The organism is Nonomuraea rhodomycinica (assembly GCF_013363995.1).
Lineage (GTDB): Bacteria > Actinomycetota > Actinomycetes > Streptosporangiales > Streptosporangiaceae > Nonomuraea > Nonomuraea rhodomycinica.
Window position 1 is genome coordinate 56,420 of sequence record NZ_JABWGO010000004.1, and the last position, 57,671, is coordinate 114,090.

Sequence of the window (57,671 nt, forward strand, 5' to 3'; positions counted from 1 at the left end):
CGCCAGCCGTTCCAGCGGGGCCATGTCCACGCACTGGCCGTACAGGTGGACCGGCAGCAGGCAGCGGGTGCGCGGAGTGACGGCGGCCGCCACGGCCGCCACGTCCATCAGGTACGTGGCCGGATCGACGTCCACGAACACCGGCGTCGCGCCCACGGCGTCGATGGCGACCACGGTCGGCGCCGCCGTGTTGGACACCGTCACCACCTCGTCGCCCGGCCCCACCCCGAGCGCCTGCAGGCCCAGCTTGACGGCGTTGGTGCCGTTGTCCACGCCGACGCAGTGGCGCACGCCGTGGCGGGCGGCGAACTCCTCCTCGAAGCGCCGCACGCTCTCGCCGAGGACGAGCTGGCCCGAGCGGAACACGGTCTCGACCGCGTCCATGATGTCGTCGCGTTCGGCCGCGTATTCCGGCAGATAATCCCAGACGCGCGTGGGCATCGGCCCTCCTTCTCCCGGGGTCGGGCCCAGGATAAACAGCGCCCTCCGGGGCGGAGGAACCCCTAGAAAAGGGGTTCGGATGAGGGGGCGGCTAGGGGTGACGCGGCTCGCCGGAGGTCCTTTAGTTTTGCGAAGGAGAAAGACCTCACGCGCACCAAGCCGAGAGAATTCACATGACACGGCATTATCTCTTCATGTGTCAGCCCGACCACGGTCATGTCATTCCGAGCCTCGCCGTGGTCGCCGAATTGGTTCGCAGAGGGCACAGGGTCACGTACCTCACGGGGGGCGGCATGGCGCCGCTGGTGGAGGAGACGGGCGCCGGCCTGCTCTGCTATGACTCGATCTACGCGGGGGCCGACCTGCGGGCGCTGGAGAGCGACCCGCTGGCCCTCGTCTCCCTGTTCCTCGACGAGAGCCGCGCGATGCTCGACGCGGCCGACCGGCACCTCGCCGATCACCCGGACCTGCGCCCCGACCTGGTCGTCTACGACCTGACGGTGCTGCACGCCGGGCGCGTGCTGGCCCGCAAGCTCGGAGTGCCGGCCACGCAGCTCATCCCGATCTTCGCCTCCAACGAGCACTACTCCTTCCTCGGGTCCGTCTACGCCGGCGGCGACGCCGACCCCGGCCTGCCCGCCTGGGTGGACGACATGCTGGCCAGGACCCGCGCCCTGGCCGCCGGCCACGGCGTCGAGGCCGACCCCGCCGAGCTGTGGTGGGAGGTCCAGGACTCCAACCTGGTCAGCCTGCCGCGCTCGTTCCAGCCGGCCGGCGACACCTTCGACGAGCGGTTCGCGTTCGTCGGGCCCTGCCTGGGGGAGCGCGGCTTCCTGTCCGGCTGGGAACCGCCGGACGACGGGCTGCCGGTCGCGCTGCTGACCTTCGGCACGGTCGCCGCGGGCCGGCCCGAGCTGTTCCGCACCTGCGTACGGGCGTTCGCCGAGCTGCCCTGGCGCGGCGTGGTCACCCTGCCCCCCGGCATGGACCCCGGCTACCTCGGGCCGCTGCCGCCCACGATGGAGGTGCGCCGCTGGGTGTCGCACGTGAGCGTGCTGCGGCACGCCACGGTCGCGGTCACCCACGGCGGCCTGGGCACCGCCATGGAGGCCCTGCACTGGGGCTGCCCCATGGTGGTCGTCCCGGCCACCCCGATCGACCGGGTGGCCGCGCGCCGCGTCGAGGAGCTGGGCCTCGGCCGCGCCCTCGACCCGGACGCGCTCACCCCCGAGCGGCTCGTCGAGGCGGTCCTCGCCGTCGCCGGCGACGAACGCGTACGGCACCGGGCCCAGGCCATGCGCGGCGACATCGGGCGGGCGGGCGGCACCACGCGAGCCGCCGACCTGCTCGAAGGCCGCCTGGCGGAGGTGATGGCCTGATGGGGCAGCCGTCGTTCGAGTTCCGGGTGCTGGGGCCGCTCACCGTGCTCAAGGACGGCGCCGAGCTGCCCATGAGCGCCAACCGGGAGCTGGCCATCCTGGCCTGCCTGCTGCTCAACGCCAACCGGGTGATGAGCGTCGAGCGCCTGATCGAGGCCGTCTGGGCCGGGTCGGCGCCGCGCAGCGCCTGGCGGCAGGTCGCGATCTGCGTCTCCCGGCTGCGCCGCACCCTCGGCGCCGGGGTGATCGAGACCTCCAGCCCCGGCTACCTGCTGCGGGCCGCCCCCGACAGCATCGACTGGGTCAGGTTCAAGGCGCTGGTGGCGCAGGCGCGCGGCCACGCCGCCTCCGGGCTGCGCGAGCAGGCCGTCCAGGTGCTGCGCGAGGCGCTCGCGCTGTGGCAGGGCAACCCGTTCGAGGACATCCGGGGACTGCGCTACGACGTGGCCCGGATGGCCGAGTCGCGGCTGGAGGCGCTGGAGACGTGCCTGGAGCTGGAGATCGAGCTCGGCCGGCACCATCAGGTGATCCCCGAGCTGCTGGCCCTGGTCGCCGAGTCGCCGTTCCGGGAGCGCGTGCGCGCCCAGCTCATGCTGGCCCAGTACCGCGCCGGCCGCCGCGCCGAGGCGCTGCGCACCTACCAGGAGACCCGCCGCTACCTGCTGGACCAGATCGGCCTGGAGCCGGGCCCGGCGCTGCGGCGGCTGCACGAGCAGATCCTGCGGGACGAGTCCGCGCTGATGCGGCCCCCCGCCCACCGCAGCGTGCCCGGGCAGGTCGTGCCGTGCCAGCTCCCGCCGCAGGTGCTGCCGTTCGTGGGGCGCGAGGAGGAGCTGGCGGCGATGAACGCCGCCCTGCGCCCCGACCCCGAGGTCGCCGTACCGGGGGTGACGGTCCTGAGCGGGCCGGCCGGCGTGGGCAAGAGCACGCTGGCGCTGCGCTGGGCGCACAGCCGGATCGACTGGTTCCCCGACGGGCAGCTCTACGCCGACATGGCCGAGCTGACGGCGGCGGACGGCGCTCACGGGGCCGTCGGGGCGGCGGGCGGCGGCGGTCGTGCGGACGGCGGCGGTCGGGTGGACGGGGGAGGGCTGGACGCGGTGCTGGACCGCTTCCTGCGCGCGCTCGGCGTGGCCGGGGCCGACATCCCGGCCGGGCGCGCCGAGAAGCTCGCGCTCTACCGGAGCTGTACGGCACGGCGGCGGCTGCTCGTGGTGCTCGACGGCGTCCGCGACGGCGACCAGGCGCGGGCGCTGCTGCCCGGAGGCGCCGGCTGCCGGGTCGTCATCACCAGCACGGACCCGCTCGACGACCTGGTCGCCCGGCAGGGCGCGCACCGCGAGTTCCTGCGGCCCCTGCCGGAGGCCGAGGCGCGGGAGCTGGCCGACCTGCTGGTGGACACGGCGGTCGGGGCGCAGGCGGTGTCCGACCTGGTGGCCACCTCGTGCGGGAGCCCTTTGTCGCTGCGGCTCGGCGCGGCCCGCCTCCAGTCCCGCCGTCCGGCGCGCACCGGGTACGGGTGAGGCCCCCCGAGGCGTAGGCACGCGGCGCGGCCCACGCCGCGCCACTCACCTTCGCTGCGCTCCTCACCGCGGCCCGCCCCTCCCGACGTCGCGCTCCTTACCACGGCCGGCCTCTCATGGCGGCCCGCTTCTCACCCCGGCTGGCCTCTTATGGGGGCCGGCTGCTCAGGGCGGCACGTCTCTCATGGCGGCCTCGCCTCTCATGGCGGTCCGCTTCTCGCGGCGGCGCGTCTCTCAGAGCGGCCCCGTCGCCCCGGCGGCCCGCTTCTCACCGCGGCCCGCTTCTCTCGACGGCGCGCTTCTATGGGCGGCGCGCCTGAAACGGCGGCCCCGCCGCTCACCATCGCCCGCCGCCGTCCCTTAGACGCCCGCCTGCCCACCACCCGCAGGTCGCCTCGGGTGCCCGCCCGTTCGGCCGCCCGCCCGAGGCGCTGGTGAAGGGCGTCACGGGGTGCCGGGCGAGGGGGTCACGGGGTGCGGGACAGGATGGTGGCGAGGGCGGCGGACAGGGCGTCGGCGGAGGCGGGGCCGTCGGCGTGCCGCCAGCCGACGTGCCCGTCCGGCCGCACCAGCACCGCCCCGCCGCTCTCCAAGCCGTACTCCTTCGCCCACGTCGGAGAGGTGTACGCGTCCCCGGCCCCGCCGGAGGAGTCCGTGGCGACGATCTCCACCGCCGCCACCGGGACGCCCGCGCGCGCGGACGCCTGCTCCGCCGCGGCCGGCCAGCCGGCGCCGGACACGGCCAGCAGCGTGAAGCCCGGCCCCAGCAGGTCGAGCGTCGAGACAGGCGGCCCGGCCGGCCCCGACAGCCAGACGTGCGGCGCCCGGTGACCCGGCCGGGCCGTCGGCATGTACGTGCGGTACGGGTCCTCGGGCGCCGGGGCGGGCGTGCCGTCCGGCACCACGGCCGCCGAGTCGTAGTGGAAGCCCAGCACCAGCCCCTCCGAGCTGCGCCGCCCCGCCTGCTGCTCGATGGCCTCCCGCATGGACAGCCGTCCTTCCATCATCTGGAAGGTGATGAACGCGTTGTGCAGGCTCTCGTCCACGGTGCGGGCCCCGATGGGGCGGCGTTCGGGCTCGTACGTGTCGAGCAGGGCGGGAGAGGCGGCGCCGCGCAGGACGGCGGCGAGTTTCCAGGCGAGGTTGTGGGCGTCCTGGATGCCGCAGTTCATGCCGAAACCGCCCTGCGGGGTGGCCACGTGCGCGGCGTCCCCGGCCAGGAACACCCGCCCCGAGCGGAACGAGGCCGCCACCCTGGCCTGCTGAAGCCAGGGCATGACGCCGAGGATGGTGACCGGCAGGTCCGGGACGCCGACGGCCCCGCGCACGGAGGCCAGGCAGACCTCCTCGGTGAAGTCGGCCGGGCTGCCGCCCTCCTCGGGTTCGTAGCCGGTCTGCACCATCCAGCGCCGCCGGTGGTCGACGGCCTCCACCGCGCAGGGCGGGTCGGTGAGGAACGACAGCGCGGCCCGCCGCTCGGGGGGCAGGAAGCCCAGGTCGGCCTCGAACATGATGCTGATCATGTGGCCGAGCGGCGGCGGGCCTTCGGTGGCGATGCCCAGCTCCTCCCGGATGCCGCTGCGGCTGCCGTCCGCCGCCACCAGGTACGCGCAGCGCACCAGCGTCTCGCCGGACGCCTCCGACACGACCGCCTCGACGCCGTCCGGCCCCTGCCGGAAGCCGGTCATGGCGGCGCCGTACCTGACCTCGACGCCAGGCCGCGACTCGGCCCGGCGGCGCATTATGACCTCCAGGAGGTCCTGCGAGCACAGGAACATGTAGGTGGGGGACTGGGGGGCGTCCCGGCGCAGGGCGGCTGCCGACCTGACGAAGTCGTCGGCGCTCAGCGAGCTGCCGACGCCCACCGCGAGGAACTCCTCGCGCGGCATGCCGGCGTGCTCCACCTCCTCCTGGATCCCCCAGGCGCGGAAGATCTCCATCGTCCTCGTGGTGACGAGGCGGGCCTTCGGGAAAATTGACGTGCCCTCATGTTTTTCGACGAGCAGCGTCGATATTCCGTGCCGGGACAGCTCGATGGCCGTGGCGAGGCCGACCGGGCCGCCCCCGACAATCAACACGTCCACGTCCATCATTTTCATGGTTGTCAGCGTCATTCATCGCCATTGTTCTGGTCAATGCGCGGATAACCGGGTGATACAGGCGTGATGTCGGGGCTTAGTAGCTTACTGACTGAAGATCCGGATAAGCCGATCCGCGATTGTCTCAATTCCTGGAGACGGATGATGCTTTTCGCAGAGGGCTCCGTGGCCGTGGTGACGGGCGGCTCGCGCGGCATCGGCCGGGCCTGCGCGCTGGACCTGGCCCGCGAGGGCGCCCACGTGGTGGTCAACTACTCCCGCTCCGAGAGCGACGCGAAGGACGTCGTGTCCCAGATCGAGGAGGAGGGCGGCAGCGCGAGCGCCGTGCAGGCCGACGTGACCGACGAGGAGTCCGTACGGCGGCTCTTCCGCGGCGTGCGGACCGACCACGGCCGGCTCGACGTCCTCGTGACGAGCGCCGGCATCACCCTGGACCGCTACCTGCTCACGATGAGCCTCGACCAGTTCCGCGCCCCGGTCGACACCAACCTCATCGGCACGTTCCTCGCCTGCCGCGAGGGGCTCAAGCTGATGCAGCACCAGCGCCGCGGCGCGATCGTGACCCTGTCGTCCTCCAGCGGGCTCGACGGGGGCTTCCCCGGCCAGACCAACTACGTGGCGTCCAAGGGCGCGATCATCGCCTTCACCCACGCGCTGTCCAACGAGGCGGCGCCGCACGGCGTGCGGGCCAACGTCGTGGCGCCCGGGTTCGTCGCCACCGACATGACCCGCAAGGTGCCCTCGGACATCAAGAAGCAGTACGAGTCGCGCATCATGCTCGGCCGGATGGGCCGCCCCGAGGAGATCGCGTCCATCGTGAGCTTCCTCGCCTCCGACAAGGCGTCGTACATGTCCGGCTCCGTGGTGGTCGCCCACGGCGGCGGCCTCGGCTGAGCCGTCCCCCCTTCCCCCCCCGGTTCAAGGAGGACCAGATGACGATCGACGAGCTGCGCGCGCGGGCCGCGGAGCGGCAGCAGACCTGCAGCCAGATCAAGAAGATGATCGTGTCGCGGCTGGACCTGGAGATCGACCCCGACTGGATCACCGACGACCAGCCGCTGTTCGGCCGCGGCCTGGAGCTCGACAGCCTCGACGTGCTGGAGCTGTACGTGGCCATCGAGGCCGAGTTCGGCGTCGCGCTCTACGACAGCGAGATGGCGGTCTTCGGGTCGGTGTCGCGGCTGGCCGAAGAGGTCAACCCGGCGCTGCGGGCGTCGGCATGACGCTCGCCGCGGCGCCGCCCGCGGGCGGGCAGGTCAGCGGGCCCACGAGCGGGCCGGTCAGCGGGCTGACCCACGACCAGGTCCGCGCCGTCCTGCCGCACCGCTGGCCGATGCTGCTGCTCGACCGGGTCGGCAAGGTGGAGCCCGGCGTCAAGGGGACGGCCGTCAAGAACGTCTCCGGCACCGAGCTGTGGTTCCAGGGCCATTTCCCGGGCGAGGCCGTCCTGCCCGGCATCGTGATCACCGAGGCGCTGGCCCAGCTCGCGGGCGTGGTCTTCGCCCTGGCCGGGGCCAGCGAGATCAGCTACCTGGCGGGGGTCAGGTCGATGCGGTTCCGCCGCCCCGTCGTCCCCGGCGACCAGCTCACGCTGACGGCCGAGCGGACCGGCGGCGGGGCCGGCTTCGCGGAGTACCGGGTGTCGGCCCGGGTGGACGGCCAGGTCGCGGCCGAAGGAAACCTGACGATCGCCGACCCGGCCCGTCAACGTCCCGTGCGAAAGGTGTGAACATGGCAAGCGTCCTCGCGTCCGCGCATCCCCAGGAGACCGTCTACGGCCAGGTCGGCGACGCCACCGTCCCGCTGCGCTTCTCCTCCCTCGACGAGGAGTACAAGGTGCTCAGGGAGCGCGCCGCGGTCCTCGACCTCGGCGGCCACGGCCTCATCGAGATCACCGGCCCGGACGCCGTGGCCTTCGCCCAGCGCGTCCTCGCCCGCGACGTCGAGTACCTGACGTCCGACCGCTGCATGATGACCCTCCTCCTCGACGCCGACGGCCAGGTCGTGGACCAGGTCCTCGCCTTCGGCCGCGAGGACGGCATCCTGCTGGAGAGCTCCTGCGGCGCCGGCGCGCGCCTGCTCGCGCACCTGCGGGCCAACAACGACGAGGGCGTCGAGATCACCGACCGCTCCGGCGACCTGACCGTCCTCGGGCTGGAGGGGCCGTACGCCTGGGGCGTCGTCGGCCGGCTCATCGACGCCGAGCTGGCGTCGCTGCCGTTCGAGTCGGTCGTGGACACCACCTGGAACGGCGCCGACGTCGTCTTCGCCAGGACCGGCTTCACCGGCGAGTACGGCTACCAGATGATCGTGCCCGTCGAGCACGCCGCCGACCTGTGGCGCCAGTCGCTGGAGCACGCCCAGGCCGCCGGGCAGGAGGCGCTGGAGCTGGCCATGCTGGAGGTGCGCCAGCCGATCCCCCGCCACGAGGTCACCGAGGGCGCCACGGTCGTCGAGATCGGCGCCAACTGGCTGGTGGACGTCACCAAGGACGAGTTCGTCGGCCGCGAGGCGGTGCTGGCGGCGTTCGAGGCCGGCGGCGGGCGGCGCACGGTCGGCTTCTCCGGCGGCGAGGGCGTGCCCGCGCCCGGCACCCGCGTCTGGGTGAACGGCCAGGACATCGGCGAGGTCGTCCACGCCGTGCACAGCGTCGGCCTCGGCGCCACGCTCGGCCTCGCCCGGGTGGACCACGACCTGGCGGCCGCCGGTCTGGAGCTCACCGTCGGCGGCACCGAGGTGACCACGCTGACCAGCCCGTACATCGTGCCCAAGAGCTGGAGCATCCCGATCATCTGATCGCCCGGTGCGCTGAGAAGGAGACAAGCATGGCGCTGCGGCCCGTCGTCGTCACCGGCCTGGGCATCATCTGCGCGGCCGGCCGCGACCCAGCCGAGTTCTGGCAGCGGCTCACCACAGGTCAGGGCGGACTCACGCCGGTCGAGGACGAGGCGTTCGCCGTGTTCACGGCCCGGCACGCGGGCCAGGTGCCCGACGAGTGGATCGCCGGTCAGCTCCCCGGCTCCGACGCCGCCCTCGACCGCACGGCGCGGCTCGCGCTCGTCGCGGCCCGCCAGGCGGTCGGGATGGCCGGCCTTACGGCCTCCGAGGTGGCGGCCGAGCGGTTCGGGATCATCCTCGGCAAGTGCCAGGCCACGCCCGACGCGGCCGGCCGCTACCAGCCGATGCACCGCACGCAGGACGTGGTCGCCGAGCGGCTCGGCCTGCGCGGGCCGCGCATCCTGGTGTCCACCGCCTGCGCCGCCGGCGGCAACGCCGTCGGCCTGGCCAAGGACAAGATCCTCACCGGTGAGGCCGACGCCGTCCTCGCCGGCGGGGTGGACCCGCTGCTGTTCGGCACGTACGCGGGCTTCGCCGGGCTCCAGGCGCTCAGCACCGGCCCGTGCCGCCCCTACAGCCACTCCGACGGCCTGAACCTCGGCGAAGGCGCCGCGTTCCTGCTGCTGGAGCCGCTGGACCTGGCGCTGGCCCGGGGCGCGGTCCCGCTCGCCGAGGTCGCCGGCTACGGCCTGTCGGCCGACGCCTACCACGCGACCGCGCCCGACCCCACCGGCCGCGGCGGCGCCAGCGCCGTGCGGCGCGCGCTCGCCGACGCGGGGCTCACACCCGGCGACGTCCAGTACGTCAGCGGGCACGGCACCGGAACCCCCGCCAACGACGCCATGGAGGCCAAGGTCATGCGCCTGGTCTTCGGCGAGCGGGCCGGCCAGGTGCCGACCAGCAGCATCAAGTCGTTCGTCGGCCACACGCTGGGCGCCGCCGGAGCCGTCGAGGCGGTGGCGAGCGTGCTGGCGCTGCGGCACGCGACCGCCCCGCCGACCATCGGCTTCGACGACGACGGCCGGGGCCGGGCCGGCGACCTGGACTTCGTGCCCAACGTGGCCAGGCCGATGCCCATCGGCACCGTCGTGTCCAACAACTACGCCTTCGGCGGCAACAACGTCTCGCTGGTGCTGACCACGCCCGGCGGGCCGCGGCCGTACGAGGAGCTGCCCCGCCGCGAAGCGGTGATCACCGGGCTGGGGCCCGTCACCGGGGCCGGCACCGGCGTCGCCGAGCTGACCGAGGCCGTCCTGGCCGGCCGGCACGGCGCCGGACGGGCCCCGTCGCTGGAGGGCCGGACGTTCGCGCCGCGCTCCCTGTGGCGGCACATGAACCACCTGTCGCGCCTGGCCATCGCCGCCTCCCGGCTGGCCTGGGAGGACGCCGGGCTGAAGCTGCCGCGCAAGGACCTGGACGACGTCGCGCTGATCTTCGCCACCGGCGCCGGCTCGGCCGAGAGCACCGGCGGCTTCGACGAGAGCATCGCGGCCAACCCGAACAAGCCCGCCGTGCTCAGCTTCTCCAACGTCGTGCTCAACGCCACCGGCGGCGCCGTCTGCCAGACCCTGGGCCTGCGCGGGCCGACCACCACCATCTGCAACGGCGGCGCCTCGGCCTCCATCGCGCTGGACTGCGCCCTGGAGCTCATCCGGTCGGGCAAGGCCGAGGTGGTGCTCGTGGTGGCCGCCGACGAGACACCCGGCACGGCCGCCCTGGACACCGGCGACCTTCCCGCGCCGTCGCCGTACGACTCCGGGTCCGGCGGGGCGGTGCGCGGGTCGGCGGCGGTGGCGTTCGTGGTGGAGTCGGCCGAGCACTGCGCCGCCCGCGACGGCAGGCCGTACGCCGGGGTGCTGGGCACGGGCCACGCGAGCGGCGACACCGGCCCACACACAGACGCAGAGGCAGGCGCAGACGCGGACGCGGACGCCGTGGCGCGCAGCATCGCCCGCGCCTCCGCCGCCGCCTCTGAGTCCGGGGCGTCTACCGCGTCCGGCTCCGTCGCCGGGCTGGTGGTCGGCGCGGCGGACGGGACGGCGGGGGACGGCGTCGAGGCCGCGGCGGTGCTCGCCGGGGCCCCCGGCGCCCGGCTGACCGCCTCCACCGCGCTCACCGGTGACTGCCAGGCCGCCTCCGGCGCGCTCAACATCGCCCTGGCCGCGCTCGCCGTCCGGGACGGCGTCGCACCCGCGCTGACCGGCCTCGCCGCCCCGCGCGCCGGCGACCTCGCCGCGTACGTGACCAAACCCGGCCTCGACGGGCCCGTGGAGCGGGCGCTGGCGCTCACCGCCGCGCCCGGCTCGGTGCGCGGCGCCGTCCTCCTGGGGGCCCGGTGAACACCCGGGCGGGCACGGTGAGCACCACACCGGGCGCGTCGGGTGCTCCGCCCTTCGACGTCGCCGAGACCGACCGCCTGCTGACCACCACGCGCTCCGTGCGCCGCCGTCTCGACGTGGAGCGGCCCGTGCCCCGCGAGGTGGTGCAGGAGGCCCTGGAGGTCGCCGTCCAGGCCCCCACGGCCAACAACCACCAGAACTGGCGGTGGCTCGTCATCAGCGACGCCGCCGTCAAGCAGGACCTGGCCGAGATGATCCAGTCCTCCTGGACGTTCCACCGCAACGACATGTGGACCAACGCCGGCCGCCGCCGCAACGACGCCGGGGCGCGCCGCAACTACGCCTCCGCGCTGGCGCTCACCGAGACGATCGCGCGGGTGCCGATCCTCGTCATCCCGTGCGTGCTCGGCCGCCCGCCGGACATCACCGCCATCAACGAGGCCTGGGTCAGGCGCATGGCCGACAAGGTGCCCGAGGACCCCGGCCACCTGGTGCGGCACGGCGAGACCCGCGCCAGCATCTTCTACGGCTCGATCTTCCCGGCCATCTGGTCCTTCCAGCTCGCGCTGCGCAGCCGCGGGCTCGGCAGCACGATCACCTGCCTGCACGTACCGCACGAGCGGCAGGTCGCGCGGATGCTCGGCATCCCCTCCGGGGTGACCCAGGTGTGCATGATCCCCGTCGCGTACACCGTGGGCACCGACTTCCGCCCCGCAGAGCGCTACAGCGCCAAGGAACGCACCTACTGGGAGAGGTGGGGGACGTGACCGTACGACCCGAGCAGCCCGACGTCGTCATCGTCGGAGGCGGCATCTCCGGGGCGTCCGCGGCGTGCATGCTGGCCGCCGGCGGGCTGTCCGTCGTGCTGCTGGAGAAGCAGGACGCCTACAAGGACCTCGTGCGCGGCGAATGGCTCGCGCCCTGGGGCATCAGGGAGGCCCAGCGCCTCGGCGTCTACGACTGCTTCTCGGCCGGCGGCGCCTGGGAGATCCGCGAGTGGATGACCTGGGACGAGGCCGTGACCGACGACGAGGTCGAGGCCGTGGACATGACCAGGTTCATCCCCGGCATCGGCGGGCCGATGTCGTTCCCGCACCACCAGGTGTGCGAGCTGATGGCCGAGCAGGCCGTGGCGAGCGGCGCCCGGCTGGTGATGGACGCCTCCCGCATCGGCGTCACCCCCGGCGCGCGGCCCGTCGTCACCTACCAGACCCCCGAGGGCGCCTGCGAGCTGCGGCCGCGCATCGTGCTCGGCGCCACCGGCCGAGGCAACACCGTCGGCCGCCAGATCGGCGTCACCATGCGCAACTCCATGCACCACTGGGGCGGCGGCATGATGGTCGAGGGCATGGAGGGGTGGCCGCCCGACGTGCAGGCCATGGGCACCGAGGGCGACGTCATGTTCATGGTGTTCCCCCAGGGCTACGGCCGGGCCCGCCTCTACCTGAACTTCCCCACGGTCAACAAGCACCGCTACCGGGGGCCGGGCGGCGTCGAGCGGTTCCTCGCCGCGTTCGAGCTGAACTGCCTGCCCGACCGCGGCAAGGCCGTCACCGGGGCGACGCCCGCCGGACCGCTGTCGGTGTGGCCGTCCGTGTCGAGCGTGCCCGAGGGGCCGCCGCTGGTCGAGGGCGTCGTGCTCATCGGCGACGAGGCCGGCAACGCCGACACCGTCCTCGGCACGGGCCTGTCGTGCGCGATGCGCGACTCGCGGACCGTCTGCGAGATCCTGCTCGCCTCCGACGACTGGTCGCCCGAGGCGTTCGCCCCGTACGTGAAGGAGCGCGACTTCCGCCTGGAACGCCTGGACTTCGGCGCCTCCATCATCAGCAGGCTGCACGTCGAGTTCGGGCCCGCGGCCGTCGAGCGGCGCCGCCGCGTGCGCAGGCTGATGGCCAAGAACTTCGCCGCCCAGGTGACCGGGCTGCTCAACATGGTGGCCCCGGAGGACGTACCCGAGTTCGGCTTCAGCGAGTTCTTCGCTGAGCGGTTGTTCAGGGAGACCGCATGACCCAGAAGAGAACGGTTCACGTCAACGGCGTCGACATCGCCTACGTCGACGAGGGCGAGGGTGACCCCGTCATCCTGCTGCACGGCTTCCCCGACTCCTCCTACCTGTGGCGCAACCAGATCCCGGCGCTCGTCGAGGGCGGGTTCCGGGTCATCGCGCCCGACCTGCGCGGCTTCGGCGACTCCGGCAAGCCGCAGGAGATCGAGGCGTACGGCATGCAGACGATCGTCAACGACGTCGTCGCCCTCACCATGCAGCTCGGGATCAAGCGCCCGCACGTCGTCGGCCACGACTGGGGCGCGGCCATCGCCTGGATGTACGCCTTCCTCATGCCGCGCCGGCTCGACCACCTGGTCGTGCTGTCGGTCGGGCACCCCGGCGTCTTCGCCACCCCGTCGATCGAGCAGCGGGCGGCGTCCTGGTACATGCTCTTCTACCAGTTCCCCGGGGTCAGCGAGGAGCTGCTGCGCCGCAACGGCTGGCGGCTGTTCAAGGAGATCATGGGCCGCGACGGCGACTACGACCGGTACCTGCGCGACCTGGCCCGGCCCGGCGCGCTGACCGCCGGCCTCAACTGGTACCGCGCCAACCGCTCGCCCGCCTCGGAGCTGCGCCCGGCCCGCCCGTTCCCGCCGGTGCTCGCGCCGACGCTCGGCATCTGGGGCGCCGGCGACAAGGCGCTGCTGGAGGAGGGCATGTCCGGCTCCGGCAAGTTCGTCAAGGGGCCCTGGCGCTACGAGCGGGTCGAGGACGCCGGCCACTGGCTGCCGCTCGACGCGCCCGACGAGGTCAACAAGCTGCTGCTCGGCTTCCTCGGCACGGAGCGCCCCGCCCACGAGGAGCGGCGCCCCCGGCGCCGGTTGTAGCTGAAGGGATGGACGTCATGCTGGGCTATCTCTTCCCCGGCCAGGGGACGGTCCGTGTCGGCATGGGCGCCTGGCTGCGCCGCCGCCCGGCCGCCCGCGCGCGGCTGGAGGAGGTGGACGCGCTGCTGTCGCGGCCCATCTCGCCGTTGTGCGCGCGCGGGCCGCTGGACCGGCTGGTCGCCACCGAGCACGCGCAGCTCGCCGTCACGGCCTGCAACCTCGCGGCGCTGGCCGTCCTGGAGGAGGAGGGGTACGCGCCCGAGATCGTCGCCGGGCACAGCGTCGGCGAGCTGACCGCGCTGCACGCGGCCGGCGTCCTGGGGCTGGCCGACACGGTACGCCTCGTCGAGACGCGGTCGCGGCTCATGGCCGCGGTGGGCGTCATCGGCGGGATGCAGGCCGTCATGGGGCTGCCGGTGGAGGACGTCGAGGCCCTGGCCGAGGCCGCCTCGGGGCCCGGCGAGCCGGTGGTCGTCGGGCTGGAGAACGCGCCGGGGCACGTCGTGGTCTCGGGCGCCCTCCCGGCGCTCGACCGGCTCACGGAGCTGGCCACGGCCGCCAGCAAGATCGTGCCGCTCACGGTGGGCAACGCCTTCCACTCGCCGCTCATGGAGCCCGCGGTGGCGGGGTGGGCGGCGGCGGTGGCGGCCGTGCCCATGCTGGAGCCTCTGGTGCCCGTCGTCCCGAACGTCACGGGCGAGCCCACCACGGACCTCGCCACGCTGCGGGAGGCGCTGGTCGCGCAGCTCACGGGGCGGGTCCGGTGGACGCGCACGGTGGCGGCGGTGGACGCGGTGGCCTCGGGCGTGGAGGTCGGGGACAGCAAGGTCCTCACGGGGCTGTCGCGGCGGGCGGAGGCGCGCTGCCTCAGCATGGCCGACCCCGCCACCCTGCGCCGCCTGGCCAAGGCGGTGGCGGCGTGAGGCGCGAGAAGGCCGGGGAGGCCGGCGGGTGAACCGGTGGGGGAGCGCGCTGGTCTGCTTCGCGGGGCTGACGCGCCCGCAGCAGCTCGTCGCGGGGATGCGGCTGGAGGAGGTCTACACGGCCGCCGAACGCGTCCGGTCCGCGGCGGGCGTGAGCGTGCAGCACTGGGCGGGCCGGCTGGCGGGCAAGCGCGCGGTCCTGCGCCTGCTCGGGGTGCCGCCCACGGCCGAACGCCTCGGCCAGGTGGAGGTGCTGCCCCGGCCCACCGCGTCGTGCCGCGCGACGGCCGCCTGCCACGACGGCCACCCGCCCGCGGTACGGCTGGCCCCGCCGCTGGCCGAGCTGGTACGGCCGGGCGGCCGCGTCCGCGTCTCCATCAGCCACGCGAGCGGACGCGCGCTGGCCGTGGCCGTCTGCTCCGCCCGCCTGCCCGAGGACGAGGAGACCTGACATGCCCATGGACGTTCGGAAGGCGGCCGAGGCGCTGCTCGACGCGTGGCGGGCCGGGGACCCGGAGGCCGTGGCCGCGTCGGTGGACACCTTCGAGGACCCCGACTCCGGCGGGCCGCTGGCCGGCGCGGCGCTGGCCGAGCACGCCGCCCGTACGGCGGCCCGCTTCCGCAACGCGCGCTTCACGGTGGAGCGCGTGACCGGCGACGCCGACGCCGCCGCCGTCTCCTGGACCCTGGTGGCCGACCACCGCGAGTCCTACCTCGGCATGCCCGCCACCGGCGGCACCGCCACCGTGCACGGCACCGACCTGGTCACCCGCGACGCGCACGGCGTCCACGTGCGCCGGAGCTTCGACCGGCTGGCGCTGGCCGAGGCGCTCGGGTACACGGCCCGGTTCGTGCCCGGCGCGGACGAGGCCCGGGAGTTCGGCGTCAGCGCCCGCGCCGCGACCGGCCGCACCGGCCGGCCGGGGGCGCTCGTGCTGACCTGGCTGGAGATCCGCGACGACGCGGAGGCCGCCGACGTGGACCTGCTCAGCGTGGAGATCGTCAAGTCGCTGCGGTCCTCGAAGGGGTTCCTGGGCGTGACCACGTTCGACGTCGGCGCCCGCAAGTTCACGTTGAGCGCCTTCGACCGGCCCGAGTCGCTGCGGGCGGTCCACGCCCGGCCGCACCAGCGGGCCATGCGCCGCTTCTTCAAGGGCGGGCTGTGCACCCGGGTGCACACCAGCGTCTGGTACCCCGCCACGATCCGCGACTACGCCCGCTGCCCCGCCTGCGGGACGGTCGTGGCGGCGGGCAAGGACGCGGCCTGCGCGTGCGGGTGGACGCCGGAGGACGCGTCCACGTTGTGATCCCTCCTCGCGAGAACACGGGAGCCCGAAAGATGATCGACTTCACCGCCGAGCACGACCTCGGCGACAGGACCAGCGGACGGCCCGCTGTGGCGTTCATGTCCGCGTTGTTCGCCGGTGGGTGGATCTGGGAGCACCCGTACCGGCGTCTGGAGGCGGCCGGATGGCCGGTGCTCCGTACCCACGAGGCGATCTGCGCCCTGGACCGGCAGGTGGCCGGGTCGATCGAGCAGCTCGGCGACGCGCTGCTGCGCGCCTGCGACGCCGCCGGCGTGCAGGACGTCATCGTCTGCGCCAACTCCCTGGGCGGCCTGGTCGCCATCGACCTCGCCGGCCGCCACCCCGACCGGGTGCGCGGGATCGTGGTCAGCGGCGCGCCGGGCCTCACCGCCGACCCCGACGTCGGGCTGAGCTTCGACCGGCGGGGCAGCGTCCGGCCGTTCGGCGACGAGTTCGGTGAGCGGATGGTGGCCGCGCTGTTCCACAGCGGTCGCAGCTTCTTCTCGGACGAGCGGATGAGCGAGGTGGGCGAGATGCTGCGCCGGCCCGAGTCCATGGTGAGCATGGCGCGCAGCATCAAGGCCACCCGCCGCTACGCGGTGCGGCCCGCCCTGGACAAGGTGCGCTGCCCGTCCCTGTACGTCTGGGGCCGGCACGACCGGATGACCCCCGTGGACCCGTGGCTGGAGCTCCTGGCCGACTACCCGGACAACGAGGTGCTGGTCGTCGAGCAGAGCGGGCACATCCCGATGGTCGAGCGGGCCGAGGAGTACACCGGCGTCCTGGAGTCCTTCGTGACGCGCTGCGCGGGCGCCCTGGCATGACCGTCGTCGCCGCCGCGGCGGCTCTCCCTGCCACGCCGGAGCGCGCCGGCGAGCCCGCCGTCCTCCTCGGGGTGGACGTCGTCGAGGTGGCGCGGCTGGCGCGGGCCGTCGAGCGGGGCGGCGAGGCGTTCGCGCGGCACGTCACCACCGAGGCCGAGCGCGGGCTCACCTGCGAGGCGGCGGCGTTCTCCGTCAAGGAGTGCCTGATCAAGGCGGTCGGCGGCCGGGCGCCGGGGTTCGCCTGGCACGACTTCGAGGCGGTGACCGGGGCTCCGGCCGCGTGGGCGGGCCGCCTGCTGGACGAGGCCGCCGCCGAGCTGGCCGCCGCCACCGGGGCGGCGCTGGACGGCAGCGCCGCGTACGCGCTCCACGGCGCCTCCCGCGACGCCGCCCTGCGCCGGCTGCGCCCGCCGCGGGACGCGGCCGTCGCCGGCGCCGCCCGATGGGGGAGCGGCGGCGGGCTGTTCGTGGCGCTGGCGATCGTGTACGTCGACAGGAAGGAAAGTGCCCGATGTCCCAGGTGAAGACGGTACGACCGGGGGAGTCGATCCAGCGGGCGCTGGACGAGGCCGGTCCCGGAGCGAGCATCGTGCTGACGGAGGGCACGTACACCGAGAGCGTCTGGATCCGGCACGGCGGCGTGTCGCTGACCGGCGCCGGCCCCGGCCGGACCGTGCTGGCCCCCGGCGACGGCGCCCCGGCCGACGTGCCCCGGCTGCACGACGCCTCCGAGGACGTCGTCAGCGGCGTCACCGTGTACGGCGACGCCGTCGCGAACGTCACGATCGAGGCGCTGACCGTGACCGGCTTCACCGGCGCCGGGATCTACGCCCACTCCGTCGCCGGGGTGAGCGTGCGCGACGTGGAGGCCCGCGGCAACGCCGTGTGGGGCGTCTACCTGCGCGAGTCCAGCGGCTGCGAGGTGAGCGGCTGCCGCGCCTCGGGCAGCCAGTACGGCGGTGTCGCGCTCAGCTTCTGCCCCGACTCGGACGCCCTGGTCGCCGGCAACGAGACGTCCGCCAACGCCTTCGGGATCTTCGTCGACAACTCCTCGGGCGCCCGGGTGGTGCGCAACGCCTGCCACGGCAACGCGATCGGCATGCTCCTGCTCAACCAGGTGTACGAGGGCGAGCCCGCGGGCGGCGTCCGGGACTGCCTGGTGGCGGGCAACGACCTGCACGGCAACGGCCTGGCCGCCGGCGCCGAGCCCGACGGGCTGGGCGCGGCCGGGCCGCCCATCTCCGGCGTCGGCCTCGCGCTCATCGGCACGCACCGGGTCGCCGTCGTGGACAACCACATCCACGACAACCACCCGAGCGGCGAGTCGGTCATGGGCGCGGGCTTCGTCATCGGCTCCTCCAAGGACTGGGGCGGCGACGACGCCCTGGACAACCACCTGCTGTGGAACCGGGTCACCGGCAACACCCCGCTGGACTTCCAGCTCGGCGCCGACCTGACCCGGCAGACCTGCGCCGGGAACGTGGCCGGCAAGGGCGACCCGGCCGAGCTGCTGGACCGCGACGACGCCTCCGGGGGGTGGCGCCGATGACCACCCTGGAGACGGCCTCCGCCCCCGCGACGACGACCACCCCGGCCCTCGCCTGCCGGGGCCTGCGCAAGCGTTACGGCGACGTCGTCGCCGTCCAGGACGTCGGCTTCGCCATCGCCCCCGGCCAGGCGTACGGCCTGCTCGGCCCCAACGGCGCCGGCAAGACCACCACGATCTCCATGCTCGTCGGCCTGCTGCGCCCCGACTCCGGCACCGTGCTGGTCGGCGGCACGGACCTCGCGGCCGACCCCACCCGCGCCAAGGCGAAGATCGGGTACGTCCCCCAGGAGATCGCCCTGTACCCCGAGCTGACCGGCCGCGAGAACCTGCGCTTCTTCGGCCGCCTGTTCGGCCTGCCCCGCCGCCGCCTGGCCGCGCGCATCGACGAGGTGCTCGACCTCATCGGGCTCACCGACCGGGCCGACACCAAGCTCGGCACGTACTCCGGAGGCATGAAGCGCCGCATCAACATCGGCGCCGCGCTGCTGCACCGCCCCGAGGTGCTGATCCTGGACGAGCCGACCGTCGGCGTGGACCCGCAGAGCCGCAAGGCCATCCTCGACGGCGTCGAGCGCCTGGTCGGGGAGGGCATGGCGCTGCTGTACACCTCCCACTACATGGAGGAGATCGAGCGGGTCTGCGAACGCGCGGCGATCATCGACCACGGCCGGATCATCGCCGACGGCACCCGCCGCGAGCTGGTCTCCCTGGTCGGCACCGCCGACAAGGTCGAGCTGGTCCTCGACGGCGACGTGGAGACGGCCTTCGCCAAGCTGCGCGCCGTCGAGGGCGTGGTGGAGGCGGCCCGCACGGGCGCGTCGTCGGTACGGCTGATCGCCGAGGGCGGCAGGTACCTGCTGCCGGCCCTCATCACCGCGGTGGAGGGCAGCGCCACCGTCACGGCCACCCAGGTCATCGAGCCCGACCTGGAGGCCACGTTCCTGCACCTCACCGGCAGCACGTTGAGGGACTGACCATGTTGCGGGCCCTGTGGACGGTGAGCGCGCTGGAACTGCGCACCCGCCTGCGCGACGGCACGGCGATCGTCATCGCCGTGATCGTCCCGGTGACGCTGGCGACCCTGTTCGGCCTCGCCCTGGGCGGCGACGACCCGCCGCTGAAGGCGACGGTCGGCTTCGTGGACCTGGACGGCGGCGAGTTCCCGGCCAGCGTCCGGCGTGAGGTGATGGCCGCCAAGGAGCTGAAGGGCTCCGTGACGCTGCGCGACCTGCCGAGCAGGGAGCAGGCCGGCCGGGAGCTGGAGTCGGGCGCCATCGGCTCGGCGATCGTCTTCCCGGCCGGGTTCAGCGAGAGCGTCGGCGCCGGCAAGGGCGGCGACGTGGCGGTCCTGAAGACGCCCGAGTCGCCCCTCGCGGGCGTGGTGGCCAGCGCCATCGTGGACCGCATCTCCGCCGTGGTCGACGCCCGCACCCTGGCCGTACGGGCCGTGCTGCGCGCGGGCGTGCCCGGCGACCAGGTCAAGGAGCTGGTGGAGCGCAACGGCGCGGCCGGCCCGGCGATCGGCCTGGCCGACGACCCGCTGGCCGGCGGCAAGATCGACCTGTCGGTCTACTACGGCTCGGGCATGGCGGCGCTGTTCGCGTTCTTCGTGGTGGGCGCCTCGTTCCGGGGGCTGCTCACCGAACGCAAGCTCGGCACGCTCGACCGGATCCGCGCCGCCCCGGTCGCGGCCTGGGTGCCCGTCGCGGGCAAGGCCGCCGTCGGGTTCGCGCTGGCCGTCGCCGGGGCCCTGCTCAACTGGGGCGCCTCGGTGCTCATCTTCGGCTCCACCTGGGGCGACCCGGCGGCCGTGACCGTGGTGCTGGTCGCGCACGTGCTGGCCGCCGCCGCGATCACCATGCTGGTGACCAGCCGGGTCAGGACCGACGCCCAGGCCGACGGCGCGATCATGATCGTGTCGTTCGTGGCGGCGTTCTTCGGCGGCAGCCTGGTGCCGGTCTACAACCTGCCCGGCCCGCTCCAGGCGGTCGCGCTGCTCACCCCGAACGGCTGGACGTCCAAGGCGCTGACCGAGCTGGCCGGCTCGGGAGCGGGGCTCGCGGCGGTGGCGCTGCCGGTGGGCGTGCTGTGCGCCATCGCGCTGACCGCGGGCGGCCTCGCCGTCCTCGGCTTCCGGAAGGGACTGCTGCTATGAGGACCGCAAGGATGCGCCCGCGGCCCGTGCTCGCGCTCGTGGCCGCGAACCTGCGCCGCCACACCCGCGACCGCGTCGGCCTGTTCTTCATGGTCGTCATGCCGTTCGTCTCCATCGTCTTCGTCGGCATGGCGCTCGGCGGCGGCACGACCGGCTCCTCCCGGCTGCCGGTCGGCGTGGTCGCCGAGGGCTCCGGCCCCGTGACCACCGCCCTGCTGGCCGAGCTGCGCCGCCACCCCGACCTGGAGGTCACCACGATGACCTCGGCCGCCGAGCTGCGCTCGGGCGTGCGGGAGGGCTCGCTCGCGGCGGGCCTGGTCATCCCGTCCGGCTCGACCAGGCTCGACCTCGTCGTCACCGAGACCAACGGCAGCGGCATGGCCGCGCGCAGCGCCATCGACGTCGCCGTGAGCAAGGTCGCGGCCGTCGAGGAGGCCACGCGCGCCGCCCGCACCGCGGGCGCCACGCCCGAGCAGGCCGCCTCCTACGTACGGCAGGCGCAGGCCGAGTCCGGCCGCGTCGCCGTGAAGGACACCTCGACCGCGGCCGGCGACCCGCGCGGCTTCGCCTACACCGCCCCCGCGAACCTGCTGCTGTTCACCTTCATCAACTCCATGGCCGTGGCCGCCGCGCTGGTCGAGAGCCGCCGGCTCGGCATGCTCCAGCGCGCGCTGACCGCCCCCGTACGACACCGGTCGGTGCTGCTCGGCGAGGCGCTGAGCCGCCTGCTCGTCGCGCTCGCGCAGGCCGCGCTCATCATGGCGGTCAGCGCGCTCGCGTTCGGCGTCCACTGGGGCGACCCGCTCGGCGTCGCGGCCGTCGTCGGGACGTTCGCGCTGGTCTCCACCGGGGCGGCGATCCTCGTCGGCACGCTGCTGCGCACCCCCGACCAGGCCCCGGCCATCGGGCCGCCGCTCGGCGTCGTGCTCGGCATGCTGGGCGGCTGCCTGTGGCCGCGCGAGTCGTCCGGCGACGTGCTCAACGCCGTCGGCCACCTCTTCCCGCACGCCTGGGGCATGGACGCGCTGCTGAAGCTGGCCGTGCCCGGCACGGGCATCGGCGCGGTGCTGCCGCAGCTCGGCGTGCTCGCCGCGATGGCCGCCCTGCTGCTGGGCGCCTCCCTGGTCCTGTTCGGCCGCCGCACCCGGGCGCTGGGGTGAGCGCCATGCGGATCCTCGTCACCGGAGCCGCCGGGTTCGTCGGCTCGGCCTACGTCCGGAACCTGCTCGGCGGCGCCTACCCCGGCTGGGACGACGCCGAGGTGACCGTGCTGGACGCCCTCACCTACGCCGGCGACGTCGCCAACCTGGAGCCGGTGCTGCTCCACCGGCGGCTGACGTTCGTCCGCGGCGACATCGCCGACCCCGGCCTGGTGGCGCGGCTCATGCCCGGCCACGACCTGGTCGTCAACTTCGCGGCCGAGAGCCACGTGGACCGTTCGATCGCCGCCGCCGACCGGTTCGTGCGCACCAACGCGGCGGGCGTCGAGACGCTGCTGCGCGCCGCGCTCGACGCGGGCGTGGCCACGTTCGTCCAGGTCTCCACCGACGAGGTGTACGGCTCGATCGACGCCGGCTCCTGGGCCGAGGACAGCCCGGTCCGGCCGAACTCCCCGTACGCCGCCTCCAAGGCCGCCGGCGACCTCATGGCCCTGTCCTACGCCCGCACCCACGGCATGGACGTGCGCGTCACCCGCTGCGGCAACACCTACGGACCCCGCCAGTACCCCGAGAAGCTCGTCCCGCTGTTCGTGACCAACCTGCTGGCCGGCCGGCCCGTCCCGCTGTACGGCGACGGAGGCAACACGCGCGAGTGGATCCACGTGGACGACCACTGCCGCGGCGTCCACCAGGTCGTGGAGAAGGGCGTGGCCGGCGAGGTGTACCACATCGGCGGCGGCACCGAGCTGACCAACCGCGAGCTGACCGCGAAGCTGCTGCGCGCCTGCGGCGCCGGCCCCGAGCTGGTCCGGCGCGTCGCCGACCGGCCCGGGCACGACCGCCGCTACTCCCTGGACGACTCCAAGCTGCGCGGCCTCGGCTACCGCCCGCTGGTGCCCTTCGAGGAGGGGCTGGCCGAGACCGTCGCGTGGTACCGCACCAGACACGAGGGGGACACATGAAGGGCATCCTGCTGGCCGGCGGCCGGGGCACGCGCCTGCTGCCCACGACGCTGGCGGTCTCCAAGCAGCTGCTGCCGGTCAACGACAAGCCGCTCGTCTACTTCCCGCTCTCGGTGCTGATGCTGGCCGAGATCCGCGACATCCTGGTCGTCTCCACGCCGGAGGACGTGCCGCAGATCCGCCGCCTGCTGGGCGACGGCTCCCGGCTCGGGCTGCGCATCACCTACACCGAGCAGCCGGAGCCGAACGGCATCGCCGAGGCGCTCGTGCTCGGCGCCGACCACATCGGCGACGACCCGGTGGCGCTCATCCTCGGCGACAACGTCTTCCACGGCTACTCCTTCCAGGAGATCCTGCGGCAGGAGTGCCGCGACATCGACGGTTGCGTCCTGTTCGGCTACCCGGTGCGCGACCCCGAGAGGTACGGCATCGCCGAGACCGACGAGCTCGGCCGGCTGGTGTCCATCGAGGAGAAGCCCGCGGCGCCCCGCTCCAACCGGGCGGTCGTCGGCTTCTACCTCTACGACAACGACGTCGTCGACATCGCCAAGAACCTCTCGCCGTCGGCGCGGGGCGAACTGGAGATCACCGACGTCAACCGCGCCTATCTGGAGCGGGGCAAGGCCAAACTGGTCGACCTCGGCCGCGGCTTCGCCTGGCTCGACGCGGGCACCCCCGAGTCCCTCCTCCAGGCCGGGCAGTACGTCCAGCTCCTGGAGCAGCGGCAGGGCGTGCGGATCGCGTGCCTGGAGGAGATCGCCCTCCGGATGGGCTACATCGACGCCGAGACCTGCCACCGGCTCGGCGTCGAACTGGAGAAGTCGGCCTACGGCCAGTACGTGATCTCCGTGGCGGAGCAGTTCGCCGCCCGGTGACTCGTGAGCAAGGAGGCAAGTCATGACCATGACGGCACTGTTCCCCGGACGTTCGCCGGCCGGCGGAGACCATGTGACAGACGTGTACCGCTACGCCTCCCGCAAGGGCGCGATCGAGTCGGTCGAGGCGGCCGCCGAGGACCTCGGCCTGGCCGTGCGCGACGTGAGCGCGGCGGTGGAGCACCTGGTGGAGAGCCGGCTGCTGCGGGTGGACGACAGCGCCGGCCTGCGGTTCACGCCCGTGGACCCGGAGCTGGCCGCCGCCTCGCTGGTGTCGTCCGTCGAGCGGGAGATCTACCAGCGGCGCGAGCTGATCGACCAGATCAAGGAGCGGATCGGCACGTTCCAGCCCGACTACATCGCGGCGGAGGCGTCCACGGCCCCGCGCGCCGTGGACTACCTGGTGGGCTCCATGGAGGTGCGCGGCTTCCTGAAGACCGCCAGCGACGGCTGCCGCGACGAGGTGCTGGTGCTCCAGGCGGGCGGCGGCGTGACGGGCGACCTGTCCGAGACGTTCCTCGCCCTGCTGGCCAGGGGAGTGGTGGTGCGCATCATCTGCCAGCACCGCAACCGGGGCGACGTGTCCACCCGCATGCGGATGAAGCGGCTGACCGACGCCGGCGCGGTCGTCTACACGCTCAGCCACATCCCGCGCTCGGCGGTGGTGTTCGACCGCTCGCTGGTCGTCATGTTCGGCTCCGGCGGGGAGGAGGCGAACGTCGCGCGGGTCCGCGACTACGGCATCGCGCAGTTCTTCCTCGACCTGTTCAACCACCTGTGGGAGATGGCCACGCCCCTGGAGGGCATCGAGTTCGGCTACGCCGACGTGGCCGACGACCTCCAGCAGTCCATCGCCGCGCTGATGGCCAAGGGCTACACCGACGAGGTCGTGGCCAGGAAGCTCGGCATGTCGGTGCGGAGCTGCCGCCGGCACATCGCCACGCTGATGCGCGAGCTGGACGCGACCAGCAGGTTCCAGGCGGGGGTGGCGGCGGCCAGGAGCTTCCTGCGCAACGCCGGCTGACCGCCACCCCCGCCCCCGCGACGTCAGACGACCTGGTGGCCGCGCATCGCGACGGCCACCCCGGCCAGGCCCCGGGCCCGCTCGACGACCGTCTCCACGCCGGTCACCAGGTCCTCGAACGACATCCGCGGGTCCAGGCAGATCCGCACGGAGCTGTTGGCGTCCTCCGCGTCCACCCCGATGGCGGTCAGCACGTACGAGGGCTCCTGCGAGCCGGAGTTGCAGGCCGACCCGGTGGACAGCGCCACCGTGGTCAGGCTGGACACCAGGCTCTCGCCGCGAACCCCCGGCAGGACCACGTTGAGCACGTGCGGCACGCCGCCCCGCGGGTCGCCGTTCAGCCGCATGCCCGGGACGCCGGCGGCGAGGATGTCCAGCGCCGTCGCGCGCAGCTCGCGCACCCGCCGCAGGTCCGCCTCGGCCCGCGCCAGCGCCAGCTCCGCCGCCTTGCCCAGGCCCACCACCAGGTGCGTGGGGACGGTGCCGCTGCGCAGCTCGTACTGCCCGCCGCCGAACATGACCGGCCGCAGCCGGTGCCGGATCTCCGGCCGCACGTACAGGGCGCCGACGCCCTTCGGGCCGCGCAGCTTGTGCGCCGACAACGACAGCAGGTCGATCTGCGCCTCCCGCACGTCGATCGGCACCCGCCCGGCCGCCTGTGCCGCGTCCACGTGCAGCAGGGCGCCCACGTCGTGGCAGAGCGCGGCCATCGCGTGCACCGGCTGCACGGTGCCGATCTCGCTGTTCACCCACGCGGCCGTGGCCACCCGCGTGTGCAGGTCGAGCAGCCCGTCGAGGTGGACCAGGTCCACCTGGCCGTCCGGGCCCACCCGCACGGTCCGCGCGTCCACGCCGCGCGCCGCGAGCGCGCGGCCGACCGCCAGCGACGACTTGTGGTCGGTCGGGCAGAACACCCCGTTGACCGGCGCCCTGTCGTCGTGGCCGAACGCGCCGAGCAGCGCGATGTTGTTGCTCTCGGTCGCGCCGGAGGTGAACACCAGCGCGTCCGGGTCGGCGCCGACCAGCCGGGCCACCGACTCGGCCGCCGCGTCCACGGCCCGGCGGGCCCGCTTGCCCAGCACGTGCGGCGACGACGGGTTGCCGAACTCCTCGCGCAGGTACGGCAGCATCGCGTCCAGCACCTCGTCGTCGACGCGGGTGGTGGCGCAGGCGTCCAGGTAGATGACCTTCATTTGGCGTCAGCTCCTGAGGGTGCTGACGGTGACGAGCTTGGCGTAGATGTCGTCGGTGGACATCTCGCCGCTGCCGCCCGGGTCGGCGATCACCACGCGCATGTCCGGCAGGCCGTACAGGTTGAGCGCGATGTCCACGCCCGTCTGGACCGGCATCAGGCACTCGCCCGGCGCGAAGATCAGCAGGTTGCGGTAGCCGGCCTTGTGCACCTCCGACACCATCTCGGTGATCTCGCCCGCGCAGCCGGTGATGCCGCAGCTGATCAGCGTGCGGTAGTTGCCGTCGGCGTCCACGAACGCCACCTCGGCGTCGCGCCGCCCCTCATCGCCAGCGGAGTCGAGATAACGCTTCTCCAGCAGGCCCTGCTTGACGAACCGGTCGGCGGCCTTCTGGAAGCGGTACTTCAGCCACGTCTCCGGGAACGCGAGCGGGTGCTTGCGGCTCGGCAGCACCAGCTCGGCCGGCAGCCCGTAGTCGCACAGCGCCTTCTCGTAGGAGGTGGGCAGCGTGGTGAAGCCCTCGAAGAACTCGGCCCGCAGCTCGCTCGCCGGGCGGCCGTGGGCCGGCACGTACTGCCAGTCGTTGATCAGCAGGAGCAGCCGGCCGGAGACGCCCGCCTCGGCGTACTCGCCGAGCAGGTCGAGCGACAGCTCCCACGTGTAGCCCGGGAAGATGCCGACGCGGCCGGCCACGCGGCGGCGCATGGTCTCGTCCTTCTGCTCCTCGACGACGCCCGGCACGAGCCGGCCGCTCGCCTCGTCCTCGAACAGCATGAAGTGCCCGCCCATGACGACCAGGTCGCCGAGGCCGGAGGCGGGCAGCTCGCGGGCGATCGCGTCGCGGAGCTCCTGCTCCGAGGCGACCAGCCGGTGGGTCTTGGTCACTCGGTCGGTGACGGCGTGGTTCATGGCTTCACTCCGAGTCGCGTGAGATCTGATGGACGGTGGCGCTCCGCGAGCGGCCGGGTCGGGACGAGCCGGCCGGCGAGGACGCCCAGCGGGACCGGGCCGGCGAGCTGCCGGAGGGTCAGGCCCTCCCAGCCGCGCTCGCGGAGCTCGGCCAGCACCCGGGGGATGCGCAGGGCGCGGCCTCCGGCGAGGGTGTAGCTGTCGGAGAGGTCGAGACGGGGCAGCCCGTTGACGAGCCGGACGGCGGCGGACAGGGCGCGGGCGGCCTCCTCGCCGTCGCGGCCGTCCCACGCGGGCAGCGGGCCGGCCGGGGCGTGGGCGGTGAGGGTGGACGGGCCGGTCGGGGCGTGGGCGGCGAGGGCGGTCGGGGTGGGCAGGGCGGCCAGCCGGGCCACGTCGCCGAGGCGCGGGCCGCCCTCCGGGTCGGCGTCGCAGGCGAGGATCAGCGCCTCGTGGCCGCGCAGGAACGCCTCCACCGCCGCCGCGTCCATCACCGGCGAGGCCGCCTGCAGGGACACCGCGACCGCGTCGCGCCACTCGTCCACCCGCAGGTACGCCTCGGACCCGGCGTGCGCCCACGCCTCCGGGACCGGGTGCCAGGTGAGGGCGGTGCGCCGGCCCCCGTAGTCCTTGGAGCGCTGCTTGATGAAGTTGACCTCCGCCCCGAGGAGCACCTCCCGGCCGCGCCGCGACCCCTCGCGGGACACCAGCTCCACCACCTCGTCGTACGGCAGGTAGGAGTGCTCCTTGGCCCGCGCGAAGGCGGCGGCCACGCGGCCGAGCAGGTCGCCGAACGCCGGGTCGCCGGAGCAGTCCACGCGCACCAGCGTCGGCGAGAACATGCAGGTCAGGACGTCCGGGTACGGATGCGACTCGCGGTTGCTGACGAACGACAGGTGGCTCACCGACTCCAGGCCGGTGTAGGCGGCGGTCAGCGCGGTGTGGGCGGCCAGGTGGACCAGCGACGGCCACACCCCGTACCGGGCGGCGATCCGGCGGGTCGCGCCGAGGAGGGCGGGGGAGGTGAGCGAGGCGTGCCGGGCCGGCGGTTCGTCCTTCGTGAGGATGCTCCGGCGGCGGGTGGCGTACGGGTCCGCGGGCAGCGCGGCGACCTCCTCCTGCCAGTACGCGATCGACCGGGCGGCCACCACCGTGGCGTCGGCCGACGTCTCGTGGCGGGCCAGGTCGGACGGCTGGTGGCGCACCGGCATGACCGTGGCGGGGCGGCGGGCGGCCAGGGCGGCGCCCTGCGTGCGCAGCTCCCGCTTCAGCTCCCCGAGCGTCCACACGTCCACGGCCAGGTGGTTGAGCACCATGACGACCCGCTTGGCCACGCCGCCGGCGGTGATGACGGCCGCGCGCAGCGGCCACTCGCCGGCCAGGTCGAACGGCCGGGTGCTCAGCTCGTCGACCACCTCGGCGGGCGCGGGCGTGCCGTCGCGCTCCACGGTGACCTCCCGCACCCCCAGCGCGCCCGGCGGGTGGACCCGCTGCACGGGCCCGGTGCCGGGCTCCCCGGCGTCCAGGTGGTACGTGGTGCGCAGCGTCTCGTGCCGCCGTGCCAGGTGGGTGAGCATCGCCCGGCAGTGGGCGGGCGTGACACCGGCCGGCACGTCGAGCGTGAGGACGATGTGCGTCTCGTGCTGGTGCCGGGGTGGGAGCTGGTGGACGCGCAACCAGATGTAGCGCTGCCCCCAGCACAGGTTCGCGGTTCTCACAGCGGACAACTCGGCCTCCACAGCCGGCGATTGTCGGACTACCGAATAAATCGAGGATTGGCTTTTCCGGGGACCGTGACAAGCGGGCCGCGCTGGCAGCTTGGACGTGCGACAACCTGCCAGCGTGCGCATTCCCGGCCGCCTTGACCGGGGCCGCGCCATTCCCGGACGCTTTGTACGAATGGATTTTTCTGGCAGATTGGCGGATGACGATGTCTGAAATTCCGAGCCAGTTCCAGAGCCTTCTGCGCGCGCATCTGCCGTACGCGGACTCCGCGGAGCTGTCCGCGCGGGACGAGCTCGCCGGTCTCGGCCTCGACTCGATGGGCGTCGTGCGGCTGCTGGTCGACATCGAGAACGGCTACGCGGTCGAGCTGCCCGACGACCTCCTCGACGAGTCGACGTTCGCCACGGTCGGCTCGCTCTGGCAGGCGCTCACCACGCTCCCGGCGTTCCCGCCGGTCCGCTGAGGCACGCCGAAGGGCGGGGGCCGGTCACCGGTCCCCGCCCTTCACGTGTCCGCCGGCCCGAGCGGTGTGCGTCAGGTCGCGCGGCGGGTGCGTCAGGGCGCGCGACAAATGGGTCAGGTCCGTAGGGTCGTGGCCAGGGCGCGGCGGTCCACCTTGCCGTTGGCGTTCAGCGGCAGCTCGCCCAGCACGGTCACCGAGCGCGGCACCATGTAGCCCGGCAGGACCTCCGCGACCCCCTTGACCAGCGCCACCGGGTCGAGTCCCCGGCCCGTGCAGGCGGCCTCCAGCTCCAGCTCGCCGTCCGCCCCGGGCAGCGCCAGCACGACCGCCTCCTCCACGCCCGGCCTCGCGCGCAGCGCCGCCTCCACCTCGCCCAGCTCCACCCGGTGCCCCGACACCTTGACCTGCTGGTCCAGCCGCCCCAGGTGGACGAGGACGCCGTCGCGCCACGCGACCCGGTCGCCGGTGCGGTACCACAGGTCGTCCGCCATGACCCCGGCCGCCCCCGCCGCCCCGGCGGCCTCGGCGGGCACGGCGCGTTCGCCGTCGAAGGCGACGAAACGCCCCTCGTTGACCGCCGGGTCCGTGTACCCGGGGAAGCGCTGGACGCCGCGCAGGCACAGCTCGCCCTGCGCCGCCGGCCGCCCGTCCGCGTCCAGCACCACGTGCCGCACCCCCGGGTACGGCAGCCCGATCGGCACGGTGCCGTTGGGCGTCCGCGGCCAGCGGGACCGGTCGGCGGGCAGCCGGTACTCGGTGCAGGAGATGGTCAGCTCGGTCGGCCCGTACAGGTTCTCCAGCACGCTGCCCGGAGCGGCCTCCCGCCAGGCGTCGGCCTGCCGCAGCGTCAGCGGCTCGCCGCAGAACAGGCTCCAGCGCAGCGACGGCATCGAGCCCGGGGCCAGCCGGCGCAGGCGCAGGGCGAGCGAGACCACCGACGGCACCGAGAACCAGTGCGTCAGCCGCTCCCTGGCCACGAACGCCACCGGCTTGAGCAGGTCGTACCGGCTCGGCACGACCAGCGTGGCCCCGCCGCCCCAGGTGGCGAACATGTCGAACACCGACAGGTCGAAGGTCAGGTCGAACGTCTGCGACGTCCGGTCGCCCGGCCCCAGCCCGTACCGGGGGACGACGTGCGACAGGTACGCGCTGACCGAGCGGTGACGCAGCGGGACGCCCTTGGGCGCGCCCGTCGAGCCCGAGGTGAACAGCACGTAGGCCAGGCCGTCCACCCCGTCCGCCGGGGCCAGCGGCTCCGCCCGGTCGCCGCCGGGGTCGTCCGGGGTGAGGGCGAGCACCGGTGAGGGGAACGGCGGCAGCGGCCCGCGCGCGGCGTCGGCCAGGACGACGTCCAGGCCGGCGGCCCCGGCGACGGCCAGGTTGCGCGCCTGCGGCATGGCGGGGTTGAGAGGGACCGCGGTGGCGCCGATCCGCTGGATGGCCAGGTAGCCGGCGTAGGCGAGGGTGTCGCGCGCCGCGTACAGGCCGACCCGCGCCGGGCGCCCGCCGGGACAGGCCCCGAGGATCCGCGCGGCCAGCCGGGCGGCCAGGTCGTCCAGCTCGGCGTAGGTGTGGCGGGCGCCGCCCGCCTCCAGCGCCACCCGGTCGCCGAAGCGCGTCACGGAGCCGGCGAACCACTGGTGAAGGGTGCGTTCCACAGGTGTCTCCAAGGTGGCCGGGCCGGTCACGGGGATGCCGGTCACGGGGATGCCGGTCACGAGGACGGGGCGGGCGGGTCGGGGAGGTCGCGGGGGAAGAGCGAGGGCGGCAGGTCGCGGCCGGGCCCCTCCCACAGGTCGGCCAGGCGCCGGTCCGGGTCGGCGACCGCGAGCTGCGTGCCCAGCGCGAGCGTCCGCATGACGTCCGTCATCGCGCCGGCGGGCAGCACCTCGGGGTCGGCCAGCATGAGCACGCTGGTACGGCCGCCCTGCACCGCCACCCGCACCCGGAACGCCTGCCCGTACTGCTGCGCCAGCGGCGTCCAGGCCAGCTCCGCCGGGCTCTGGTCGGCCGGGTCGGAGGGCCGTCGGTCCACCTGGATGTAGTTGAACCAGGCCCGGAACAGGTGGTTGACCCAGCAGTCGTGCCCGGGGTCGGCATCGGCCGAAGCGATCTCGGCGATCCGGTCGAAGTCGTAGCAGGAGTACCGGTACGCCCGCGCGCCCGCCCAGTGCAGCCGCCTGATGTGCTCGGCCAGCGTGGCGCCGGGATCGACGGCGGTGACGAACGGGATGAGCTGGTTCATCGTGCCCACGTTGTGCTGGTCCTCCTGGGCGAACCGGTTGGAGGACATCAGGCTCATCGTCACCCGGTCGGTGCCCAGGTGGCGGGCCAGCCCGGCGGCCACGAACGCCATCACCACGGCCGGCGCGGTGACCCCGTGCCGGCGTCCCGCCTCGGCCGCCAGCCCGCCGAGGCGCCGCGAGTGCAGCGTCAGCTCCAGCCGGTTGCGCTTCACCCGGGCCGGCAGCGTGGGCAGCCCGTCCATCAGCCCCTGGGCCAGCACGTCCCGCCAGTAGCGTTCGGAGCTCTCCTGCCGGGGCCGCCAGGACTCCTCGCGCTGGCGCCGCGCCAGCTCGCGCGGCGTGAGCCCGGTCGCGGCGGTGGCGGCCGGGTCGGCCACCAGCGCCTTGAACTGGTCCTGCAGGTGGTGGATCGACCACAGGTCGAGGATGAGGTGGGAGAAGGCCAGGCTGATGTACAGCGGGGCGCCGCCGGAGCTCACCAGCCGGGCCCGCCAGTTCAGGTCGCCGCTCATCGAGAACGGCTCGGCCACCAGCTCCGCCTTGGTCCGCTCGTGCTCGGCCGGGTCGGTGACGACCCGGTCCACCCGCTCGACCGGCAGGCTCACCGCGTCGTGGACGACCTGCACCGGCCGGTCCCCGCGCGGGTGGTAGGTCGTCCGCAGCGCCTCGTGCCGGTCGACCAGGCGCCCGAGGGCCGTCGTGACCTGGTCGTTCGTCAGGCCGCGCAGGTCCCACGTCGTGGCCAGGTTGGCCTCGTGCAGCCAGTCCTCCGGATACCGCTCGATCTCCCGCCAGCTGAACAGCTGGCCGTTGCTGAGAGGTGCCTCGACGGACATGTGGTCTCCTCCCGGCGGCTTTCTCCGTCCGTAATTCATTGCGTGCGCGAACGCCCGGGGTCAAGGCCGCGGGCGGTGGCCGGCGCTGGCCACTAACGGCGGCCACAAGGTGCCAGTCGGCGACCGTGTCCCCCAAATGGAGCACCGCCTTAGTGTCTTATCGACAACTATGCGGAGCCGCTGAACCAAATGCCGCGGAGCATTTCTCCGGGCCGTCCGAATAAACCGGCGGCGTCATTGCGAATGGCGCCCGAGGCTTGAGGTGGCGCATTGATGGCTGGTGAGTCGACACAGCGGGCGGGGACCGGCGGGCCGGACGCGATCGCCGTCGTCGGCATGGCGTGCCGGCTGCCGCGGGCCGCCGGTCCGGCGGAGTTCTGGCGGCTGCTGCGTGACGGCGTGGACGCGGTCACCGAGGCCCCCGAGGACCGCTGGCCCGGCTCGGCTCACCGGCGGGGCGGGTTCCTGTCGTCCGTGGACGGCTTCGACGCCGCGTTCTTCGGCATCTCCCCGAACGAGGCCGCGGCCATGGACCCGCACCAGCGCCTGGTCCTGGAGCTGGCCTGGGAGGCGCTGGAGAACGCCCGCGTCGTCCCCACCGGCCTGCGCGGCAGCGCCGCCGGCGTCTTCCTGGGCGCCATCTCGAACGACCACGCCGCCCTCCAGGCCCGGCTCGGCGCGGACGAGCGCGGCCGGCACGCGTACGTCGGCGCCAACCGCGCCATGATCGCCAACCGGGTGTCCTACTTCCTCGGCCTGCGCGGCCCCAGCCTCACGCTCGACACCGGCCAGTCGTCGTCGCTGGTCGCTGTGGAGATGGCGAGCGAGAGCCTGCGTCGCGGCGAGACCGCCCTCGCCCTGGCCGGCGGCGTCAACCTCAACCTGCTCGCCGACACCACCGACGCCATCGCCGGGCTCGGCGCCCTCTCGCCCGACGGCCGCTGCCACGTCTTCGACCGCCGCGCCAACGGCTACGTGCGGGGCGAGGGCGGCGGGCTGGTCGTGCTCAAGCGGCTGTCCGACGCGCTCGCCGACGGCGACACCGTCCACGCCGTGATCCTCGGCGGGGCCGTCAACAACGACGGCGGCGGCGAGGGCCTGACCGTGCCCAGCCGGGACGCCCAGGAGGAGGTCATCCGCCTGGCCTGCGCGCGGGCCGGGGTGGACCCCGCCGAGGCGCGGTACGTCGAGCTGCACGGCACCGGGACCAAGGTGGGCGACGCGGTGGAGGCCGCGGCCCTCGGCGCCTCCTACGGCGCCTGCCGTCCGGCGGACGACCCGCTGCTGGTCGGCTCCGCCAAGACCAACATCGGCCACCTGGAGGGCGCGGCGGGGATCGCCGGGCTGCTCAAGGTGGTGCTCGCGCTCCGGCACCGCGCGGTGCCGGCCAGCCTGCACTTCGAGGCGCCGCCGCCGGAGATCCCGCTGCCGGAGCTGCGGCTGGAGGTCGTGGGCGCGCGGCGCGACTGGCCGCGGGACGGGCGGGCTCCGGTGGCGGGGGTCAGCTCGTTCGGCATGGGCGGGACCAACTGCCACCTCATCCTGACGGCGGCCCCCGGGGCTCCCGATGCCGGACGGCCGTCGTCCGCTGCCTCGCCTATCGCCGACCTCTGCACGCCCACCACCCCCGCGGGTCCCGATCCCTTCGGCCTTCCTCACACCCCTGCCACCGCACCTGCCTCGCCGCACGCCCTCGCCGCCGAGAGCACCCCGGCCTCTGAGAGCGCCGGCACCCCCGCCTCTGAGAGCGCCGGCACCTCTGAGAGCAGCCTCGCCCGCGAGGGCGCTTCAGCCTCCGAGGCCGTCCTCTCCCGCGAGGGCGCACTCCGCACCGGGACCGGCGAGGGAGAGGCCACGCGGGGGGAGGCCGTGGGCGAGGCCGCGCCGTGGGTGGTGTCGGCGCGGGACCAGGCCGCCCTGCGCGAGCAGGCCCGCCGCCTCCTGCCCCTCGCCGAGGACACGGCCGTCGCCCCGGGCGACGTGGCCCTGAGCCTGGTACGCGGCAGGGCGGTCTTCGAGCGGCGCGCCGTCGTCCTCGGCTCCGACCGCTCCACGCGCCTGGCCGGGCTGCGCGCCCTGGCCGCCGGGCAGCCGCACGACGACGTCGTCGTCGGCACCGCCGCCCCGGGCCTCGGAACGAGCGTCGCCCCGGGCCTCGGAACGAGCGTCACCCCGGGTCGCGGAACGAGCGCCGCCCCGGACACCGGGTCGGGTGCCGCCGCCTCGAACACCCGGCCGGGCTTCGGCGCCCCGGACACCGGCACCCCGGTCGGCCGGGTGGGGTTCGTGTTCCCCGGGCAGGGCTCGCAGTGGGCCGGCATGGCCCGCGGACTCCTCGCCTCGTCCCCCGCCTTCGCCGCCCGCCTGGCCGAGTGCGCCGCGGCGCTGGCCCCCTTCACCGATCACTCCCTCATGGACGTTCTCCAGGAGACCCCCGGCGCCCCCGGGCTGGACCGCGTGGACGTCGTGCAGCCGGCCCTGTGGGCCGTCATGGTGTCCCTGGCCGAGATGTGGCGCTCCCACGGCGTGCGGCCGGGCCTGGTCATCGGCCATTCGCAGGGCGAGATCGCGGCGGCCACGGTCATCGGCGCCCTCAGCCTGGAGGACGGCGCCCGCGTCGTGGCCCTGCGCAGCCGCGCCATCGCCGGCATCACCGGCCACGGCGGCATGATGTCGGTCGCCGCGCCCCTGGACGTCGTGGAGGAGGCGATCGCCGGGGCGGCGGTCCCGGTGTCGGTCGCCGCCGTCAACGGTCCCCGCTCGGTCGTGGTCTCCGGCCCGCGCGACGCCCTCGCCCTGCTCGCCGACCGGCTCTCCGAGCACCGCCCCAAGCTCGTCCCCGTCGACTACGCCTCCCACTCCGAGGAGGTCGAGGGCGTACGCGACGAGGTGCTCGCGGCCCTCGCCCCGGTACGGCCGGTGAGCGTCGCCACGACCTTCGTCTCCACGCTGACGGGCGAGCCGATGGACACGGCCGGGCTCGACGCCGGCTACTGGTACCGCAGCCTGCGCCACCAGGTGCGCTTCGCCCAGGCCGTGGAGGCGGCGCTGGAGGCAGGCTGCGAGCTGCTCGTGGAGTGCAGCCCGCACCCCGTGCTGGTGACCGGCGCCGAGGAGACGGCCGAGGCCGCCGGGCGAGACGTGGCGGTCACCGGGACCCTGCGGCGCGGCGAGGGCGGGCCGGAGCGGGTGCTGCGGTCGCTGGCGCAGGCGTACGCGCAGGGCGCCCCGGTGGACTGGTCCGGCCCGTGCGTCACGCCGGGCGCGCGGCCGATCGACCTGCCGACGTACCCGTTCCAGCGCAAGCCCTACGGCCCGTACGCCGACCCTGCCCGCCCCGAGCCCCGTGCCCGGGCAGGGCGCGCGCGAGCGGCCCGCACCCACGCCGACCCGGTCCCTTCAGGGGCCCCGGTCCCTTCAGGGGCGGCGGCCGGTGGCATGAGCCGGGCCGAGGTGCGGGACCTGGTGCTGGGCGCCGCCGCCCGCGTGCTCGGCCACACGGACGCCGCCGGGATCGAGGCGGGCCGGACGTTCAAGGACCTCGGGTTCGACTCGGTGGCGACCGTGGAGCTGCGCGACCGGCTGCGCGCCTCGACCGGGCTGAAGCTTCCGGCGGGCGTGCTGTTCGGCCACCCCACCCCGGAACGCCTCACCGACCACCTCCACGCCCTCCTCGCCACCGACAGCACCGGGAACGCCGTTGGCACCGCCGGGAGCGCCCCGCCCGCCGCCGAGAGCCCCGCCGGCGACCGCGACGGTGACCGCGACGGTGACCGCGACGACCGCGATGACGACCGCGACGACCACGACGACCACGGCGACCACGGCGATCCGGCCCACGACCGCGACGACCACGGCGATCCCGTCCACGACGACGACGGCGACCTGATCGCCGTCGTCGGGATGGGCTGCCGCTACCCCGGCGGCGTGGCCTCGCCCGACGACCTGTGGCGGCTGGTCAGCAGCGGCGCCGACGCCGTCGGCGAGTTCCCCGCCAACCGCGGCTGGGACCTCGGCGCACTGTTCGCCACCGGTCCCGACCGGTCCGGCACCAGCGACACCCGGCAGGGCGGCTTCGTGCACGACGCCGACCGGTTCGACGCCGCGTTCTTCGGCATCAGCCCCCGCGAGGCGCTGGCCATGGACCCGCAGCAGCGCCTGCTCCTGGAGGTCTGCTGGGAGACCCTCGAACGTGCCGGCCTCGACCCGGCCGCGCTGCGCGGCTCGGCGACCGGCGTGTTCGTCGGCGCGATGGCCCCCGACTACGGCCCCCGCCTCGACCAGCCCGACAGCGCCACCGAGGGCCACCTGCTGACCGGCACCGCGCTCAGCGTCGTCTCCGGCCGCATCTCCTACCTGTTGGGCCTGCGCGGCCCGGCCATCACGACCGACACCGCCTGCTCCTCCTCCCTCGTCTCGATCGTCCTCGCGCTGCAGGCGCTGCGGCGCGGCGACTGCGCGCTGGCGCTGGCCGGCGGGGCGACGGTGATGTCGCGGCCCGGCATGTTCGTGGAGTTCAGCCGGCAGGGCGGGCTGTCGCCGGACGGGCGGTGCAAGGCGTTCTCGTCCGTCGCCGACGGCACCGGCTGGGCCGAGGGCGCGGGGATGGTGCTCCTGGAGCGGCTGTCCGACGCCCGCCGCCACGGACACCCGGTCCTCGCCGTGATCAGGGGCGGCGCGGTCAACCAGGACGGCGCGAGCAACGGCCTGACCGCGCCGAACGGCCAGGCGCAGCAGGACGTCATCCGGCTCGCCCTGGCCGACGCCCGTCTCACCGCGGCCGACGTGGACGTGGTCGAGGCGCACGGCACCGGCACCAGGCTGGGCGACTCCATCGAGGCCGAGTCGCTGATCGCCGCGTACGGCGCGGCCCGCGAGCCCGCGGCGCCCGTCTGGCTCGGCTCGCTGAAGTCGAACATCGGCCACACCCAGGCCGCGGCCGGGGTCGGTGGCGTGATCAAGATGGTCAAGGCCCTGGAGCACCGGACGCTGCCGCGCACGCTGCACGTGGAGGAGCCGACCCCGCACGTCGACTGGGACGCCTCCGGCGTGCGGCTGCTGACCGAGCCCGTCGAGGCGGCGGCGGCCGACGGCAGACCGGTGCGGGCCGGGGTGTCCAGCTTCGGCATCAGCGGCACGAACGCCCACCTCATCCTGGAAAGCGCCCCGGAGACCGCGGCGCCCGGCGCGGGCGGCCCGGCGCCGGGCGAGGCGCTGGTGTGGGCGTTCTCGGCCAGGAGCGAGGCCGCGCTGCGCGCGCAGGCCGTACGGCTGCGCGACCACGCGGAACGCGCCGCCGAGGGAGAGCTGGGCGCGGCCGGGAGGGCGCTGGCCCGGCGGACCGGGTTCGCGCACCGCGCCGTGGTCGTCGCCCGGGACCGCGCCGAGCTGGTCGCCGCCCTGGACGCGCTCGCCGCAGGGGCACCGCACGCCGCGCTCACCACCGGAACGGCCCTCGACGACCCCAGGCCGGTGTTCGTCTTCCCCGGCCAGGGCTCCCAGTGGGCCGGCATGGCCGTGGACCTGCTCGACACCGACCCCCGCTTCCGCGAACGGCTGGAACGCTGCGACCGGGCGCTCGCCCCGCACACCGGCTGGTCCGTCGTGGACGTGCTGCGCGGCGCGGACGGCGCGCCCCCGCTGGAGGGCGCGGACGTCATCCAGCCCGTGCTGTTCGCCGTCATGGTGTCGCTGGCGGAGCTGTGGCGCTCGTACGGCGTCGCGCCGGCCGCCGTGCTCGGCCACTCCCAGGGCGAGATCACCGCGGCGTGCGTCGCCGGCGTGCTGTCCGTGGAGGACGCCGCCCGGATGGTCGTGCTGCGCAGCCGGGCGCTCGTCCGGCTCGGCGACCGCGGCGGCATGCTGGCCGTCTCCCTGCCCGCCGAGCGGGTCGCGGAGCTGCTGGAGCCGTGGAGCGGGCGGCTGTGGCCCGCCGTGCACAGCGGACCGGCCAGTTCGGTGGTCGGCGGCGACGCGGACGCGCTGGAGGAGTTCGCCGCGGCCGTCCCCGAGGGCGTCCGGGCGCGCCGCGTCGCGATCGGCTACGCCGCCCACACCCCGCACATCGAGGAACTGCGCGAGGAACTGCTGACCAAGCTCGCGGACGTGCGCCCCGGCCCCGCCGGGACCGCCTTCTGCTCCTCGTACGCGGGGGACTTCGTCGACCCGGCCGGCCTGACCGCCGAGTACTGGTTCGCCGGCCTGCGCAACCCCGTGCTGTTCCGGCAGGCCGTCGAGACGGTCGCCGGTTCGGGCACGACCCTGTTCGTCGAGACCAGCCCGCACCCCACGCTGGTCGGCCACATCGAGGACACGCTGGCCGCGGCCGGCCTGCCCGGCGGCGCCACCGGCACGCTGCGGCGCGGCGACGGCGGCCGGGAGCGGCTGCTGCGGGCGCTCGGCCAGGCGTGGGTGCTCGGCGTGGCGCTCGACTGGACGGCCGCGCTCGGCCCCGCGCCCCTCCGCGACGTGGGCCTGCCCACGTACCCGTTCGAACGCCAGAGGTACTGGCTCGACCCCGGCGCCACCGCCGGATCCGCGGCCGCCTCCCGCCACCCGCTGCTGGACACGGTCGTGCCGCTGGCGGCCGACGACGGCTTCCTGCTGGCGGGACGGCTGTCGCGGGCCGCCGTCCCGTGGCTGGCCGACCACGCCGTGGACGGCGGCGTGCTGCTGCCGGGCACCGCGTTCGTGGAGCTGGCCCTGGAGGCCGCCGCCACGGCCGGGTGCGAGACGGTCGAGGACCTCACGCTGGAGGCCCCGCTGTACCTGCCGGAGACGGGCGCGTTCCAGACGCAGGTCTCGGTGGGCGGCCCGGACGCCGGCGGGCGGCGCGCGCTGGCCGTCCACGCCCGCCCGGCCGACGACCCGGACGCCCCCTGGACCCGCCACGCCACCGGCCTCCTCGCCCCGCCGGGCGCCGACGCGCCGGCCGCGCCGCTCACGGTCTGGCCGCCCGAGGCCGACCCGGTGGACCTGGGCGACCTGTACGGCCGGCTGGCCGAGCGCGGCTACGACTACGGACCCGCGTTCCAGGGGCTGCGCGCCGCCTGGCGCGGCGACCGCGTCGCGTACGTCGAGGTGGAGCTGCCCGAGCACGTGCGCGACGACGCGGACCGCCACGCGCTGCACCCCGCCCTCCTCGACGCCGCCCTGCACCTGGTGGTGCTGGAACGTGCGGACGACCCGGCGACCGTGCTGCTGCCGTTCGCCTGGGACGGGGTCCGCGTGCACGCCGGGGGAGCCGGCGCGCTGCGCGTCCGCGTCACCGACGGCGACGGCGACACCGTCTCCCTGGCCGCGTACGACGGGGACGGGCGGCCCGTCGCGGAAGCCCGCGGGCTGACGCTGCGCCGGGTGCCGCGCACCGGTGACGCCGCCCGCGCCGGCATCGGCGCCGCCGCCTACGTCCTCGACTGGAGCCCCGCGCGGTCCGCCCCGGCCGCCCCGGCCGCCCCGGCCGACCAGGCCGGGCAGGCCGGGCAGCGGTGGGCCGTGGTCGGCCTCGACGAGCTGGCCGACGACATCGACGCCGAGCTGGCGGCGGCCGGGATCGGCGCGCCCCGCTACTACGACCTCGCCTCCGTGGCCGACATGAGCACGGGGGAGATCCCCGGACTGGTGCTCGCCCCGTGCCGCGGGGACGCCGCCGACCTGCCGTACTCCGCGCACGACACCCTGCACCAGGTGCTCGACCTCGTGCAGGGCTGGCTCGGCGACGAGCGGTACGCGGAGTCGCGCCTGGTGTTCGTCACCCGCCCCGGCGACCCGGCAGGGGCCGCGGTGTGGGGGCTCGTGCGGTCGGCGCAGTCGGAGCACCCGGGCCGGTTCGCGCTGGCCGAGCTGCCGGAGGGCTTCTCCGGGTGGGAGGCGCTCGCGGGCGCGATCGCGGCGGGGGAGACCCAGCTCGCGGCCGGGGAGGACGGCGGCCTGCTGGCCCCCCGCCTGGTCCGCCGCTCCCCGACCCCGGCCGCCTCATCCGCGCCTTCCGCGACCCCGGCCGCCTCATCCGCGCCTTCCGCGAGTCCGGCCTCGCCGGCGCCGACCGGGACCGCCGCCTCGCCCTCCCCGGCACCTCAGGACCCCGCCCCCGGCCCCACCGCCGCGGCGGGCGACGAGAGGGGCGCGGCGAAGGACGCAGCGGGCGGCCCGACGGAGGTGCGCCGCGGGGACGGTGTGGCGCACGACGGACATGGCGTGGCGCACCCGTTGGCGGCGGGCGGCGTGCTCGTGACCGGGGGCACCGGCGGGCTGGGCGCTCTCGTGGCGCGGCGGCTGGTGGAGCGGCACGGTGTGCGCGAGCTGGTCCTCGTCTCCCGCCGCGGCCCCGACGCCCCGGAGGCCGGCGCGCTGGCCGGCGAGCTGACCGCCATGGGCGCGAGCGTGCGGGTCGTGGCCTGCGACGTGTCCGACCGCCGGGCGCTGGCCGGCCTGCTGGCGGGGATCCCGTCGCTGACCGGCGTGGTCCACACCGCCGGGGTGCTCGAGGACGCGGTCGTGGAGGGCCTGTCGGCGCAGCGCCTCGACGCCGCCCTGGCGCCCAAGGCGGACGCCGCCTGGCACCTGCACGAGCTGACCCGCGACCGGCCGCTGTCGGCGTTCGTGCTGTTCTCGTCCGTCGCCGGCCTGCTCGGCAACCCCGGTCAGGGCAACTACGCCGCCGCCAACGCCTTCCTCGACGCGCTCGCCCTGCACCGCCGTGACCTGGGCCTGCCGGCCGTGTCCATCGCCTGGGGGCTCTGGGACAGAGGCGGCATGGCGGGCGCTCTCGGCGGCGCCGACGTGGCCCGCCTGGCCCGGGGCGGCATCGCGCCGCTGAGCATGGAGGAGGGCCTCGACCTGTTCGACGCCGCGCTGGAAGGCGCCGAGCCGCTGGTCGTGGCGGCCCGCTGGGACCGGGCCGGGCTGCGCGACCGGGCCGAGGCCGGCGACCTGCCGCCCGTGCTGCGCGGGCTGGTCCGCGCGTCCCGCCGTACCTCCCGCAGCGCGCCGGCCACCCGGCCGGGCGCGCCCGCGCAAGGGCCGGGGCTCGCCGAGCGCCTGGCCGCCCTGGCCGAGCCGGAGGCCCGCGCCCACCTCACCGCGCTGGTGCGCTCGCACGTCGCGACCGTCCTCGCGCACAGCAGCCCCGAGCAGGTGGACGTGGAACGCGCGTTCAACGAGCTGGGCTTCGACTCGCTGACCGCCGTGGACCTGCGCAACCGGCTCAACGCCGAGACCGGGCTGCGGCTGCCGGCGACCCTCGTCTTCGACCATCCGACCGTCACCGCGCTGGCCGGCTACCTCTACCGGACCCTCGCGCCCGACACCCCGTCTCCCGAGGACGCGCTGCGGACGGCGGTGGACCAGGCCGAGTCGGTGCTGCTGGCCGCCAACGGCGGCGCGGACGCGCTGCGCGGCCAGCTCGTCGCCATCCTGCAGAGCGCGCTCGGCCGCCTCGGAGCCGTTCCGGCCGCCGCGCCCGCCGCCACGCCGAGCCGGCCGGGCGGCGCCGCCGAGGAGATCGTCTCCGCCTCCGACGAGGAGATCTTCGCCTTGATCGACAACCGGGCCATGACGGCCCCCCTGAAGCCCGTGGTGGAAAGGCCTGGCCATGGCGAGTGAGGACAAGCTCCGCGCGTACCTGAAGCGGGTCACCGTCGAGCTGGCGGAGACCCGCCGGCGGCTGGCCGAGGACGTGGGCCGCCGGCACGAGCCGGTGGCGATCGTCGGCATGGCCTGCCGGTACCCCGGCGGTGTGAGCGGCCCCGACGACCTGTGGGACCTGGTCGCCTCGGGCCGCGACGCGATCAGCGAGTTCCCGGCGGACCGCGGCTGGGACACCGACCTGTACGACCCCGACCCGGACGCGGCCGGCAAGACGTACACGCGGCACGGCGGCTTCCTGGAGGGGGCGGCCGACTTCGACGCCGCGTTCTTCGGGATGAGCCCGCGCGCCGCGCTCGGCACCGACCCGCAGCACCGGCTGTTCCTGGAGTCGTGCTGGGAGGCATTGGAGCACGCCGGGATCGACCCGACGACGCTGCGCAGCTCCCGCACCGGCGTGTACGCGGGCAACATGTACAACGACTACTCCTCCCGCTTCGTCCACGGCTCGATCCCCGGCTCGGTCGAGGGCACGCTGCTGTCGTCCAGCACGCCGAGCGTCATGTCCGGCCGCGTCTCGTACACCCTGGGCCTGGAGGGGCCGTCGCTGACCGTCGACACGGCCTGCTCGTCCTCGCTGGTGACCCTGCACCTGGCCGTGCGCGCGCTGCGGCAGGAGGAGTGCGCGCTGGCGCTGGCGGGCGGCGTCACGCTGCTGGTGTCGCCGGACGCGTTCGTGGAGTTCTGCCGGCAGGGCGCGCTGTCGCCGGACGGGCGGTGCAAGTCGTTCTCCTCGGCCGCCGACGGGGCCGCCTGGTCGGAGGGCGTCGGGGTGCTCGTGCTGGAGCGGCTGTCGGACGCCCGCCGCAACGGGCACCGCGTGCTCGCGCTCATCCGCGGCTCGGCCGTCAACCAGGACGGTGCGAGCAACGGCATGACCGCGCCCAGCGGGCCCGCGCAGGAGCGGGTCATCGAGCAGGCGCTGGCGGACGCGCGGCTCGGCGCGGACGAGGTGGACGTCGTGGAGGCGCACGGCACGGGCACCAGGCTGGGCGACCCGATCGAGGCGCAGGCCCTGCTCGCCACGTACGGCCGGGCCCACGACGGCGACCGGCCGCTCTGGCTCGGGTCCGTCAAGTCGAACATCGGCCACACCCAGGCCGCGGCCGGCGTCGCCGGGGTGATCAAGATGGTCAAGGCGCTCGAACACGGCGCGCTGCCGCCCACCCTGCACGTCGAGGAGCCAACCCCGCACGCCGACTGGGACTCCGGCGGCATCCGGCTCCTCACCGCGGGCCGTGCGTGGCCGCCCGGCGAGCGTCCGCGGCGCGCGGCCGTCTCCAGCTTCGGCATCAGCGGCACGAACGCGCACGCCATCATCGAGGAGTACGTCCCGGAGCCGGCGCCCCAGGCCGAGTCCGGGCACGCCCCCGCCTCCGAGGGCGCTCCCGCCTCCGAGGGCGCTCCCGCCTCCGAGGGCGGCCCCGCCTCCAAGGGTGCCCCCGCCTCCGCGGATGCCTCCGTCTCCGCAGGCGTGTCAGGGGCCGGTGGCGCGGGCGGGCCGCTGGCGTGGCCGGTCAGCGCTCACAGCGCCGCCGCCCTGCGCGGTCAGGCCGCCCGCCTGCACGCCCACCTCACGACGGCCCCCGGCCCGGCCCGGCCCGGCGACGGAAACGGCGCTCCCGGCACACCGGCCGTCCCCGACCCCGCCGACGTGGCGCACTCGCTCGCCACCACCCGGGCCCGCCTCCCGCACCGCGCCGTCGTCCTCGGCCATGACGCGGGCGACCTGACCGCCGCCCTCGGCGCGTACGCCCGCCAGGAGCCCGCCCCCACGGTGATCGAGGGCGTCGCCCCGGAGCACGCCCGCGCCGCCTTCCTGTTCACCGGCCAGGGGGGCCAGCGGCCCGGCATGGGCAGGGAGCTGGCCGGGATCTCACCGGTGTTCGCCGCGGCCCTGGAGGAGGCGTGGGCCGCGCTCGACCCGCACCTCGACCGGCCGCTGCGCGAGGTGATGTGGGCGGCGCCCGGCACGCCCGAGGCCGCGCTGCTCGACGACACCGCCTACACCCAGCCCGCGCTGTTCGCCTTCGAGGTGGCCGCGTTCCGGCTGCTGGAGTCGCTGGGCCTCGCGCCCTCGGCGGTCGCCGGGCACTCGGTCGGCGAGTTCGCCGCCGCCCACGCCGCGGGCCTGTGGTCGCTGGCCGACGCCGCCCGCCTCATCGCGGCCCGCGGCCGGTTGATGCGCGAGCTCACGGTGCCCGGCGCGATGGTCGCCGTGGCGGCGAGCGAGGAGGAGGTCCGCCCTTCCCTCGCCGGGCTGGAGCACCTGGTCTCGGTGGCGGCCGTCAACGGGCCCGGCAGCGTGGTCCTGTCGGGCGACGCCGACGCCTGCCTCGCCGTGGCCGGCCGCTGGCGGGAGCTCGGCCGCCGCACCCGCCGCCTGCCCGTCAGCCACGCCTTCCACTCGCCGCTCATGGAGCCGGTGCTCGACGCGTTCGCCGCGGAGCTGGCGGTCGTGCGGTTCGGCGAGCCGCGCCTGGCCTACGCCACCGGGCTCACCGGACTGGCCGACACCCGCTGGACCTCGCCTGGCTACTGGCTGGAGCAGATCCGGCTGCCCGTGATGTTCCAGAACCTGGTGCGGAGGCTGGAGGGCGAGGGGATCGGCGTCCTCGTCGAGGTCGGGCCGCAGGCGGTGCTGTCCGGCATGGCGCACGACTGCGTCACCCGCGACGACGCCGTGATCGTGCCGCTGCACCGGCGGGACGCGGCGGAGCCGGACGCGCTCGCCGCCTGCCTGGCCCGGGCCTGGGTCGCCGGACTGCCGGTCGACTGGCCCGCGCTGTTCCGCCGCGGCGCCCGTACGGACCTGCCCACGTACGCCTTCGACAGGCGGCGTTACTGGCTGAGCCCGCCCGCCCGGGCCGCGGCCCTGTCGGAGGCGCTGCCCTCGGCGGGCCTGGCCGAGGCCGGGCACCCGCTGCTGGGCGCGGTGGTGGACCTGGCGGAGGAGGGGCCGACCGTGCTGACCGGCCGCCTGTCCGTGGCCGGCGCGCCGTGGCTGGCCGACCACCGGGTGGCCGGGACGATCGTCCTGCCCGGGGCCGCCATGGCGGACATGGTCCTGGAGGCCGGCGCGCGTACCGGCTGCGAGCTGGTCGAGGAGCTGATGTTCGAGGCGCCGCTGGTGCTGCCCGAGCGTGGCGGCGTCGCGGTGCAGGTGGTGGTGGACCGGCCCGACGCCTCCGGCGCCCGGCCGGTGCGGCTGCACTCCCGGCCGGCCGACGACCCCGACGCGGGCTGGACCCGGCACCTGTCCGGCACGGTCGGCGTCGCCGCCGCCGCGCCCGGCTCCTCCTCGTGGGCGGCCGTGTGGCCGCCGGCGGGTGCGGTGCCGGTGGAGGTGGAGGGTGGTTATGAGCGGTTGGCGGAGCGTGGGTACGAGTACGGGCCGGCGTTCCAGGGGTTGCGGGGGTTGTGGCGGCGCGGGGACGAGCTGTTCGCCGAGGTGACGGCTCCCGAGGGAGTCGAGGTCGCCGGGTACGGCGTCCACCCGGCGCTGTTCGACGCGATGTTCCACCCCCTGGTGGTGGCCGCGCCGGAGGACGAGCTGCGGCTGCCGTTCGAGCTGCGGGGAGCGCGCCTGCACGCGGCCGGCGCCACGGACCTGCGGGTGCGGCTGCGGGCGATCGGCTCGGACGGGTGCGAGGTCGAGGCGGCCGACGCGTCGGCGCGGCCGGTGTTCTCGCTGGGCTCCCTGCGCGTGCGGCCCGTGCCCGCGGGCGCGCTGGCCGGGCCGTCCGCCGCCTCGGTGTCGTACGGGGTGGAGTGGGTGGAGGCCCCGGCCGGTGGCGTCACCGGTGGGGTGCCGTCGGTGGTGTGGTGCGTGTCCGAGGGGCCGGATGTGCCGTCGGCGGTGCGTGCGCTGACGGGGCGGGTGCTGGAGGCGGTGGCCGCGGCTCCGGTGGACGGGGTGGTGGTGTTCGCGACGCGGCCGGGTGATGTGGCGGCGGGCGCGGTGTGGGGGTTGGTGCGTTCGGTCCAGTCGGAGCAGCCGGGCCGGTTCGTGCTGGCGGAGGTGGAGGAGGGGTTCTCGGACTGGGTGCGGGTGGTCGCGGCCGGTGAGCCGCAGGTGCGGGTGGCCGGGGACAGGGTCCTGGTGCCGCGCCTGGCTCGCCGTGGCCAGGAGACGGCGCAGGACCCCGGGCAGATCTCGGGCCCGGTGCTGGTGACCGGCGGCACCGGTGGCCTGGGCGCTCTGGTGGCGCGGCGGCTGGTGGAGCGGCACGGGGTGCGGGAGCTGGTGCTGGTCTCGCGTCGCGGGTCGGATGCTCCGGGGGCCGATGCTCTTGTGGAGGAGCTGTCGGGGCTGGGCGCCTCCGTGCGGGTGGCGGCGTGTGATGTGGCCGACCGCGAGGCGTTGCGGGAGCTGCTGGACGGGATCCCGTCGCTGGCCGGGGTCGTGCACACGGCGGGTGTGCTGGACGACTCGGTGGTGGAGGGCCTGACGCCGGAGCGGATGGACACGGTTCTGGCTCCGAAGGCGGACGCGGCGTGGCATCTGCATGAGCTGAGCGGAGATGTCTCCCTGTTCGTGCTGTTCTCGTCGCTGGCCGGGGTGCTGGGGAACGCGGGTCAGGGCAACTACGCCGCCGCCAACGCCTTCCTGGACGCCCTGGCCGAGCACCGGCGGGGACTGGGCCTGCCGGCGGTGTCCATCGCCTGGGGACTCTGGGACACCGGCGGGACCGGCATGGGCGGCACCCTGGAGGCCGCCGACGTGGCCCGGCTCGCGCGGGCCGGCATCGCACCGCTGACCGCCGACCAGGGCCTGCGGGCGTTCGACCAGGCCGTGGCGGGCGCGGAGCCGCTGGTCGTCGCCGCCCGCTGGGACAACGCGGGGCTCCGGGCCCGGGCCGAGGCCGGGGAGCTGCCGTCCGTGCTGCGCGGCCTCGTCCGGACGCCCAGGCGCGCGGCCGGCGAGCGGGGCGACGGCGTGGCCGGGCTGGTGTCCAGGCTCGCCGTCCTGACCAAGGACGAAGGGCTGCGCCTGCTCACCGACCGCGTACGGTCGCACGTGGCGGCCGTCCTCGCCCACGGCAGCGCCGACCACATCGAGGCCGACCGGGCCTTCAACCGCCTCGGCTTCGACTCGCTGACGGCCGTCGAGCTGCGCAACCGGCTCAACGCCGACACCGGCCTGCGGCTGCCCGCGACCCTCGTCTTCGACCACCCGACCGTCAACTCGCTGGCCGAACACCTCTTCCGCACGCTCGTGCCGCAGGCGCCGTCCCCCGAGGACACGCTGCGCACGGCCCTGGAGCACGTCGGTTCCATGCTGGCCGGCGCCAAGGAGGACGCGGACGCCGTACGCAGCAAGCTCGTCGCCGTGCTGCAGAGCAGCCTGGCGCGGTTCGGGGCGGAGCCGGACGGCTCCGGACGCCCCGACACGGTGGTGGGAAAGATCGACTCGGCTTCGGACGAGGAGATCTTCGCCCTCATCGACAACGAACTGTGACGCCTGACTCCCGCGACGAAGGGTTCGATTGATGGGGACCGAGGACAAGCTCCGCGACTATCTGAGGCGCGCGACCGTCGAGCTGGCGGAGACCCGCCAGCGCCTCGCCGAGGACGTGGGGCGCCGGCACGAGCCGGTGGCGATCGTGGGCATGGCGTGCCGCTATCCCGGCGGGGTGTGGAGCCCGGACGACCTGTGGGAGCTGGTGGACACCGGCGGCGACGCCATCGGCGACTTCCCGGCCGACCGCGGCTGGGACCTGGAGGGCCTGTTCGACCCCGACCCCGAGGCGTGGGGCAAGTCCTACACCCGGCAGGGCGGCTTCGTCGGCGACGTGGCCGACTTCGACGCCGCGTTCTTCGGGATGAGCCCGCGCAGCGCGCTGGCCACCGACCCGCAGCACCGGCTGTTCCTGGAGTCGTGCTGGGAGGCGCTGGAACGGGCGGGCATCGACCCGGCGACGCTGCGCGGCTCCCGCACCGGCGTGTACGCGGGCAACATGTACGAGCACTACTCGACCCGGTTCCTGGAGGTCACCCCCGAGGCCGTCGAGGGCACGCTGTTCACCTCCAGCGCCTCCAGCGTGATGTCCGGCCGCGTCTCCTACACCCTCGGGCTGGAGGGCCCGGCCCTGTCGGTGGACACCGCCTGCTCGTCGTCCCTGGTCGCCCTGCACCTGGCCGTGCAGGCGCTGCGCCGGGGCGAGTGCTCGCTGGCCCTGGCCGGCGGGGTGTCCGTCATGGCGTCCCCGGTGCCGTTCATCGAGTTCTGCCGCCAGCGGGCGCTCGCCCCCGACGGGCGGTGCAAGTCGTTCTCCTCGACCGCCGACGGCGCCGCCTGGTCGGAGGGCGTGGGCGTGCTCACGCTGGAACGCCTCTCGGACGCCCAGCGCAACGGCCGCCGCGTCCTCGCGGTGATCCGCGGCTCGGCGATCAACCAGGACGGCGCGAGCAACGGCATGACCGCGCCGAGCGGACCCGCGCAGGAGCGCGTCATCCAGCAGGCCCTCGCCGACGCCCAGCTCGACACCCTCGACGTGGACGTCGTCGAGGCGCACGGCACCGGCACGACCCTCGGCGACCCGATCGAGGCGCAGGCCCTGCTCGCCACCTACGGCCGGGCCCGCGGCGGCGACCGGCCGGTCTGGCTCGGGTCGGTCAAGTCGAACATCGGCCACACCCAGGCCGCGGCCGGGGTCGCCGGGGTGATCAAGATGGTCAAGGCCCTGGAGCACCGCCGCCTGCCGCGCACGCTGCACGTGGCGGAGCCCACCCCGCACGTGGACTGGGCGTCCGGCGGGGTGCGGGTCCTGACCGAGCCCGTCGAGCTGCCCGCCGACCGGCCGGTGCGGGCGGGCGTCTCCAGCTTCGGCGTCAGCGGCACGAACGCGCACGTCATCCTGGAGAGCGCCCCCGAACCGGCGGCGGCGACCCGACCCGCGAAGATCACGCAGCTCGCGGAGCAGGCGCAGGTCGGGGAGCCCGACGGCGCGGGGCCGATCGTGTGGGCCTTCTCCGCCAAGACCGCCGCCGCGCTGCGCGCCCAGGCCGCCCGGCTGCGCGAGCACGCGGGCCGCGTCAGCGGCACCGACCTGCCCGCCACGGCGCGGGCGCTGGCGGGCCGGGCGAGGTTCGCGCACCGCGCCGTCGTCGTCGCGGCGGACCGCGAGGAGCTGGCCGCCGCGCTGGAGGCCGTCGCCGCCGGGACGCCCCACGCCGCCGCCGTCACGGGCGAGGCGCCGGCCCAGCCCCGGCCGGTGTTCCTCTTCCCCGGCCAGGGCACCCAGTGGGCCGGCATGGCCGTGGACCTGCTGGACTCCAGCGACGTGTTCCGCTCCCGGCTGCGCGAGTGCGACGCGGCGCTGCGGCCGTACACCGGCTGGGCGGTCGAGGACGTGCTGCGCGGCACCGGCGGCGCGCCCGAGCTGGAGGGCACCGACGTCATCCAGCCGGTCCTGTTCGCCGTCATGGTGTCGCTGGCCGCGCTGTGGCGCGCGTACGGCGTGCACCCCGGCGCCGTCGTCGGCCACTCGCAGGGCGAGATCGCGGCGGCCTGCGTCGCGGGCGCCCTGTCGCTGGACGACGCGGCGAAGATCGTCGCCCTGCGCAGCCGCTCCCTGACCGGGCTCAGCGGCACCGGCGGCATGCTCGCCGTCGCGCTGCCCGCCGCCCAGGCCGAGGAGCGGATCGCGCCGTGGTCGGGACGGCTGTGGGTGGCGGTGCACAGCGGCCCCGCCTCCTGCGTGGTGGCCGGCGAGGCCGGCGCGCTCGACGAGTTCGCCGCCGCCTGCGGCGAGGCCGTACGGGTGCGCCGCATCGCGGTCGACTACGCCTCGCACACCCCGCACGTGGAGGCGCTGCGCGACGAGCTGCTGGCCACGCTCGACGGCGTACGGCCGGGCCCCACCGAGACCGTCTTCTGCTCCTCTCTGGCCGGCGCGGTCGTCGAGCCCGCCCGCCTGACCACCCGCTACTGGTACGACAACCTGCGCAACCCCGTGCTGTTCGAGGAGGCGATCCGCTCGTTCACCGGGACGCCGCTGTTCGTCGAGGTCAGCCCGCACCCCGTGCTCGGCGGCGACACCGGCGACATCTGCGACGACGCCGGGGTGGCCGCGGGCGTCTGCGCGACCCTGCGCCGCGGCGCGGGCGACCGGAGCCGCTTCCTCGCCGCCCTCGGCCAGGCGTGGGTGCTGGGCGCCGACGTCGCCTGGTCGGACGCGCTCGGCCCCGCGCCGCACCCGCGCGTGGACCCGCCCACGTACCCGTTCGAACGGCGCCGGTTCTGGCTCGGCGACCGCGAGCGGGCCGGCCGGCCCGCCGGCGCGGGCATCGACGACGCCCGGCACCCGCTGCTCACGGCGCTCGTGCCGGTGGCGGGCGACGGCTGGGTGCTGACCGGCCAGCTCTCGCTCAGGGGCGCGCCGTGGCTCGCCGACCACGCGGTGCAGGGCGGCGTCCTGCTGCCGGGCGCGGCGTTCGTCGAGCTCGCGCTGGAGGGCGGCGTCCACGCCGGGGCCTCCGTGCTGGAGGAGCTGGTCATCGAGGCGCCGCTCCTGCTGCCGGAGTCCGGGGCCGTCACCGTGCAGGTCACCGTGGAACGTCCCGACACCGATGGCCGCCGCGCCGTCGGCGTGTACTCCCGCGCCGCCGCCTCCTCCTCCGTCGGGGACGGCTGGCGGCGGCACGCCGCGGGAGTGCTCGCCGACACCGCGCCCGCGCCCGGCTCCGCGTCGTGGGCGGCCGTGTGGCCGCCGGCGGGTGCGGTGCCGGTGGAGGTGGAGGGTGGTTATGAGCGGTTGGCGGAGCGTGGGTACGAGTACGGGCCGGCGTTCCAGGGGTTGCGGGGGTTGTGGCGGCGCGGGGACGAGCTGTTCGCCGAGGTGACGGCGCCCGAGGGGGTCGAGGTCGCCGGGTACGGCGTCCACCCGGCCCTCCTGGACGCCGCCTTCCACCCGCTCGTGCTGGCCGCCGACGGCGACGAGCTGCGGCTGCCGTTCGCCTTCGGCGGGGTCCGGCTGCACGCCACGGAGGCGTCGGCGCTCCGGGTCCGGGTGTCGGGCTCCGGGGACGACGCGGTCGTCGAGGCCGCGGACGCGGCGGGCGAGCCGGTGCTCTCCATCGACGGGCTGCGCGTCCGCGCCGCCGCAGCCCGGCCCGCCTCCTCGTCCGCCGCCTCGGTGTCGTACGGGGTGGAGTGGGTGGAGGCCCCGGCCGGTGGCGTCACAGGTGGGGTGCCGTCGGTGGTGTGGTGCGTGTCCGAGGGCTCGGATGTGCCGTCGGCGGTGCGTGCGCTGACGGGGCGGGTGCTGGAGGCGGTGGCCGCGGCTCCGGTGGACGGGGTGGTGGTGTTCGCGACGCGGCCGGGTGATGTGGCGGCGGGCGCGGTGTGGGGGTTGGTGCGTTCGGTCCAGTCGGAGCAGCCGGGCCGGTTCGTGCTGGCGGAGGTGGAGGAGGGGTTCTCGGACTGGGTGCGGGTGGTGGCGACGGGTGAGCCGCAGGTGCGGGTGGCCGGGGACAGGGTCCTGGTGCCGCGCCTGGCTCGCCGTGGCCAGGAGACGGCGCAGGACCCCGGGCAGATCTCGGGCCCGGTGCTGGTGACCGGCGGCACCGGTGGCCTGGGCGCCTTGGTGGCGCGGCGGCTGGTGGAGCGGCACGGGGTGCGGGAGCTGGTGCTGGTCTCGCGTCGTGGTCCGGACGCTCCGGGGGCCGATGCTCTTGTGGAGGAGCTGTCGGGGCTGGGGGCCGACGTGCGGGTGGCGGCGTGTGATGTGGCCGACCGCGAGGCGTTGCGGGAGCTGCTGGACGGGATCCCGTCGCTGGGCGGGGTCGTCCACACGGCGGGTGTGCTGGACGACTCGGTGGTGGAGGGCCTGACACCGGAACGCATGGACACGGTCCTGGCCCCGAAGGCGGACGCGGCCTGGCACCTGCACGAGCTGAGCGGAGATGTCTCCCTGTTCGTGCTGTTCTCCTCCCTCGCGGGGGTGCTGGGCAACGCGGGTCAGGGCAACTACGCCGCCGCCAACGCCTTCCTGGACGCCCTGGCCGAGCACCGGCGGGGACTCGGTCTGCCGGCGGTGTCCATCGCGTGGGGACTCTGGGACACCGACTCCGGGATGACCGGCGGACTCACCGCCGCCGACCACGCCCGCCTGGCCAGGGCCGGCATCGCCCCGTTGACCGCCGAGCAGGGCCTGGAGCTGTTCGACGGCGCCCTGACGGGCGCCGAGGCCCGGGTGGTGGCCGCCCGCTGGGACAACGCCGGGCTCCGGGCGCGGGCCGAGGCCGGGGAGCTGCCGTCCGTGCTGCGCGGCCTCGTCCGGGCGCCCCGCCGTACCGCGGGGAACGCCGCCGCCGCGACCGGCGGGCCCGCCGCGCTCGCCCAGCGCCTCGCCGCCCTGCCGCGCACCGACGCGCAGCGGCTGCTCACCGACACCGTGCGCGCCCACGTCGCGGCCGTCCTCGCCCACGGCAGTGCTGACCAGATCGAGGTGGACCGGGCCTTCAACCAGCTCGGCTTCGACTCGCTGACCGCCGTCGAGCTGCGCAACCGGCTCAACGCCGACACCGGCCTGCGGCTGCCGCCGACCCTCGTCTTCGACCACCCGACCGTCACCACGCTGAGCGACTACCTGTTCCGCACCCTCGCACCCCCGTCGCCGTCGCCCGAGGAGACGCTGCGCACGACCCTGGACCGGGTCGAGGACCTGATCGCCGCCGCGAACGGCGAGGGCGAGGCCCTGCGCGACCGGTTCGTGTCGCTCCTGCAGACCACCCTCGACCGGCTCGGCGCCGGGGCCAACGGCGCCGGCGACGTCGCCGACAAGATCGACTCGGCTTCGGACGAGGAGATCTTCGCCCTCATCGACAACGAACTGTGACCCCGTGACGCCCACGACCGGAAAGGCACGCCCGATGGGGACCGAGGACAAGCTCCGCGCCTACCTCAAGCGCGCCACCGTCGAACTCGCCCAGGCCCGCCGGCGCCTCACCGAGGCCGAGGAGCGCCGCCACGAACCGATCGCGGTCATCGGCATGGCCTGCCGCTACCCCGGCGGCGACACGGTCGAGGACTTCTGGCGCCTGCTGCGCGACAGCACGAACGTCGTGCGCGAGGTGCCGGCCTCCCGGTGGGACGTCGACGCCTACTACGACCCCGACCCGCGGACGCCGGGCGCCATGTACACCAGGTACGGCACGTTCCTGGACGACGTCACCGGCTGGGACGCCGAGTTCTTCGGCCTGTCGCCGCGCGAGGCGCTGCGCATGGACCCCCACCAGCGGCTGCTGCTGGAGCTGGCCTGGGAGGGCCTGGAGAACTCCGGCATCGCGCCCGCCCGCCTGGCGGGCAGCCGCACCGGCGTGATGGTCGGCTACATGGACACCCTCCAGTACGGCCGGCTGCAGATGGAGCGGCAGGGCGCCGACGCCGTCTCCGACCCGTACCTGGGCCAGGGCGCGGTGTCGAGCGTGGCGGCCGGGCGGATCGCCTACCAGCTCGACCTCATCGGCCCCACGATGACGATCGACACGGCCTGCTCCTCGTCGCTCATCGCCGTCCACCTGGCCATGGAGAGCCTGCGCCGCGGCGAGTGCGACCTCGCCCTCGCGGCGGGCGCGTCGCTGACCCTGCACCCCACCACGTACGTCCAGGCGTGCGCCGGGCTGATGATGAGCGCCGACGGCCGGTGCAAGACGTTCGACGAGCGGGCCGACGGCTACGTCATGGGGGAGGGCGGCGGCCTGGTCGTGCTGGAGCCGCTGTCCCGGGCCGTCGCGAACGGCCGCCGCATCCGGGCCGTCCTGCGCGGCTCGGCGGTCAACCAGGACGGCCGCAGCAACGGGCTCACCGCGCCCAGCCGCAAGGCGCAGGCCGACGTCATCACCCGGGCGCTCGCGGCGGCCCGGGTCGCCCCCGACGACGTCGACTACGTCGAGGCGCACGGCTCCGGCACCCACCTGGGCGACGCGATCGAGCTGTCCGCGCTGCACGACGTCTTCGGCGGCCGAGGGGCCGGCCGGCCGCTGCGGGTCGGCGCCGTCAAGACCAACATCGGTCACACCCAGGCCGCGGCCGGCATCGCCGGGCTGATCAAGACGACGCTCATCCTGGAGAACGGGCTCATCCCGCCCAACCTGCACCTGACCACCCCGGCGGCGGCCATCCCCGAGGACGGCAGCGTCCAGCCGGTCACCGGGCCCGTGCCGCTGCCGCGCGAGGACCGGCCCCGGCTCATGGGCGTCAGCTCCTTCGGCCTGTCGGGCACGAACGCCCACGTCGTCGTCGAGTCCGCCCCGGAGAGCCAGGCTCCCGCGCCCGCGCTGCCGGCCCCGGACACCGGCTCTCCCGCGACCGCGACCTCGACCAACGGGTCGCCCACCACCGCTCCCGCCACCTCGGACATCGGCTCTCCCGCGACCGCCGGACGGCCGTCCGCGTACGTGCTGCCCGTGTCGGCGGCCACCCGGGAGGCGCTGGGCGAGCAGGCCGGACGGCTCGCGGAGTGGCTCGGCGAGCGGCCCGAGACGCCGCTCGCCGACCTCGCCCGCACCCTCCAGGCCGGACGCGCCGAGCTGGACCACCGCCGCGCCCTCGTCTGCACCGGCACCGGCGAGGCGCTGGAGCGGCTGCGCGCCACCGCCCGGCAGGGCGACGGGCACCGCGTCAAGGGCCGCCCCCGCGTCGCGTTCCTGCTGCAAGGGGTCGGCGACCAGTACGCGGGCCTCGGCAGGGAGCTGTACGCCAGGGAGCCCGTGTACGCCCAGGCCGTGGACACCTGTGTCGAACTGGTGGCCCGCCGCTCCGGCGTGGACCTGCGCCCCCTGTTCTTCCCGGCCGGCGACACCGCCGCGGAGCCCGCCCCGGCCGACCTGGCCGCGCTGCTCGGCCGCCGCCCCGCCGGCTCGGACGACGCGCCGCCCCCGGAGCACGACCCGCTGGACCAGGCGGCCATCGCGCACCCGTTCCTGTTCACCGTCGAGTACGCGCTGGCCAGGCTGCTCCAGCACTGGGGCGTCACCCCGGACCTGCTCATCGGCTACAGCCTCGGCGAGTACGTGGCCGCCTGCCTCGCCGGGGTCTTCACCCTGGAGGACGCGCTGCACGTGGTCGTCGAGCGCGCCCACCTGATCAGCGCCGTCCCCGCGGGCCGCATGGTCGCGGTCGCCGCCCCGGAGGACCGGATCACGGCCACGCTGTCCGGCGCCGGGATCGAGGTGGACGTGGCGGCCCGCAACGGCCCGGCCATGACCGTGCTGAGCGGCCTGCCCGGCGACATCGAGGCGGCCACCGCCGCGCTGACCGCGGCCGGTCTCGCCTGCCGCCCACTGCGCTCGGCGCACGCCTTCCACTCCACGCTGCTCCAGCCGGCCCGCGAGAAGCTCGCCGCGGTGCTGGAGGCGGTGCCGCGCCGCGCTCCGGCCATCACGATCGTCTCCAACCTCACCGGGGAGCCGCTCACCGCCGAGCAGGCGACCGGCACCGCGTACTGGGCCGACCAGCTCGTCAGCACGGTCCGCTTCGCCGACGGCGTGCGCCACTGCGTGGGGCAGGACGTGACGGCGTTCGTGGAGCTCGGGCCGGGGCAGACCCTCGGCGGCCTGGTCCGGCAGAACCTCGCGGGCGGGGCCGCCACGGCGGTCCTCGGCACGCTGCCGCCCCGCTGGAGCGCGGGCGAGCGCCGCGATCCGCACCACGAGCTGCTGGCCGCCTGCGCCGCCCTGTGGGAGCTCGGGTCCCCGGTCAGGTGGGACCTCACCCGCCCCGGGGACGGCCGGGTGCTCAGCCTGCCCACGTACCCGTTCCAGCGCACCCGCTTCTGGCCCGACCTGGGCCCGGATCACGGGACCCAGGCTCCCGCCGGGCCGCGCTCCCGCGACGGGAGCGGCGCCGAGGCGGATGGCGACCACGTGTTCGTCCCGGCCTGGCGTCAGGACCCGGCGCGGGCCGCCCTCCCGGAGTCCGTGCGGCTGCCCGGCCCGCTCGTCGTCTTCGCCGACCCCGGCGGCGTCGGCACGGCCCTGGCCGGCCTCGCCGCGGCGACCGGGACGCGGGTCGTCGAGGTGCGCCCCCGGCCCTCCACCGCCGATCCCGCCGCCGGGCCGGTTCGCGACGGCAGGCTGCTCACCATCGACCCGGCCGCGCCCGAGCACTACGCCGAGGTGTTCGCCGGGCTCGGCGACGGGCCCGTCCACGTCGCGTACCTGTGGGGTCTGACCCCCGGCGCGCCGGACGCCCCGGACAGGTCCCCCGGGACCTTCGCGGGGGACGCGGAGCTGCGCGCCGCCGTGGAGCACGGCTTCACCGGCCTCCTCCTGGCGGTCCAGGCGCTCGGCGACCTGCCCGGCCGCCAGGGCGTACGGCTGCTGACCGTCACCGCGGGCGCCACCGAGATCATCGGCGGCGACACGCCCGCGCCCCACCAGGCGCTCGCCCACGGCCTCGGCCGCGCCGTGCGGCACGAATACCCCGGCCTGACCTGGAGCGGCGTCGACCTCGACCCCGAGCCCGACGGGCGGGCGGCGGCCCGGGTGGCCCACGAGCTGATGACCGAGCCGCCCGACGGCAAGGACCCCGGCGCCCCCGACCCGCTGTCGGGCTGGCGGCGCGGCCGCCGCTGGACCCGCGAATGGGCCCAGGTCCCCGAGCCGGCTCTCGACGACCCCGTGTGGCGGGCCGACGGTGCGTACCTCATCACCGGCGGCACCCGCGGCCTCGGCATGGCGCTCGCCAAGCACCTCGTGCGCTCCGGCGTCCGCCGCCTCGCCCTCGTCGGCCGCACCCCCATCCCCGGAGAGGCCGGCCCCGTCCCCGGAGAGGCGGGCCCCGTCCCCGGAGAGGCCGGCCTCATCCCCGGGGAGCAGGCGGGGGGGCCCGGCGACCGGGTGGCGGCGACCCTGCGGGACGTCGCCGAGCTGGAGGCCGCCGGCGCCGAGGTGCTGCTGCTCACCGCCGACACCGGCGTCCCCGCCGAGCTGCGCGCCGCCCTCGGCCGCGCCCGCGAGCGCTTCGGCCGCCTCCACGGCGTCGTCCACGCCGCCGGCCTGCCCGCCGGCGGGCTCACGCAGCGCCGCACGGTCGCCGACGCGACCGCGGTGCTCGCCCCCAAGGTCCTCGCCATGGGCCCGCTGGCCGAGCTGGTCGGCCCGGACACGCCCGCCGGCGAGCGGCCCGAGCTGCTCGTCCTCTACTCCTCCGCCGTCACCGCGTTCGGCGGCATCGGCGAGGCCGACTACTGCGCCGCCAACACCGTCCTCGACGCGTACGGGCAGGCGCTGGCCGCCGCCTCCCCGACCCGGGTCGTCTCGGTGGCCTGGGGCCCGTGGCGGCACGACGTGTGGCAGGCCGAGAACCTCAAGAGCACCGGCGGCCTCGCCGAGCGGGTGGGCGCCTACCGCGCCGCCCACGGCTTCACCGACGAGGGGGGCTGCGCGCTGCTCGACCGCGTCGTGGCCGGCGGTCACGGCGGCGTCATGGCCGTGCGGCAGCCGCTGCGCGCGGTGCTGGACGCCTGGTCGAGCATGCTCGACCTGGACGACCTCGTCGGCGCCGCCGTGGCGGCCGGGCCGAAGGGCGAGCGGTTCCCGCGTCCTCGGCTGCGCGCCGACTACGCGCCGCCCCGCTCGGACGCGGAGGCGCGCATGGCCGACCTGTGGGGCGCCTTCCTCGGCATCGACGCGGTCGGGGTCCACGACCCGTTCTTCGACCTCGGCGGCAACTCGCTGGTCGGCATGGCCATGGTGCTCGCCATCGAGAAGGAGCTCGGCCGGCCGGTGCCCCCCGCGCTGCTCTTCGAGCACGCGACCGTCGCGGAGTTCACGGCGGCGCTCGGCGCGGCCGGGGACGACGGCGACGGCCGGGGCGGGGGCGGCCAGGAGGCGCTGGCCGGCAGTTCGGCACGGGGGGAACGGCGGCGCAGGGCCCGTTCCGGCAACCGGAGATGAGGACGATTGACGTGATCGACGACATCGACGAGATCGACGGCGAGAGCTCCGGCAACGACATCGCGATCGTCGGCATGTCGGGGCGCTTCCCGGGGGCGTCCGACGTGGCCGGGCTGTGGTCCGTGATCCGGTCCGGCGGGTCCGGGATCACCCGGTTCACCGACGACGAGCTGCGCGCCGCCGGCGTCCCCGAGGAGCTGATCGCCGACCCGTCGTACGTGAAGGCGAGCCCGGTGATCGACGGCGTCGAGCTGTTCGACGCGGGTTTCTTCGGGATCGGCCCGAAGGAGGCGCAGATCCTCGACCCGCAGCACCGGCTGTTCCTGGAGCACGGCTGGACGGCGCTGGAGGACGCCGGGTGCGACCCGACGCGCTTCGACGGGGCCGTCGGCGTGTTCGCCGGCTGCGCGCACAGCTCGTACATGCAGAACAACCTGCTCCCCAGCGGCGTCAGCGCCGTCATGGGCGAGCTC

35 protein-coding genes (2 of these 35 running past the window's edge) are annotated in these 57,671 nt (G+C 75.3%); 28 read left to right on the forward strand and 7 right to left on the reverse strand.

Annotation, left to right across the window (positions count from 1 at the left end):
• Window positions 1-441: the 5' end (the start) of a DegT/DnrJ/EryC1/StrS family aminotransferase gene (locus HT134_RS19050; RefSeq protein ID WP_175601778.1), read on the reverse strand. Its footprint begins 666 nt before the window's first position; only the first 441 of its 1,107 coding nucleotides appear in the window; the start codon lies at window positions 439-441; its stop codon lies off the left edge, out of view.
• A gap of 194 nt (window positions 442-635) precedes the next feature.
• Here HT134_RS19050 and HT134_RS19055 point away from each other — a divergent pair, with 194 nt between their 5' ends.
• Both HT134_RS19055 and HT134_RS19060 read left to right on the forward strand, forming a co-directional pair.
• The gene (locus HT134_RS19055; protein ID WP_217708085.1) at window positions 636-1,820 is read left to right on the forward strand and encodes a macrolide family glycosyltransferase; all 1,185 of its coding nucleotides are present in this window, start codon (window positions 636-638) and stop codon (window positions 1,818-1,820) included.
• Entirely contained in the window at window positions 1,820-3,343 is a 1,524-nt protein-coding gene (locus HT134_RS19060) for an AfsR/SARP family transcriptional regulator (RefSeq protein ID WP_175601780.1), read from the forward strand. Before HT134_RS19055 ends, HT134_RS19060 begins: the two co-directional genes overlap by 1 nt.
• 467 nt (window positions 3,344-3,810) lie before the next feature.
• On the opposite strand, the gene HT134_RS19065 is transcribed toward HT134_RS19060, so the two are convergent.
• Window positions 3,811-5,427 (reverse strand): FAD-dependent oxidoreductase, encoded by a 1,617-nt coding sequence (locus HT134_RS19065; RefSeq protein WP_312888233.1) that lies wholly within the window; start codon window positions 5,425-5,427, stop codon window positions 3,811-3,813.
• A gap of 156 nt (window positions 5,428-5,583) precedes the next feature.
• Between HT134_RS19065 and HT134_RS19070 the strand changes: the two genes are divergently transcribed.
• Genes HT134_RS19070 through HT134_RS19165 form a run of 20 tightly spaced genes read left to right on the forward strand, consistent with a single transcriptional unit; the run spans window position 5,584 to window position 24,275 of the window.
• On the forward strand, window positions 5,584-6,336 hold the full coding sequence (locus HT134_RS19070; protein WP_246364682.1) for a 3-oxoacyl-ACP reductase family protein: 753 nt from the start codon (window positions 5,584-5,586) through the stop codon (window positions 6,334-6,336).
• 38 nt (window positions 6,337-6,374) lie between these two features.
• Window positions 6,375-6,665 (forward strand): acyl carrier protein, encoded by a 291-nt coding sequence (locus tag HT134_RS19075; RefSeq protein WP_175601782.1) that lies wholly within the window; start codon window positions 6,375-6,377, stop codon window positions 6,663-6,665.
• The gene (gene fabZ, locus HT134_RS19080; protein ID WP_175601783.1) at window positions 6,662-7,171 is read left to right on the forward strand and encodes a 3-hydroxyacyl-ACP dehydratase FabZ; all 510 of its coding nucleotides are present in this window, start codon (window positions 6,662-6,664) and stop codon (window positions 7,169-7,171) included. The genes HT134_RS19075 and fabZ overlap by 4 nt, the downstream gene beginning before the upstream one ends.
• A 2-nt stretch (window positions 7,172-7,173) precedes the next feature.
• A complete protein-coding gene (locus tag HT134_RS19085; protein ID WP_175601784.1) occupies window positions 7,174-8,238 on the forward strand; it encodes an aminomethyl transferase family protein in 1,065 nt (354 codons plus the stop codon).
• Window positions 8,239-8,267: 29 nt separating this feature from the next.
• Entirely contained in the window at window positions 8,268-10,619 is a 2,352-nt protein-coding gene (locus HT134_RS19090) for a beta-ketoacyl-[acyl-carrier-protein] synthase family protein (protein WP_175601785.1), read from the forward strand.
• Window positions 10,616-11,386 carry a nitroreductase family protein gene (locus HT134_RS19095; protein ID WP_312888234.1) on the forward strand — a complete coding sequence of 257 codons (771 nt, stop codon included), beginning with the start codon at window positions 10,616-10,618 and terminating at the stop codon, window positions 11,384-11,386. The genes HT134_RS19090 and HT134_RS19095 overlap by 4 nt, the downstream gene beginning before the upstream one ends.
• On the forward strand, window positions 11,383-12,630 hold the full coding sequence (locus HT134_RS19100) for an FAD-dependent oxidoreductase (protein ID WP_312888235.1): 1,248 nt from the start codon (window positions 11,383-11,385) through the stop codon (window positions 12,628-12,630). Before HT134_RS19095 ends, HT134_RS19100 begins: the two co-directional genes overlap by 4 nt.
• Window positions 12,627-13,496, forward strand: a complete 870-nt coding sequence (locus HT134_RS19105; protein ID WP_175601787.1) for an alpha/beta fold hydrolase — start codon at window positions 12,627-12,629, stop codon at window positions 13,494-13,496. The genes HT134_RS19100 and HT134_RS19105 overlap by 4 nt, the downstream gene beginning before the upstream one ends.
• 17 nt (window positions 13,497-13,513) lie before the next feature.
• Entirely contained in the window at window positions 13,514-14,419 is a 906-nt protein-coding gene (locus HT134_RS19110) for an ACP S-malonyltransferase (protein ID WP_175601788.1), read from the forward strand.
• A gap of 28 nt (window positions 14,420-14,447) precedes the next feature.
• A complete protein-coding gene (locus tag HT134_RS19115; RefSeq protein ID WP_175601789.1) occupies window positions 14,448-14,870 on the forward strand; it encodes a phosphopantetheinyl transferase in 423 nt (140 codons plus the stop codon).
• Window position 14,871: 1 nt separating this feature from the next.
• Entirely contained in the window at window positions 14,872-15,726 is an 855-nt protein-coding gene (locus HT134_RS19120) for an ester cyclase (protein WP_217708087.1), read from the forward strand.
• A gap of 32 nt (window positions 15,727-15,758) precedes the next feature.
• Complete coding sequence (locus tag HT134_RS19125; RefSeq protein ID WP_175601790.1) at window positions 15,759-16,550, forward strand: alpha/beta fold hydrolase; 792 nt, start codon at window positions 15,759-15,761, stop codon at window positions 16,548-16,550.
• Window positions 16,547-17,074, forward strand: coding sequence for a 4'-phosphopantetheinyl transferase superfamily protein (locus HT134_RS19130; protein ID WP_175601791.1), 528 nt, complete (start codon window positions 16,547-16,549; stop codon window positions 17,072-17,074). The genes HT134_RS19125 and HT134_RS19130 overlap by 4 nt, the downstream gene beginning before the upstream one ends.
• A complete protein-coding gene (locus HT134_RS19135; protein WP_175601792.1) occupies window positions 17,062-18,099 on the forward strand; it encodes a right-handed parallel beta-helix repeat-containing protein in 1,038 nt (345 codons plus the stop codon). Before HT134_RS19130 ends, HT134_RS19135 begins: the two co-directional genes overlap by 13 nt.
• Entirely contained in the window at window positions 18,096-19,073 is a 978-nt protein-coding gene (locus HT134_RS19140; protein WP_175601793.1) for an ABC transporter ATP-binding protein, read from the forward strand. Before HT134_RS19135 ends, HT134_RS19140 begins: the two co-directional genes overlap by 4 nt.
• Window positions 19,074-19,075: 2 nt before the next feature.
• The gene (locus tag HT134_RS19145) at window positions 19,076-20,254 is read left to right on the forward strand and encodes an ABC transporter permease (protein ID WP_175601794.1); all 1,179 of its coding nucleotides are present in this window, start codon (window positions 19,076-19,078) and stop codon (window positions 20,252-20,254) included.
• A gap of 11 nt (window positions 20,255-20,265) precedes the next feature.
• Window positions 20,266-21,414 carry an ABC transporter permease gene (locus HT134_RS19150; protein WP_175601795.1) on the forward strand — a complete coding sequence of 383 codons (1,149 nt, stop codon included), beginning with the start codon at window positions 20,266-20,268 and terminating at the stop codon, window positions 21,412-21,414.
• A gap of 5 nt (window positions 21,415-21,419) precedes the next feature.
• Window positions 21,420-22,376, forward strand: coding sequence for a dTDP-glucose 4,6-dehydratase (rfbB, locus tag HT134_RS19155; protein WP_175601796.1), 957 nt, complete (start codon window positions 21,420-21,422; stop codon window positions 22,374-22,376).
• Window positions 22,373-23,251 (forward strand): glucose-1-phosphate thymidylyltransferase RfbA, encoded by an 879-nt coding sequence (gene rfbA, locus HT134_RS19160; protein WP_175601797.1) that lies wholly within the window; start codon window positions 22,373-22,375, stop codon window positions 23,249-23,251. Before rfbB ends, rfbA begins: the two co-directional genes overlap by 4 nt.
• A 22-nt stretch (window positions 23,252-23,273) precedes the next feature.
• Window positions 23,274-24,275, forward strand: a complete 1,002-nt coding sequence (locus tag HT134_RS19165; protein ID WP_175601798.1) for a helix-turn-helix transcriptional regulator — start codon at window positions 23,274-23,276, stop codon at window positions 24,273-24,275.
• Window positions 24,276-24,298: 23 nt separating this feature from the next.
• On the opposite strand, the gene HT134_RS19170 is transcribed toward HT134_RS19165, so the two are convergent.
• From HT134_RS19170 to HT134_RS19180, 3 genes are read right to left on the reverse strand one after another with little or no spacing between them, the layout of a single operon-like run.
• Window positions 24,299-25,468 carry a cysteine desulfurase family protein gene (locus tag HT134_RS19170; RefSeq protein ID WP_175601799.1) on the reverse strand — a complete coding sequence of 390 codons (1,170 nt, stop codon included), beginning with the start codon at window positions 25,466-25,468 and terminating at the stop codon, window positions 24,299-24,301.
• A gap of 6 nt (window positions 25,469-25,474) precedes the next feature.
• Window positions 25,475-26,377, reverse strand: a complete 903-nt coding sequence (locus HT134_RS19175; protein ID WP_175601800.1) for an LPD16 domain-containing protein — start codon at window positions 26,375-26,377, stop codon at window positions 25,475-25,477.
• Window positions 26,374-28,095, reverse strand: a complete 1,722-nt coding sequence (locus tag HT134_RS19180) for a condensation domain-containing protein (protein WP_312888296.1) — start codon at window positions 28,093-28,095, stop codon at window positions 26,374-26,376. Before HT134_RS19180 ends, HT134_RS19175 begins: the two co-directional genes overlap by 4 nt.
• A gap of 212 nt (window positions 28,096-28,307) precedes the next feature.
• Here HT134_RS19180 and HT134_RS19185 point away from each other — a divergent pair, with 212 nt between their 5' ends.
• On the forward strand, window positions 28,308-28,565 hold the full coding sequence (locus tag HT134_RS19185; RefSeq protein WP_217708089.1) for a phosphopantetheine-binding protein: 258 nt from the start codon (window positions 28,308-28,310) through the stop codon (window positions 28,563-28,565).
• Between the two features lie 113 nt (window positions 28,566-28,678).
• Here HT134_RS19185 and HT134_RS19190 read toward each other — a convergent pair whose 3' ends face one another.
• Together HT134_RS19190 and HT134_RS19195 are read right to left on the reverse strand one after the other, a co-directional pair.
• Window positions 28,679-30,223: an amino acid adenylation domain-containing protein gene (locus HT134_RS19190; protein WP_175601803.1), complete on the reverse strand. Its 1,545-nt coding sequence runs from the start codon at window positions 30,221-30,223 to the stop codon at window positions 28,679-28,681.
• 56 nt (window positions 30,224-30,279) lie between these two features.
• A complete protein-coding gene (locus tag HT134_RS19195; RefSeq protein ID WP_175601804.1) occupies window positions 30,280-31,647 on the reverse strand; it encodes a condensation domain-containing protein in 1,368 nt (455 codons plus the stop codon).
• A gap of 273 nt (window positions 31,648-31,920) precedes the next feature.
• On the opposite strand from HT134_RS19195, the gene HT134_RS44740 reads away from it, so the two are divergent.
• The 5 genes in view from HT134_RS44740 to HT134_RS19250 are tightly spaced (at most 34 nt apart) and all read left to right on the forward strand, a layout consistent with a single transcriptional unit that may run on beyond the window.
• Window positions 31,921-41,250 (forward strand): type I polyketide synthase, encoded by a 9,330-nt coding sequence (locus HT134_RS44740; protein ID WP_217708090.1) that lies wholly within the window; start codon window positions 31,921-31,923, stop codon window positions 41,248-41,250.
• Window positions 41,240-46,753 carry a type I polyketide synthase gene (locus tag HT134_RS19235; RefSeq protein ID WP_175601805.1) on the forward strand — a complete coding sequence of 1,838 codons (5,514 nt, stop codon included), beginning with the start codon at window positions 41,240-41,242 and terminating at the stop codon, window positions 46,751-46,753. The genes HT134_RS44740 and HT134_RS19235 overlap by 11 nt, the downstream gene beginning before the upstream one ends.
• A gap of 31 nt (window positions 46,754-46,784) precedes the next feature.
• The gene (locus HT134_RS19240; RefSeq protein ID WP_175601806.1) at window positions 46,785-52,136 is read left to right on the forward strand and encodes a type I polyketide synthase; all 5,352 of its coding nucleotides are present in this window, start codon (window positions 46,785-46,787) and stop codon (window positions 52,134-52,136) included.
• A gap of 34 nt (window positions 52,137-52,170) precedes the next feature.
• The gene (locus HT134_RS19245) at window positions 52,171-57,198 is read left to right on the forward strand and encodes a type I polyketide synthase (protein WP_175601807.1); all 5,028 of its coding nucleotides are present in this window, start codon (window positions 52,171-52,173) and stop codon (window positions 57,196-57,198) included.
• A gap of 11 nt (window positions 57,199-57,209) precedes the next feature.
• On the forward strand, window positions 57,210-57,671 hold the 5' portion of the coding sequence (locus HT134_RS19250; protein ID WP_175601808.1) for a type I polyketide synthase. 9,261 nt of this gene lie beyond the right edge of the window; 462 of the gene's 9,723 nt are visible here — the first part of the coding sequence; it begins with the start codon at window positions 57,210-57,212; its stop codon lies beyond the right edge, outside the window.

What these genes read in the sequence shown, in the direction of transcription:
- HT134_RS19130 (WP_175601791.1), top strand. Translation starts at nt 16,547, where the DNA reads ATGACCGTCGTCGCCGCCGCGGCGGCTCTCCCTGCCACGCCGGAGCGC.
- HT134_RS19195 (WP_175601804.1), bottom strand. Translation starts at nt 31,647, where the DNA reads ATGTCCGTCGAGGCACCTCTCAGCAACGGCCAGCTGTTCAGCTGGCGG.
- HT134_RS19120 (WP_217708087.1), top strand. Translation starts at nt 14,872, where the DNA reads ATGCCCATGGACGTTCGGAAGGCGGCCGAGGCGCTGCTCGACGCGTGG.
- HT134_RS19150 (WP_175601795.1), top strand. Translation starts at nt 20,266, where the DNA reads ATGCGCCCGCGGCCCGTGCTCGCGCTCGTGGCCGCGAACCTGCGCCGC.
- HT134_RS19245 (WP_175601807.1), top strand. Translation starts at nt 52,171, where the DNA reads ATGGGGACCGAGGACAAGCTCCGCGCCTACCTCAAGCGCGCCACCGTC.
- HT134_RS19140 (WP_175601793.1), top strand. Translation starts at nt 18,096, where the DNA reads ATGACCACCCTGGAGACGGCCTCCGCCCCCGCGACGACGACCACCCCG.
- HT134_RS19135 (WP_175601792.1), top strand. Translation starts at nt 17,062, where the DNA reads ATGTCCCAGGTGAAGACGGTACGACCGGGGGAGTCGATCCAGCGGGCG.
- rfbB (WP_175601796.1), top strand. Translation starts at nt 21,420, where the DNA reads ATGCGGATCCTCGTCACCGGAGCCGCCGGGTTCGTCGGCTCGGCCTAC.
- HT134_RS19165 (WP_175601798.1), top strand. Translation starts at nt 23,274, where the DNA reads ATGACCATGACGGCACTGTTCCCCGGACGTTCGCCGGCCGGCGGAGAC.
- HT134_RS19125 (WP_175601790.1), top strand. Translation starts at nt 15,759, where the DNA reads ATGATCGACTTCACCGCCGAGCACGACCTCGGCGACAGGACCAGCGGA.
- HT134_RS19145 (WP_175601794.1), top strand. Translation starts at nt 19,076, where the DNA reads ATGTTGCGGGCCCTGTGGACGGTGAGCGCGCTGGAACTGCGCACCCGC.
- fabZ (WP_175601783.1), top strand. Translation starts at nt 6,662, where the DNA reads ATGACGCTCGCCGCGGCGCCGCCCGCGGGCGGGCAGGTCAGCGGGCCC.
- HT134_RS44740 (WP_217708090.1), top strand. Translation starts at nt 31,921, where the DNA reads ATGGCTGGTGAGTCGACACAGCGGGCGGGGACCGGCGGGCCGGACGCG.
- HT134_RS19105 (WP_175601787.1), top strand. Translation starts at nt 12,627, where the DNA reads ATGACCCAGAAGAGAACGGTTCACGTCAACGGCGTCGACATCGCCTAC.
- HT134_RS19185 (WP_217708089.1), top strand. Translation starts at nt 28,308, where the DNA reads ATGTCTGAAATTCCGAGCCAGTTCCAGAGCCTTCTGCGCGCGCATCTG.
- HT134_RS19055 (WP_217708085.1), top strand. Translation starts at nt 636, where the DNA reads ATGTGTCAGCCCGACCACGGTCATGTCATTCCGAGCCTCGCCGTGGTC.
- HT134_RS19060 (WP_175601780.1), top strand. Translation starts at nt 1,820, where the DNA reads ATGGGGCAGCCGTCGTTCGAGTTCCGGGTGCTGGGGCCGCTCACCGTG.
- HT134_RS19090 (WP_175601785.1), top strand. Translation starts at nt 8,268, where the DNA reads ATGGCGCTGCGGCCCGTCGTCGTCACCGGCCTGGGCATCATCTGCGCG.
- HT134_RS19170 (WP_175601799.1), bottom strand. Translation starts at nt 25,468, where the DNA reads ATGAAGGTCATCTACCTGGACGCCTGCGCCACCACCCGCGTCGACGAC.
- rfbA (WP_175601797.1), top strand. Translation starts at nt 22,373, where the DNA reads ATGAAGGGCATCCTGCTGGCCGGCGGCCGGGGCACGCGCCTGCTGCCC.
- HT134_RS19085 (WP_175601784.1), top strand. Translation starts at nt 7,174, where the DNA reads ATGGCAAGCGTCCTCGCGTCCGCGCATCCCCAGGAGACCGTCTACGGC.
- HT134_RS19110 (WP_175601788.1), top strand. Translation starts at nt 13,514, where the DNA reads ATGCTGGGCTATCTCTTCCCCGGCCAGGGGACGGTCCGTGTCGGCATG.
- HT134_RS19235 (WP_175601805.1), top strand. Translation starts at nt 41,240, where the DNA reads ATGGCGAGTGAGGACAAGCTCCGCGCGTACCTGAAGCGGGTCACCGTC.
- HT134_RS19175 (WP_175601800.1), bottom strand. Translation starts at nt 26,377, where the DNA reads ATGAACCACGCCGTCACCGACCGAGTGACCAAGACCCACCGGCTGGTC.
- HT134_RS19075 (WP_175601782.1), top strand. Translation starts at nt 6,375, where the DNA reads ATGACGATCGACGAGCTGCGCGCGCGGGCCGCGGAGCGGCAGCAGACC.
- HT134_RS19070 (WP_246364682.1), top strand. Translation starts at nt 5,584, where the DNA reads ATGATGCTTTTCGCAGAGGGCTCCGTGGCCGTGGTGACGGGCGGCTCG.
- HT134_RS19240 (WP_175601806.1), top strand. Translation starts at nt 46,785, where the DNA reads ATGGGGACCGAGGACAAGCTCCGCGACTATCTGAGGCGCGCGACCGTC.